The following is a 55,730-nucleotide window of genomic DNA, read 5'->3' as shown; positions in this document are numbered from 1 at the left end:
GAAGCTGGCTGGGGTGTCGAGCCGCGCGGCGCCCGGTGCGCCGAGGCCCCGACAGGTGCCATTCCGGGCGTACGCAGCCAGATCCGCAACGGCCGTCGATCCGGGCATGACTTCTGGCGGTCGGTCGACCCTCGGATAGCCGTCACCATCGACCCATTCCACTCACCTTCGGCTTACGGGACCGGCTATAGGGTCGCCTGAGCCCACTACGCACGGGACATCGCATGCGTCGCACCTTGGTCACTGCTATCGCGCTGGCGCTTGCCGGCACCGGCCCCGTCCTTGCGAAGCCGGCATCGGGCAGCGCGCCCAGCACGGCACCGGAGATGAGGGATGCGACCACGCAGCTGCCTCGCACCGTGCGTCCGACCCATTACGACCTCACCGTGGTGCCGCACGCCGATTCGATGCGCTTCGACGGGCATGTCGCCATCACGCTCGATGTGCTCGAACCGACCACCGCGATCACGCTGAACGCGGTGGACATGGTGTTTGCCAACACCACGCTGGCGGGAGCGTCGCGCAGCACGCTTACACCGGAGGTATCGATTGACGCCGAAGCGCAGACCGCGACATTCGGCTTCCGCGAGCCGCTGGCACCGGGCCGCTACACGTTGACTACCGACTACACCGGGAAGATCGGCACGCAGGCCAATGGCCTGTTCGCCATCGACTACGACACCAAGGCCGGGAAGAAGCGCGCCCTGTACACGCAGTTCGAGAATTCCGATGCGCGCAAGTTCATGCCGTCGTGGGACGAGCCCAACTACAAGGCCACGTTCACGCTGACCGCCACCGTGCCGTCGAACCAGCTGGCCGTCAGCAACATGCCGGCCGTGGCAACGAAGGACCTCGGCAACGGCACCCGGCAGGTGAAATTCGGCCAGTCGCCCAGGATGTCGACCTACCTGCTGTTCTTCAGCGTGGGCGATTTCGAACGTGCCGCCACCAAGCTGGGCAATACCGAAGTCGGCGTCGTCACCCAGTCCGGCCTGGTCGACCAGGCAAAGTTCGCGCTGGAGTCCTCCGTCGACGTGCTGCGCGAATACAACGATTACTTCGGCACGCCCTATCCGCTGCCGAAACTCGACAACGTCGCTTCGCCCGGCAGCAGCCAGTTCTTCGGCGCGATGGAGAACTGGGGCGCGATCTTCACCTTCGAACACACGCTGCTGCTGGACCCGACCATCTCCACCCAGTCCGACAAGCAACGCGTGTATTCGGTTGCCGCACACGAGATCGCGCACCAGTGGTTCGGCGATCTGGTGACGATGAGCTGGTGGGACGACCTGTGGCTCAACGAAGGCTTCGCCACATGGATGGCGGGTCGCACCACCGCGAAGCTGCATCCGGAATGGAACACGAAGCTCGGCACCGTGAACGGACGCGAGAGCGCGATGTCGCGCGACGCGGTGGCGTCCACGCATCCGGTGGTGCAGCACGTGGAAACCGTCGAACAGGCCAGCCAGGCATTCGATTCGATCACCTACCAGAAGGGCGGCGCGGTCATCCGCATGCTTGAGGGCTTCGTCGGCGAGAGTGCCTGGCGCGAGGGCGTGCGCAACTACATGAAGGCGCACGCATACGGCAACACGGTGTCGGACGACCTGTGGCGCGAAGTGGAGGCCGCGGCGGGCAAGCCCATTCTCGACATCGCCCACGACTTCACCTTGCAGCCCGGCGTGCCGCTGGTCCGCGTCGAATCCGTCGCGTGCGACGGCAACACGACCACGGTGAAGCTGACGCAGGGCGAGTTCACCAAGGATCGTCCCGACAAGCAGCCATTGCGATGGCGCGTGCCGGTGATCGCGCAGGCTGGTGGCGAAACGGTGCGCACGGTGATCGAAGGTGGTTCGGCGACACTCGACCTGCCCGGTTGTGGTCCGGTGATCGTGAATGCAGGGCAGAGCGGCTACTACCGCACGCTGTATTCACAGCCGCAGTTCGCGGCGATCCGCAATGGTTTCGCCAAGCTCGATCCGATCGACCAGCTTGGTCTCATGGGCGATGCGTGGGCGCTGGGAATGGCGGGCTTGCGCCCGGCGACGGACTACCTGGAGCTCGCCCGGGCGACACCGGTCGATGCCGACCCGAAGATCTGGGGCGACATCGCCGACCAGCTTTCCGGCCTGGATGACTACTATCGTGGTGATACGGCGCGGCAGGAGAAATTCCGCGCGTTCGCGATCCGGACGCTGTCGCCGGTGTTCAAGCGCGTGGGCTGGGAAGCGAAGGCGGGCGAGGCCGATCCGGTCGCCATCCTGCGCACGCAGCTGATCGGTGTACTGGCTTCGCTCGGCGATGCCCCGGTGATCGAAGAAGCACGTCGTCGGTATGCCGCGAGTGCCACCGACGCCGATGCCATGCCCACCGCGTTGCGCAAGACCATCCTGGGTGTCGTCGCCACGCACGCCGATGCTTTGATGTGGGACAAGCTGCATGCGGCCGCCTTGGCGGAAACGACGCCGCTGGTGAAGGATCAGTTCTATGGCCTGCTGTCTTCGGCCGAGGACCCCGCGCTGGCGACGCGCGCACTGGAGCTTGCGTTGTCGCCCGAGCCCGGCGAGACCAACAGCGCGAGGATGATCTCGATCGTCGCCAGCCACCATCCGGAACTCGGGTTCGACTTTGCCGCCACGCATCGCGAGCTGGTCGACACCAAGATCGACACGACGTCCATCAGTCGCTATTACCCGGGATTGGCGAGCGGTTCGCTGGATCCGGCGACGATCGAAAAGCTCCGGGATTTCGCGGGCAAGCACATCGCCGCCAGTTCCCGTCGCGCGACGGACACGGCAGTGGCCAACATCGAGTACCGCATCAAGGTGCGCAGCGAGCGCTTGCCGGCGATCGATGCCTGGCTGGACAAGCACGGCTGAGCCCTGAGACAGCCAGAAAAAGCCCCGCACTGGCGGGGCTTTTTTGCTGTTGCATATCCTGCCGCGACTCAGAAATGCGTTGAAGCGGAAACCAAAAAACGACGGGGCAAACGCCCCGTCGCTTCATGGCCTCACGGCGATGACATTACTGCTTGGTCGGGATATTGACCTTGTCGATGCCATGGATGACGCCGTTGCTCGAACCGATGTCGGCCGAGGTGACCACTGCGCCGTCGATGCTGACCTTGTTGTCGGTCAGCTTGATCGGAGCCGATTGGCCATTGAGCGTCTTGGCTGCGTCCCACTTGCCGATGTCGGCCACCAGCTTGTGGCCCTTGACGAGGTGGTAGTTCAGCAGCGAAACGAGTTCTTCCTTGTTCTCCGGCTTGAACAGGTTGTCCAGGCGGCCGGCCGGCAGCTTTTCGAACGCCGCGTCGGTCGGGGCGAAGATGGTGAACGGACCCGCGCCGCGCAGGGTGTCGCTCATGCCGGCGGTTTCGATGGCCTTGCCGAAGGTCTTGAACGAACCATTGGCGGCGGCGGTATCAATGAGGTTGGTGGTGCTGGGGGTGCTGGTCATGGTGCTCATGTAATGAATGCCTTTTTTTGATTGATTCGCGGATGTGCGAAATAGAGGGCGGCCGAAGCCGTGGCTCCTGCGAGTGGCAGGAACGCGAGGCTCAGTGCGGAGGAGTGAGGGGGATTGCAGCGCGGCTGAGTGGCCGTTACGACGAGTGCGTCGTAGTGCGAGCGCAGCTTGCGCCTATTGCCGTTACTTATTCGTGATCCGGCGTGCGATCGACATGAAGCGGTTATCCGGGGTTGTGCATGGCGACTGATCACATCGACTCGACAAGACCTTCGGTCCGAAAGTGCGGAGACCCGAGTGCGAATGATGTTAGGTTGGGTGTGCCGTAAGGGCACGCGGAAACGTTCCAGTCGGATCGCACCAACCGGACCGCATCCGCTCAAGTCGGAACTTCTGATGTATCCCGTCAAGAATCACCGGGTCGTTCGCCAGAGCGCGGCCTTGGCTGGAGGCAATCGTGATCGCGGCGCCATCGAGGCTGCGGAAAACGAGGGCTGGCCCCTTCCGTGCGCACATGCAGCGTTGGTGTTGAACCGCCACGTCAATGGCAACATGCCGATAAAGTTGTCGCGGCGCCATTCCTATCCGCGCTGATGCGCGACGCGAACCCGTTGGTCGACACTGGTCGGCGCGCAAAGAAAAAGCCCCGCATGAGCGGGGCTTCTTGCTGCTGCAGGTTGAACCCGTGGCTTATGCCTCGACTTCGTCCTTGTACGCATCCACCGGGATGCACGCGCACATGACGTTCTTGTCGCCGTAGACGTTGTCGACGCGCGCGACCGGCGGCCAGTACTTCTGCAGCTTCAGGCTCGGCAGCGGGAACGCGGCGAGCTCGCGCGGGTAAGCGTGGGTCCATTCGCTCGCGGACACGGCCGTCGCGGTGTGCGGGGCGTGCTTGAGCGGGTTGTCCTCGCGGTCCAGGCGGCCGTCTTCGATCGCACGGATCTCGTCGCGAATCTGGATCATCGCGTCGATGAAGCGATCGAGTTCGTGCTGCGACTCGGACTCGGTCGGTTCGACCATCAGCGTGCCGGCGACCGGGAAGCTCAACGTCGGCGCGTGGAAGCCGAAGTCGATCAGGCGCTTGGCGACATCTTCGGCCGAGATGCCCGTGCTGTCCTTGAGCGGACGCAGGTCGAGGATGCACTCGTGCGCCACCAGGCCATTACGACCGGTGTAGAGCGTCTCGTAATGCGGCGCGAGGCGCTTGGCGATGTAGTTGGCGTTGAGCAACGCAACCTGCGTCGCCTTGCGCAGTCCTTCCGCACCCATCATCACGATGTACATCCAGCTGATCGGCAGGATCGATGCGGAACCGAAGCTGGCCGCGCTGACCATGCCGACGTCGCCGTTGCCCACGCCCTGCGTGCGCAGGCCGTCTTTGCCCAGCGCACGCGGCAGGAAGGGCGCGAGGTGCGACTTCACCGCGCACGGGCCGACGCCCGGGCCGCCGCCGCCGTGCGGAATGCAGAAGGTCTTGTGCAGGTTGAGGTGCGAAACGTCCGAACCCCACTTGCCCGGCTTTGCGACGCCGACGAGGGCGTTCATGTTGGCGCCGTCGGTGTACACCTGGCCGCCGTGCTTGTGGATGATCTCGCAGATCTCGACGACTTCTTCCTCGAACACGCCGTGCGTGGACGGGTAGGTCATCATGATCGCGGCTAGGCGGTCGCTGTACTTCTCCGCGTTGCGACGGATGTCGTCGACGTCGACGTTGCCGTTGCTGTCGGTCTTGGTGACGACGACGGTCATGCCGCACATCTGCGCCGAGGCCGGGTTGGTGCCGTGCGCGGAGTCGGGTATCAGGCAGATATCGCGGTGGGCTTCGCCGCGCGAGCGGTGGTACGCACGGATCGCCAGCAGGCCGGCGTATTCGCCCTGCGCGCCGGAGTTGGGCTGCAGGCTGACGGCGTCGTAGCCGGTGCACTCGACCAGCATCGCTTCCAGGCCGTCGATGAGTTCCTTGTAGCCCAGCGCCTGGTCGGCCGGGGCCAGCGGATGCAGGTTGCCGAATTCCGGCCACGTCACCGGGATCATTTCCGCGGTGGCGTTGAGCTTCATCGTGCACGAGCCCAGCGGGATCATGGTGCGATCCATCGCCAGGTCCTTGTCGGCCAGGGCACGCATGTAGCGCAGCAGTTCGTGCTCGCTGTGGTGCGTGTTGAAGACCGGGTGGGTCAGGAAGGCGCTCGTGCGCTTGAGCGTGGCGGGCACGGCGTCGGCGGTGGCGGCATCGAGTGCATCGATGTTGGACGCATCAGCGCCGAACAGCGATGCAAGCGCGGCGACGTCGTCGCGCGTGGTGGTTTCATCGAGGCTGATCGTCACGCTGTTGCCGTCGAGCGCACGCAGATTGAGCTTCGCGGCCTTGGCTTTCGCGTGGATCGCGGCGGCATCGATGCCGGTGACGTGCAGGGTGTCGAAGAAACCACCGCCCACCGCCACGCCGGCCTTGCCCAGCGCCGCCGCCAGGATCGCAGCGAGGCGATGCGTGCGCTGGGCGATGCGGGTCAGGCCTTCCGGGCCGTGGTAGACGGCGTACATCGACGCCATCACCGCCAGCAGCACCTGCGCGGTGCAGATGTTGGACGTGGCCTTCTCGCGACGGATGTGCTGCTCGCGCGTCTGCAGGGTGAGGCGGTACGCGGCCTTGCCTTCGGCATCGATCGACACGCCGATGAGGCGGCCCGGCATCGAGCGCTTGTAGGCGTCGCGGCAGGCCATGAACGCGGCGTGCGGACCGCCGAAACCGAACGGCACGCCGAAGCGCTGCGAATTGCCGACGACGATGTCGGCGCCCCATTCGCCCGGTGCCTTGAGCAGGGTGAGCGCCAGCAGGTCGGTGGCGACGGCGACGAGGCCGCCGCGCGCATGCACTGCATCAGCCAGCGCGGCATGGTCGTTCGCAGTGCCGAAGGTGTTCGGGTACTGCAGCAGCACGCCGAAGGTGTCGAGGTTCAAAGCATCAGCGTCGTTGCCGACGACGACTTCGATGCCGAGCGGTTCGGCGCGGGTGCGGATGACTTCGATCGACTGCGGGTGCACGCCGTTCGACACGAAGAAGGTGTTCGACTTCGACTTGCACGAACGCTTGGCCAGCGTCATCGCCTCGGCGGCGGCGGTGGCTTCGTCCAGCAGCGAGGCGTTGGCGATCTCCATGCCGGTGAGGTCGGCGCACATCTGCTGGAAGTTGATCAGCGCTTCCATGCGGCCCTGCGAGATCTCGGCCTGGTACGGCGTGTAGGCCGTGTACCACGCCGGGTTCTCGAGGATGTTGCGCAGGATGACGTTCGGCGTGTGCGTGCCGTAATAGCCCTGGCCGATGTAGGACTTGAACACCTGGTTCTTGTTGGCGACCGCGCGGATCTTGGCGATGGCTTCGACTTCAGTGATCGGTGCCGGGAGTGCCAGCGGATTGCCCGACTTGATCGACGAGGGAACGATCGCGTTGGTCAGCGCATCCAGCGAGTCATGGCCGACGGCGCGCAGCATGTGCGCGATCTCGGCGTCGTTGGGGCCGATATGGCGCTCGAGGAAGGCGTCGTGGTGCTCAAGCTGTTGCAGGCTGGGCGCGCGAAGCGAAGCAGGGGTCTGGCTCATCGAAGGGCATCCGGAATTGGCTTGGTGAAAGCCGGGCGTGCGGGATCGCACGTTGGAGTGCCCCTCTGTCCTTTTGCCTGAGAGTTTGGAAGCGCGTGGGAGGGGGAGGGAATCCCGTTGCGCTTCTTGCCCCTTCGGCGCCGGTTCCTGCCATGCCTCCATGCCGTTAATGGCGGGGGCGGAGCAGGTCGGTCTCTCCAGAGTTTTTCGCGACACGGAGGTACGTGGGCCTGAGCGATTCCGGGCGGTTGCGCCTTCGGCAGCGGCCGTTCCCATCCAGGGACTGGCGCGCTTCTCCCACCGTGTGCGTGGAACGGGAATTATAGCCGCCCGAGGGCGGTTGCCGGTGCCGTCCCGTGCAGCCGGATCAGCAGGCCGAGACCGCCCACGTCGGCGTGCGCAGGGCAGCAGGCTGCCTGGCCCTGCTCGTCCTGCCGGGTCCGCGTGTTCAGATTCGATCGACCGCCCCGTACCATGGCCCTTCCGCCCCGGAACCCCGGGTGCGCAGATTCCAGCCGTGGAGCGGATCGATGATCGAGCAGCAGGTCGTGCCCGGGGCCCCAGCCGAGCCGGCGCCCCTGGAGGCGGTCGCGCCCATGGCACCCACCACCGTCGACGAATTGTCGCCGAAGACGCAGGCCGGCATCCCGTGGGTACTGCGGGTCTGGAAGCGCATGCGGCGCGAACCCAGCCTGTTGTTCACCGTCGCCTATGTCCTCGTCTCGTTCCTCGGCCTGTGGGCGAACTTCTGGTTCTATCGGGGTTTCGGCTTGCCGATCCTGGAATACATGCAGCCCAGCGACTACCTGGTCGCCGGCCTGCGCGATCCGACGTATGCGGCATTGCTGGCGGTTTCGATCGTGTTGACGGTGTTTATCTCCGGCCCCGACATCTACCGTCGCCACCACCCGCAGCGCGTGGCGGAGTTCCGGCGTCGCTGGTGGGGCCGCCTGGTGTTCCCCGAAAACCGCTGGCTGCGATGGAAGGGAATTGGCATTGCGCCGGAGACGGGCGTGGCGTTCGCGGTGTTCTGGGGAATGTTGTGGATCTCGGCCGGCTACGTGCAGAAGCTCGGCGACCGGGTCCGCGCGGACCGCGCGGGAACGAAGGTGAGTGTCACCCTGGCTGGTGCCGACTCACCGCTGCCGCAGGTCGCGCGCCTGCTCGGCACCAGCAGTGCGTTCGTGTTCCTGTGGTGGCCGCAGTCGCGCGTGTCCGAAGCGATCCCGATCGAGGGCATCGCCCGGTTGCAGTCCGTGCCCGTCGCTCCCGCGGCCTTGGTGCACCCGGTGGCACGTGATGCCGGCCCTTCGGTCGTTCATCCCGCACGGGTGGATGCCGCGGCAACCGTTTCCTCCACGGCGGAAACGGCGGCGGACTCCAGCAAGACTGGCACGCCCGGCGAAATCAGATAGACCCGCGATCGATCCCCGGTCGAAGGCGAAAAAAACTCAGGTCGGAACCAGCAGCGCAGCACCCGGATCGTCCGGCTCGGGCGTGTCTGCGGCGGCATGCACCTGGTTGCGACCATTGGCCTTGGCTTCGTACAGGGACTGGTCGGCACGCTTGATGACCGCTTCGATGCAGCTGGCGCCCTGCGAACAGGCTACGCCGATGCTGATGGTCGGCTCCACGACGCCGTCCCAGTCGCCGGTGAGCCGGATCGCGCCGACGCGCTCGCGCAGGCGCTCGGCCAGGATCGCGGCGCCGGCACGGGTGGTGTTGGGCAGGAGGATGGCAAATTCCTCGCCGCCGAAACGGCCAAGCACATCGGAATCGCGAAGCTCCCGGAGCAGGGCATCGGTGATCGATTTCAATACCTTGTCGCCGACATCGTGGCCGTGGGTATCGTTGACGTCCTTGAAGTGGTCGATGTCGATCATCAGAACCGACAGCGGAAGTTCGTAGCGGCTGGCGCGCGCGAACTCGCGCTGCGCGGTCAGCAGCAGGCTGCGGCGATTGCGCACGCCGGTGAGCTCGTCAGTCATCGCCTGCCGGCGCAGCTCTTCCTGCAGGCGGTAGAACTGGGTGAAGTCGGTGGAGATGCCGAGCAGCGAAGCGACATCGCCGCTGGCGTCGCGTTGCGGGATCTGCACCACCCAGAAGTGGCGCGTCTCGCCCTCGGGCGTGATGCTGACTTCGTTGCCGGATTGGGTTTCGCCGGTGGCGAAGACCTTGTCGTCGAGCACGCGCCAACCGGCAGCGAGCTCGGGTGCGACCAGTTCCTCGTCGGTGCGGCCGATGAGTTCCTCCGGCGAGCGATCGACCAGCGCTGCCATCTTCGCGTTGGCGTAGCTGTAGCGGCGCGCGCGGTCCTTGACGTAGATGCAGGCGTCGACGTTTTCCAGCAACGACTCCAGCAACGCGTTCTTCTCGCGCAGGTCCGCTTCCAGGCGCTTGAGGTGGGTGATGTCGGTGGAGACGCCGGCGACGCCGGTGATGCGGCCTCCTGCGTCGCGCACGGGCGCCTTCACGCTGAAGTAGCTGCGGGTCGGGGCATCGGGCATTGCGAGGTGTTCCTCCGTTTCCAGGCGGACGCCGGCGTCGATGACGGTGCGGTCGTTGCGCCAGATCGCTTCGGATCGCTCGACATCCCAGAAATGCGTGTCGTCGGCACCGACGACCTCGCCCTTGCCCGCGCCATACAGTCGATGCACCGCACGATTGGCGAAGGTGTAGCGGCCGGCGAGGTCCTTGGCGTAGACGAACGCCGACAGCTCATTCATCGCGGTGCGCAGGATGCGCAGTTCCGCGATGAGCTTCCTGAGCCGGTTTCGCTGGATGGACATCGTCGACAGATTGATCGTGGGGTGGTGGAGCATTGATGACGATCCTGCGTAATTTCGTGACGCACGTGGCAGAAGTGCCGGCAGGCAATGCCAACACGATGCAACGGTTGCCTGACAGTCAGCCCGAACGAATTTTTACTGAGGGAAATCCCTCATGCGGCGATGCATCCGGGCGCCATCGCGTTGCGGTGGCGACGGGTCCAATGGCATGGGCCGCGGCTTCGACTGCTTGCTATGCTTGCCCGCCATCGCGCTCCAAGGAAACGCATGACAACGCGACCGCCCTTCGAATTGCGCCAGATCGACCATGTCGTGCTGCGCGTGCGTGATGGCGTAGCGATGGAGGCCTTCTACTGCGACGTGCTCGGCTGCAGCGTCGAGCGACGCCAGGACGCGATCGGCCTGATCCAGTTGCGCGCTGGTCACTCACTCATCGACCTGGTGCCGGTGGATGGAAAGCTGGGTGCCATGGGTGGTGCGGCGCCGGGAGCCGAAGGTCACAACATGGACCACCTGTGCCTGCGCGTGGAGCCGTTCGATCGCGACGCGGTGGTCGGGCACCTGCAGGCGCACGGCGTGCGCGTTGGCGACTTCGGTTCGCGTTACGGTGCGGAGGGCGAGGGGCCCTCGCAGTACCTGTTCGATCCGGAAGGCAACCTGGTGGAATTGAAGGGGGCGCCGGGGCCGGGGACGTAAGGCGTTTTACGGCGGATTATCCGAGCACAGTGAGGATCGGCTCCGACGCTGCCCGAACATCGATTGCCGATACCGCGCCGGACCATCGCTCCAGTTCCATGCGCTTCTTCGCCGTCGAAGAGAAAGCAGCTCCCTTGCAGCGCCCGGAGTGACACTGCGCCACACTGCTTCCCGGATACCGGGAATTATTGGAGACCAATGAACGACACCGCATCGCCGCGTCTCTCCATCCGTCGTCTTGCATTGCTGCTCGGCGGACTGGCGATGTTCGGGCCGTTCTCGATCGACACGATCTTCCCCGCATTCCCGGCGATCGGTGCGCAGCTAGGCGCCGACAAAGTGGCGATCCAGCAGACGATCAGTGCCTACCTCGTGGCGTACGCGCTGATGAGCCTGGTGCATGGCCCGCTGTCGGACGCGATCGGGCGCAAGCGGGTGATCATCGGCGGACTGGTCGTCTTCACCTTCGCATCCATCGGGTGCGCGCTGTCGCATGACCTGCCTACGCTGTTGGCGTTCCGTGCGCTGCAGGGCTTGTCGTCCGGCGTGGGCCTGATCGTGGGGCGCGCGGTGATCCGCGACGTGCTGCAGGGCGAAGACGCACAGCGGCTGATGAGCCAGGTGTCGATGATCTTCGGCATCGCGCCGGCGATCGCGCCGATCATCGGTGGCTGGATCCTGGGATGGGCGGCGTGGCCGGTGATCTTCTGGTTCCTCGCGCTGTTCTCCGTGGTGCTGCTGGTGGTCACGTGGCTGGGCCTGCCGGAAACCCATGCGAAGGAAGCGCGCCTGCCGCTGCGCGCGTCATCGCTGTTGCGCGATTACTCGGCGATCTTCCTCAATCCGCGATTCCAGCGCCTGGCCGCGGCCAGTGCGTTCAACTTCGCGGCATTGTGGTTGTTCATTTCGTCGGCACCGGCCTTCGTGGTCGATCACCTGCGCATGGGTGAAAGCGACTTCGGCTGGTTCTTCGTGCCGATGATCGGCGGCATGGTGGCCGGCGCCTTCGTGTCCGGGCGCTGTGCCGGCAAGGTGAGTGGCGAGAAGCTGGTGGGAGTCGGTTTCGGCTGCAGCGCTGTAGCGATCGTGCTCAACTTTGCCTACACGCTGCTGGTCGCGGTGCCGCAGGTGCCTTGGGCGGTGATCCCGATATCGCTCAACGCGTTCGGCATCGCGCTGGTGTTTCCGATCGTGACGCTGGCGATCCTGGACATGTATCCGCGCCAGCGTGGCTCGGCGTCGTCGTTGCAGGCGTTCACCAGCCTGGTGTTGAACGCCCTGATCGCTGGCGTGCTGTCGCCGTTGATCAGCGCGCACGTGCTGTGGATGGTCGGCTTCGCGAGCCTGTTCCTGGTGCTGGCCTTCGGGTTCTGGTCGTGGGAGCGGCGGGCTTCGCGACCGCTGCAGCCCACGACCAGCGAAACCGAGACGGTGCCCGGCGAGACGCTGTAGGGCGGGCCTTGGCCCGCCGCGGGTTCCTTCGCTCGTCCTGCCTTCCCTGCAGGTTCACGGGACGTCTTGATGGCGGGCCAAGCCCCGCCCTACGACCGCTGCCGGCTTAGGAAATACACCGGCAGGCCGGCCACCACCAGCACGATGCCCCACAGCAGCGACTCGGCGCCGATTCCGACCAGCGCATACAGGCTGTAGAGAAGTGCAAGCGCCGCCACCACGCGACCGCCACCTGTGCCGCGACGCAACCACGCCGCGCTGCACGCGAAGTAGGGCAGCAGCGTCGCCGCGGTCGAGAGCAGGATGGCGAAGGTGAACAGCTGTACCAGCGACTTGCTGAAGTTGGCGAACACCAGCAGCGTGGCCAGGCCGCCGGCGATCAGGATGCCGGCCGCTGGCGTGCCGCGCGCATCGAGCCGGGAGAATATTGCCGGCATCACCTTGTCGTTCGCGGCGGCCATCGGCACCTGCGCGGAAATCAGCACCCAGCCGTTGAGCGCGCCCAGGCACGAAATCGCCGCGACTGCGGCAATCCCGATGCCTGCCGCCGGGCCCCACAGCACGCGCGCGGCGTCGGCCATCGGCGCGGCGGAATCCTTCACCTGTTCCGCCGGCAACAGACCCAGCACCGCGCTGCAGGCGAGGATGGTGGCGAGTCCCGCCAGTCCTGTTCCCAGTACCGTCGCGCGCGGGATGGTGCGCTGCGGGTTGTCGATCGAACCGGCCGGCACCGTGGCCGCTTCAAGGCCGAGCAGTGCCCACAACGTCAATGCAACCGTGGCGTTGATGGCGTGTGGCAGCGGCTGACCGGACGGATTGAGCGGCTGGTAGTGGCTGCCATCGACGAACCAGATGGCGACAAACCCGAACACCAGCAATGGCACGAATTTCAGCACCGTCAGCACTACCTGCGCACGGCCGACCTGCTTCACGCCGACCAGGTTGATCGCGATGCAGGTCCACAACGCTGCGAGCGCGACCGCGGCCGAGCGCAACGGCGTCGCGGTCAGCGCAGGGAAGATCGAACCGATGCTGCCGGCGAAGGCCACCGAGATGGCGGCATTCGTCGTCCAGGTGGAGATCCAGTAGCTCCACGCGATGACGAAGCCCGGCAGGTCGCCGAAGCCATTGCGCACGAAGGTGTACGGCCCACCAGTCTGCGGCCAGAGCATCGCCAGTCGCGCGAAGGTGAGCGCCAGCATTACCGCGCCGAACAGGGTGATCCCCCAGCCGATCAGGCTGGTGGCACCGTAAGGAGCGAGCGAAGCGGGGAGCAGGAAGACGCCGCTGCCGATGATGCTGCCGATGACCAGCGCGGTGGCGGACCACAGGCCGAGGGGACGATTGGAAGTCATGCAGCTCTCTGCGAGTGGTTGTTACCGGCGAGGGATCGGATGCGGTTGGGTGTACTTGTTCGTTCCTGCCTCGACTCCGAGCATATGCACCCCGCCCAGCTCTCCCTTGCGCTGCGCGTAAAGGGGGAGGGGTAGAGCGCACAGCCGTTCGGCGTCATTCCGCGTTGCGGTACACGCCCCGGAGAAGTTCGTGGAAGTGGTGCACCGCGTTCTCACGTAGCGGGTTCAACCGGCCCGGCTCGTACGAACCCGACGACAGGCCGCGCTGCACGTCCTCGCAGATGGTGAGGTCCTCGAACTGCACTTCGTCGCTGAAGGACAAATCGGCGAGGCGACGTTGCGAGGCCTCTTCGGATTCGTCCAGCGAGTAGTAGAAATCGAATTCCACGCGGCAGCGGTCCACGCCCTTGGGGATGATGCGGTTGGTCTGCAGGCGGCCGGGCAGGATGTTCAACATGGTGTTGGGCCACATCCAGTAGTACAGCGCGTCGCCGGCGCCATACAGGCCGTCGCCACTTTCCAGCGGGCTGAACTGGTACGAGTACCACTTCGACGTATCGGTGATGTAGCTGCGGTAGTCGAGCAGTTTGTTCAGGCCCGGATGGATGTGCGGGACGTGGTAGCCCTCGAGGTAGTTGTCGACGTACACCTTCCAGTTGCAGGCGACGTCGTAACCGACGCGATGGTGGTGGCCGTAGCGTTCCAGGTGGCGGTTGGCACCCAGGCGCTCGTCGATGCCGGCGACGAAGGCATCGAAGTCTGGCGCGCCGGCTTCGTCCACCGCGGCGAACACCATGCCCTGCCACACGCGTACCGACAGCTGCGGCAGCTTGATGTCGTTGACGTCGAAGTCCGGTGCGGTGCCCATCTCCGGCGCCGACCGCAGCGTGCCGTCGAGGGTGTAGGTCCAGCCGTGGTAGCGGCAGCGCAACGACTTCGCCGCCAGCCCGTCGCATTGCGCCAGCGGTCCGGCGCGGTGGCGACAGACGTTGTGGAAAACACGGATCTGCCCGTCGGCGCCGCGCACCGCGATCACAGGCAGCCCGGCGAAATCGCCGATGACGTGGTCGCCCGGATTCTGTAGCTGGCACACGTGCGCCAACAGCTGCCAGCCACGGTCGAAGATCAGGCGACGGTCCATGGCGACCATCGCGGGATCGAAGTAATAACGGGCCGGCAATGCGGTGGCGTGATCCAGCGGTTGCGGGGCGAGGTCGGTGGAGGCGGCGGTCTTGTTCATGAACCGAGTATCGCGCTTTTCCCGATTCCCGCAATGCGCCGGTCCTCCCGTTGGTGGGCCTGCGGGATGCGCTGTTTCCGAGGTCGTGCCACTGGCTCCCGCATCGTTCGCCAGACTGGCTCCACGGCTGTCACCTTCCCTGCATTAGGGTGCGACCGTGACCTCGCAACGACGCCTGGAGCCCCCGCATGATCGACCTGTACTACGCCGCCACGCCTAACGGCCTGAAGCTCAAACTGTTCATGGAGGAATCCGGCATCGCGCACCGGATCATTCCCGTGAACATCTCCAAGGGCGAGCAGTTCACGCCCCAGTTCCTGGCGATCTCGCCCAACAACAAGATCCCGGCGCTGGTCGACCACGTGCCGGCCGATGGCGGCGAGCCGCTTTCGTTGTTCGAGTCAGGCGCAATGCTGTTGTACCTGGGCTACAAGATCGGCCGCTTCGTTCCCGCCGATGTCCGCGGTCGGGCGCAACTGCTGCAGTGGTTGTTCTGGCAGGTCGGCGGCCTGGGCCCGATGGCGGGGCAGAACGGACACTTCGCCGTGCACGCGCCGGAGCCGGTGCCGTACGCGATGGAGCGCTACGCAAAGGAAACCAACCGACTGTTCGCCGTGCTGGACAGGCACCTGGCCGGACGCGAGTTCATCGTCGGCGATTATTCCATCGCCGACATGGCCTGCTATCCGTGGATCGTGCCGCATGAAGGACTCGGCCAGGACCTGGATGACTTTCCCCATCTCCGGCGCTGGTTCGAGACCGTCGCGGCGCGGCCCGCCACCGTCCGTGCGTACGAAGGCGTGGCGCCGGCGTATTCGCAACGGCGCGATTTCACCGAGGAAGAGCGCCGCATCCTGTTCGGGCAGACAGCGGAATCGGTGCGTTGATTGAAGCGCCGCCGGATTGCCGCACGCAATGGACCAGCGTTGCCGAAATGACAAAAAGCCCGCTTTCGCGGGCTTTTTGCTATGGCCGGAGTTCGTCGTACCGGTCAGTGGACGATCTTCCAGTTGAGGTCCGAAACGGTGGCCAGGCCCACGTGCGTGCTGGACAGGGCCGAGTACCAAACGTCGTTGGCGCCCGTGCTGATGTTGCGCCACGCCACATCGGAGGTTCCGTCCGCGTTGTAGTCGCCGGTGGCGGCTACCCGCCAGTTGCCGTCCGCGACGGTGGTGACGGCCTGCTGGGTCGACCGGTCCGCTGATTTCCAGATCGCGTTGCCGCCCGTGGCCGAATTGCGCCAGAAGATGTCTGCCTTGCCGTCGCCATTGAAGTCGCCGATACCGACCGCCTTCCAGTTGAGGTCGGTCACCGCCGGCAACGCGACCTTGGTGCCCGTGGCGTTGTACCAGACCGAGTTGGCGCCGGTGCTGGCGTTGCGCCACAGCACGTCCACGTTGCCGTCGCCGTTGAAATCGCCGGCACCCATGACCTGCCAGTTCTGGTCGGCCACGGCCGTCAGGGATTGCGAGGTGGTGCGCAGTCCGGACCACCAGACGCTGTTGGCGCCAGTGCTGGTGTTGCGCCAGAACACGTCGTCGCGACCGTCGTTGTTGAAGTCGCCCGCGGCGACCGCCTTCCACGCGAGGTTGGCTTCGGTGCCCGGCGCCTGGCGCGTGCTGGCGTTGGCCGAGAGCCAGATGTCGTTGGCACCCGTGCTGCCATTGCGCCAGAACACGTCGCGACGGTCGTCGCCATTGAAGTCGCCCACCAGCACCGCCTTCCAGTTCAGGTCGGCAACGGTCTGGGTAACCTGGCGCGTCGTGGCGTTGGCCGATTTCCACAGGTCGTTCTTGCCGTTGGCTTCGTTGCGCCAGAACAGGTCGGAGCGGCCGTCGCCATCGAAATCGTCGATGCCGCGGATGCCGTCATCGTCCTTGACGACCATCGTGGCCACGGCATCGCCGGCAATCGCGAAGGTCGCGCCGGAGACGTTGCTTGCGGTCACCGTGAACGACTCGAGGGGTTCGATCGTCGCGTTGTTGATGAGCTGCACGGTGCCGGCAATGGACTTGGCGCCGGCGGGAAGCGTCATCTGCACCGGGGCAAGGGCGGTGTAGTCGCTGCCTGCCTGCGCGGTGCCGTTGCTCGAGGCGACGGTGAAGGTCACCGGCGAGCCGCTGGTGGCGGACGACGTGACCACGAAGGTCGCCTGCGGGCTTGCTTCCGATGTCGTCGTGCCGGTGACCTTGATCGTGACCGGCTGGTCGCCGCCGTCGTAGGTTGCCTTCAGGGTGACGCCGCTGAACGCCTGCGCACCGTAGAGCAGGATGTTCCAGGTGCCGGCAGTCGGGCTGGCGACGTTGATCGCCTCGGCGTTGGTCGCCCCCTTGGAGGCCGCGGCGTAATTGGTCGTGCTGGGTTCGGCATTGAGGCGAACGTACAGGTCCGCGTTGCCGGTGCCGCCGCTGGTGGTGAAGCGCAGGTTCTGCGCGTACTGCGGGACCTTGATCGAATAGCGCAACGCCGCGCCAGCGGCGCCGCCAAGGTTGGTCGCCGACTGGGTCGCGGTGAGGGTGACCGGCACCACGACTGCCTTGGTGACGCTGCCCGTGCCGCCGTAGTTGTCAGTCACATTAAGGGTGACGTTGTAGGTGCCTCCGCTGGCATAGGTCCTGGATGGATTGGCAGCGGTCGACGTCGTACCGTCGCCGAAATTCCACGCGCGCGAGGCGATCGTACCGTCGGAGTCGGTCGAGGCGTCGGTGAACACCAGGGTCGTGCCGTTGCTGGTGTAGCTGAAGTTGGCGACGGGTGAGACGTTGGTAATGGGCTGCAGGTACTGCTTGATGCTCGGGAACGCCACATCGAAGCGCGAGTATTCATCGCGATTTTCGACGTTCGAGATCGAACCGCTGTTCTCGCAGCCTGCGGACCCGCGATAGAGGCCGCCGCGCAGGTAGTAGCTGCCGTTGGCCAGGGTGAACAGGCCGGAGCCGCTGCTTCCTCCCTCGGTGGTGCCAGTCAACCAGCCGACGGTGTGCTGCGTGGCGTTGGTGGAGACGTGCTGGCCCTGCGAAACCTTCTTCAGGTCGCCGTGCGGGTGATGGATGGCCAGCACGTTGATGGAGGTCGGCAATGCGGCGGCATCCCAACCGCCGAACGTCGCACCGCCCGGAGGCGGATTGTTCAGGCGTAGCAGCGTCGCATCGGTGTTGGCGTCGTGATAGAGCAGTGCGGCGCCACCGTTGACCTGGTTCACCGCTGCGGAAATGCCACTCCCGCAGGACGTGGCTTCCAGGTTCCAGAACGTGATCAGGGTGTTGGCGACGGTCTGCGTGCTGATGCAGTGGTTGGCGCCGTAGAAGTACGGGATCTGCGTACCGCTGTCGTTGTCGTTGAGCAGGGTGCCGGTGCAGATGTAGGTCGATGCGCCGTCAACGAACTGCATGTGGGCGACGGCGTTCTTCGCCGTCACGAATGCGGCGCCCAGCTCGGCCACCCGGCACGCGGTATCAACGTTGCACGCGCCGGAGTCGCCGATCGACTTGAGGATCTTGAAGTTGTTGCGGCTGCTCGCCACCAGGTGCGAGACCTGCGGCACCTGCAGGCGGACGTCCTTCAGCGAGACGCCGGCGGGCGCGTAGAGCTCGATGGTCTGGGTCTCGCCATCGGTGGAAGGCGTCCAGTAGACCTTGCGCGTGTCGGACAGGCGCAGGGCTTCGTCGCCGCGGACCAGCATCACCTTGGCGGGCTCGTCGGAGCCGGCCATGCGCAGTTCGATGCGCTGGTTCCAGCCGTCCAGTTGCAGGCCGACGCGCAGGCCCAGCGCATCGGGTGAGCGCACCTGGATGCGTGCGATCGAGCCGCCGTTGCCGCTGGCAACCCACTTCAGCGGCGGCAAGACCGCAGCCAGGCCTTCGCTGCGCGTGGTGCGCGGCACGCCGATCTGGGTGGCCTTGACCATCGCTTCGTGCAGGTTGCGCGCCTGCAGGTCGGACAGGCGCTTGAGCGGTAACTCACGGAACTGCAAGTGGGTTACTTGCGCCTGCGGAAATGCGGCCGAGCGCCACCGGATAGCAGGGGCCGCGGCTTTGGGGCGCCAGCTGGCTTCGGAGGCGACGCGCGGAGCGGAGGTCGCCGGTCCGGGCGCGGCGTGGCTGGGTCCGATGGCGGAGACAAGGCCGGCGGTCGCCAAGGCGGCCGACGTCAGAAGGACGATTCGATTCACGTTCGATTTTCCCGAGGGTGTCAGACGCGGCGAGCGCGTTTTTCAAAGATACCGCACTTGCCCGCGGAGGCTGTGTGCCGGCCGGAACCAGCCGCAACGGCGTTCCCGGGCGACGCACCCGCCAGGCCTAGCGGACGATCTTCCAGTTCAGGTCCACGACGCGTGCCAGTGAGCCCCGCGTGCTGGAGGAGCCCGAATACCAGATGACGTTGTCTCCAGCAGTGGCGTGGCGCCACAGGATGTCGGCCTTGCCGTCGCTGTTGTAGTCGCCGACGGCAGCCACCTGCCACTTCAGGTCGGTGACCGCGGCCACGGCCTGCTGGGTACTGCTGACCGCGGACAGCCAGATGGCGTTGGCACCGGTGGTGGAGTTGCGCCACAGGATGTCGGCCTTGCCGTCGCCGTTGAAGTCGCCGACACCGACGATCGTCCATTGCAGGTTGGTGACGGCGGCGACGGCCTGGCGCGAGCTGGACAGGCCGCGGCGCCAGATATCGTTGCCGCCGGTGGTGTCGTTGCGCCAGAGGATGTCGTCGGCGCCGTCGCCGTTGAAGTCGCCCGCGCCAGCGACTTTCCAGTGCTGATCGACCACGGTGGCGGTCGATCCGCAGGGGTTGTAGAACGCACACGGCCACATGCGGTTGGCGCCTGTCGTCTGGTGGCGCCAGAACGGCTCGTCGCCGCTGTCACCATTGAAATCGCCAACCGCGACGACCTTCCACTGCGGGTCCGATTCGGTTGCGAACGCAATGCTGTTCGCGCTGCTGCCCGCGCGCCAGGTGTTGATCTTGCCGGTCGCCGAATCGCGGAACAGGATGTCGGCCTTGCGGTCGCCGTCGAAATCGCCGATGCCCGAAGGCGACCAGGACGTCGCGATCGAACCGGGCGCCTGGCGCGTGGTGGAGTTCGCTCCCTTCCAGATGTCGTTCGCCCCGGTACTGCCATTGCGCCAGAACACGTCCGAGCGGCCATCCTTGTCGAAGTCGTATTTCTGCTTCTTCGGCGCGACCAGCTTGAGCGCGTCGGTGCAGTCCAGGAACGGCTTGCCTGGGTTGACCAGGATGTACGGAGACAGCTTCATCGCGTCCATGCGCTGGGCGACGGTGGAATAGGGCGCCTCCTGCTTCAGCGCGATGGCGCAGGCCGAGACCATGGGCGCCGCCTGTGATGTCCCACCCCAGGTGGAAATGCCGCCGTTCTTTCCGGCCGAGGTCACATAGGCGCCGGCGGCGTAGATGTCGGTGGTGGTGCTGTGGTTGGAGAAACAGGTGGGTTGCCGCGGCGACGTGCTGGTTTCGCTGCAGCCCAGGAAGGTGACCGGGCCGCCGGTGGAATCCCAGGTCGCGCCCACGCTCATCGCATCGCGCACGCACGCCGGGGCGCTCATCTGCGTCGCGTTGCCCTGGTTGCCGCTGGAGACGACGACCATCGCACCCTTGGCAACCAGGTTGTTGACCGCGGTGGCCAGGGCCTGCGTGTAGGCATTGGTGGTGTCGCAGTCCCCGGCGAACAGTGCAGCGGTGCCGAGGCTGAGGTTCACCACGTCGACATCAGGATGGTTGCTGGCCACCCAGTCCATCGCGGCGACGACGTCGGAGCTGCAACAGAAGCTGCCGCCCGCATCCAGCACGCGCACCGCGACAAGCTGGGCCGAAGGCACGCCGCCGCGCGGTGCGACGTTGCCCTTGCCGACGATGATCCCGGCGACATTGGTGCCGTGGCCCCAGGCATCTTCCGCAGCGCCTGCGCCGCTCTGGGTGGCCTGCCCGTTGGGGCAGCAGCCACCTGTGCCGCTGGCGTTGGAACAGAAGCACTGCTGACCAACCAGTTGCGATGCCAGGTCCGGATGATCGGTGTCCACGCCGGAGTCGATCACGGCGACCTTCATTCCCGTGCCGGCATAGCCCAGGCCTTGCAGGGCGCTGACGTGGTTCAGGTCGGAGGACTCGTCCGGTGCGATGGCGCTGCCGCGGCCGGGTGCATCGATGTCGATGCGGCTGACCGCGGGATCGTCGCGCAGTCGCTCCAGCGCTTTCGCGTTCACCTCCAGCGCGAAGCCGGGCACCAGCGCGAACCGCCGCTTGAGCGTGTAGCTCGCGGCCGGCAGGCGGGCAATGGAGGCGTCCACCCGGCTGGCGACGTCGCGACGACGCAGCAGGTTGTCCATCAGCTTGGGCGAAGGCGCCTGGTCGTCCAGCATCACCAGGACGCGCACCTTGCCCGCCTGCTGTGCGACTTCCATAGCCTTGGGAGAGAGTTTTTCGGCGTGGGCCAGGCCCGCGGCCGCGACCAGCACCAATGCCAACGCCAGGCGGTGCAGTGAGTTCATCGTGGATCCCCCCGAGGCGGTGTGAATGCCGCCGATCGATGCCTGCAAGGATACCGACGGGGCGGGGCGGGGCACCAGCCAGCGAACGCAGGCGCCGCCACATTCCGCCCGGCGGCGAACTGGCAGGTCATATCGAGCTGCAAAAAAAGAGGCCAGCGTGTGCTGGCCTCCTTTGTTACCGCGGATTGTGATGCGGGACTCAGCCTGCCTTGGCTGCCGGCTTCGCGTCCGCCTTGGCCGCCGTCGCGCCTTCGGCATTCCAGCCGCAGGTCTTGCCTTCGTTCTGCTGCTTCAGCCACGCCTGCAGCGGGGAGAAGTATTCCAGCACCGCCGAGGCATCCATCTTGTCGCTGCCGGTCATTTCCTTGAGCGTCTTCTGCCACTCCTGGCTCGCGCCGCGACCCAGCATCTGCCAGTACAACTGGCCGGCAGCCTTGTTGCCGTAGAAGCTGCACTCGTGCAGCGGGCCCTTGTAGCCCGACGCATCGCACAGCGCCTTGTAGAACTGGAACTGCAGGATGTGCGAGAGGAAGTAGCGCGTGTACGGCGTGTTGCCCGGCACGTGGTACTTGGCGCCGGCATCGAAGAACTCCTCGCCGCGCGCGGTGACCGGGGCCACGCCCTGGTACTTCGCCTTCAGGTCCCACCACGCCTTGTTGTATTCCGTCGGCTTGATCGAACCGTCGAACACACCCCAGCGCCAGCGATCGATCATCAGGCCGAACGGCAGGAACGACACCTTCGCCAGCGCCATGCGCATCTGCGCATTGATCACCGATTCCTGGCTCACCTTCTGCTCGCCGACCAGGCCGATCGAGTGCAGGTACTGCGGCGTCACCGCCAGCACGATGGTGTCGCCGATGGCCTCGTGGAAGCCGTCATGCGCCGCGTTCTGGAAGATCGGCGGCTGCTTGTTGTAGGCCAGGTCGTAATACAGGTGGCCCAGCTCGTGATACAGCGTGGTGAAGTCTTCCTCGTTGGCCTTGATGCACATCTTCGTGCGCACGTCGCCCGCCATGTTCAGGTCCCACGCGCTGGCGTGGCAGACCACGTCGCGGTCGCGCGGCTTGATGAACTGGCTCTTCTCCCAGTAGCTCGGCGGCAGCTTGGGCATGCCCAGCGAGACGTAGAAGTCCTCGGCGCGCGCGGCCATCTTCTTGGCGACGTCCAGGTCCGCGGCGCGTTCGATGTCGACGCGCTGGTCCGGCGTGGGATCGCCCTTGAACGCGCTCATGTCCGCCGATTCCTTGGCGTCGCGCATCTTCTCCAGCGTGCTGGTGATGTCCAGGCTGCCGGCCTGTTCATCGCTGTACGGACGCAGGATCGGCCAGAGGTTGCCCCAGTCCTGCTGCCACATGTTGCCCATCAGGTGCGCGGGCAGCATGCCGCCGGCCACTTCGCCCTTGTCGCCGTACTTGGACTCCAGCTTGGTGCGGGTGTAGCAGTGCAGCTGCTCGTAGAGCGGCTTGACCTGCAGCCACAGGCGGTCGGTTTCCGCGGCGATTTCCGCCGGGGTCATGTCGTAGCCGGAGCGCCACAGCTCGCCGGTGTCGGCGAAGCCCAGGTCCTTGGCGCCGGTGTTGGACAGCTCGACGAAGCGCTCGTATTCCTTGCGCATCGGCTGGGAGATGGTGTGCCAACCTTGCCACGCGTCGAGCATTTCCTCGTACGTGCGGTCGCCCTTCTCGTTGCGCAGCACGTCTTCCAGGTCGCCGAGCTGGCGACACTTGCGTGCTTCGCCTTCACCCGTGCAGTACTCGCCGGAGCCGTACATGCCTTCGAGCTTCGTGGCGAGCTGGGTGAGTTCTTCCAGCTTCTTGGGGTCGTTCGGCGGCGGCAACGTCACCGACAGCTTGAGCAGCTTGATCGCCCGCGCCGTCTCCGGCGACATCTTCTGGCCTTCGAACTTGCGCGACTGCTCGATCCACGAATTCAGCAGCGTCAGGTTGCGTTCGTTGGCCTTGGCCGTGAGCAGCTGCGTGTCGTCATTGATATAGGTGGACGAGACCCACTGCGCCGCGTTCATTTCCGGCCAGATCTTGCGGTACTCGTCGTTGATGCGCTTGACGAACTCGTCGGCGGTCTCGCCGGCCGGCGCCTGCGACACGCTCGGCGCGGGTGCAGTCGCCTGTTCCTTCTTGCAGGCCGACAGGGTCAGCAGGCTTGCCGCCACGGCGAGGGCAAGCAGGGCATGACGTTGGTTCACGGGAAATCCTCTACGGGCGCCAAGGACGGGCGCGGGGAAGCGGCAGGCTAGTGCGGGCGGGGGAGGGGGTGCAAGTGAGGGAAGTGCCCGGGAGGCAACCAGCGTCACGTTCCCCTAAGCCAGGCCGCGCGCGGCCAGCCAGTCCCACGCGGCTTGCGCATCGTGCTCGAAGTACGCCTTGGCCGAGCCCAGCCGGAACGTGTACCCCCACTCGTCCATGTCGGCGAGGATGCGGTCGCGGCCGACGCCGGGGAGTTCGTCGCCCAGCAGGGCCTGCAAAACGCACACGGCATCCTCCTCCTCGATGGAGTCGGTGGCGTCGGTATGGACGTCGGCGCGTCGTTCGGGTGGTAGCACGATCAGGTGCGCGGCTTCGTGCAGCAGTGAGTGCACGGGGGTGTCGCGGCGCGCGTAGACGGTGGTGCCGATGATGCCGGCTTCGGATTCGCCCCAGTAGCTGCCGGGGATGGCTTCGCCGTCGGGCACGAGTTGCAGTTGCAGGTCGTGGCGGGCGAGCAGGGCAGCGACGTCGGTAGTGGCGATGTCGGCGAGGGTGAGCATGTTTCGCTTCTGCTCCCTGCCTTGCGCGAAGCGCAGGGGAGGGTCGGGGTGGGGTGCTTCTGTTGTTGCCTTGGGCTTGGGGGCGAAAAACTACAGCAAAGGCACCCCTCCCCAGCCCTCCCCTGCGCTTTGCGTAAGGGAGGGAGTGGTCACAGGGTCAGGCCTGCGCCGGGTTTTCCGGCAGCGCGACGGAGATGTCGAGCACCTTGCTGTCGCCATCACCGATCATCTCGACCTTCACCGCTTCGGCGTCGACGTTGACGTACTTGCGGATCACTTCCAGCAGTTCGCGCTGCAGCATCGGCAGGTAGTCGGGGCTGCTGCCGCGGCCGGAACGCTCGTGCGCGACGATGATCCGCAGGCGCTCCTTGGCGACGGACGCGGTGGGCTTCTTGGCAACCAGGAAGTCGAAGATGCCCATGGCTCAACCCCCCAGGAACTTGCGGAAGAATCCCTTCTTCTCCACCTGGGTGAAGCGCATCGGCCTTTCCTCGCCGAGCAGTCGGGCGACAGCGTCCTCGTAGGCGCTGGCGGCGTCGGATTCGGTTTCCAGGATCACCGGCTCACCCTTGTTGGAGGCATGGAGCACGTCACCGGATTCCGGGATCACGCCGATCGTCTTCAGGCCGAGGATTTCCTCGACGTCGCCGACGCTCAGCATCTCGCCGCCTTCCACGCGCGCCGGCGCGTAGCGGGTGAGCAGCAGGTGTTCCTTGACGCGCTCGCCGTTCTCGGCGCGGCGGGTCTTGGAGGCGAGCAGGCCGAGGATGCGGTCGGAGTCGCGCACGGAGCTGACTTCCGGATTCACCACGACGACTGCCTGGTCGGCGAAGTACATGGCGAGGAACGCGCCCTTCTCGATGCCGGCCGGCGAGTCGCAGACGATGTAGTCGAAGCCGTCGTCGGACAGGTCCTTGAGCACCTTCTCGACGCCTTCCTTGGTCAGCGCGTCCTTGTCGCGGGTCTGCGAGGCAGCCAGCACGAACAGGGTGTCGAAGCGCTTGTCCTTGATCAGGGCCTGCTTGAGGTTGGCTTCACCACTGATGACGTTGACGAAGTCGTACACGACGCGACGTTCGCAGCCCATGATCAGGTCGAGGTTGCGCAGGCCGACGTCGAAGTCGATGACGGCGACCTTGTGGCCGCGGCGCGCGAGGCCGCAGGCGATGCTGGCGCTGGTGGTGGTCTTGCCGACGCCGCCCTTGCCCGAGGTGACTACGATGATTTCGGTCAAAACTCTTCTCCTGTTCTTTTCCGACGGCGGATTCGCCGTTCTTCTTGTAGTGCCGGGCGGGCCCGGTGCGCGTCTTTGACCAAGTACGAAAACCAAGTGCGAGCTGCAACAGTATCCGACGGCGGGTTCCTTCGCCCTGCGGTGCCGGCCGGGCCGGCACGCGCCTTCCGCACTGATCGACGCGGCATGCCGGGTGGCCCGGCGCCACGTCAGTCGAGCGCTTCGATCCTGAGTTCTTCCGTGCCCGTATCGTTTTTTGCCAGCCAGACCTGCACGGCCTTGCCGCGAAGTTCCTTGGGGATGTCTTCCAGTACCCGGTAGTGGCCGGCGATGGCGACGAGCTCGGCGTGGAATTCGCGGCAGAAGATGCGCGCGTTTTCCCAGCCTTGCGCGCCCGCCAGCGCGCGCCCGCGCAACGGGCCGTAGACGTGGATGGAGCCGTCGGCCATGACCTCCGCGCCCGCGCCGACGTTGGCCAGCACGCTCAGGTCGCGGTTGGCCGCATAGACCTGCTGGCCCGATCGCACCGGCGTGGCATGGATCAGGCCGGGGGCGGTGGGGGCCGCAACGGGAGCGGCGGCCGGCGTCGCTGCAGGCGCTTCGGCGGCGACCTTGGCGGCCTTACCGGGTGCGCGGGGTTCGGGTGTGGCGGCCGCAGGCTCGGCGTCGCCGTCGCGCTCGTAGGACGCGCGGAACTTCGCCAGCAACGGCAGTCCGAGTTGTTCGGAAAGGCGTTCGATCTCGCTTGTGCCGTAGGCCAGCGCGACCGGCAGGACGCCGGCGTCGCGCAGGCCGTCGATCAGCTGCTTCGCCGTGGCGACATCAGGCGTCTGGGTGAGGCCGCCAAAATCGATCACGACCGCGGCACGGGCGAACAGCTTGGGGGCGCGCTGCACGCGGCCACGCATCTCGTCGACGAGGCGGGCGATGTCGAGGTTGCGGATGCGCAGGTTGGCGATGCCGACCTGGCCGATCTTGAGGTCACCGGCCAGTTCGTAGTCCGTCGCCACGCTCACGGGCACGTGCCCGTGGCGCGGGGCGGGAACTGGTCCACGGTGCGCGGCTGTGGAATCCACGAGAGTTTTGGCAGCGCGTCGCCGTAGGTCTCGTGGACCCACGCGTGGCTGCACATCGGCTTCATCAGCATCGCGGCGCGCACGCCGTTCTCGGACATGACGTGCTGGCCGACCTCGCGGAAACCGAAGCTGCCGTGGAACAGCAGTACCGGATCATTGGCTTCGCCGGCCTGGCCCAGCAGGACCTCGCAGGCCAGTTCCGGGTAGCGCAGTTCGGCATAGCTCTGCACGTCGGCGTAGAACGCGCGGCCGACACCACCGCCGCGGCGTCGGCTGGCGACGACGATCCGGTCGATGTAGAAGAAATTCGGGTAGCGCTCGCGGAACCAGCGGAAGTTGCTGCTGTCGTGTTCCGAATGCGCACCCATGCCGATCAGGAAGCCTGCGATCGTCCCGTCGCGTTCGGCGACACGGAAATATTCGGCATGGTCGAAAAAGTAACGCAGTCGTGTCGCATCCAGCGGCAGGATCGCGGGTCCGGCGGCGTTGTTCAGTGCGAGGACGGAATCCAGCTCGTGCTCTCGCACGTCGCGGACAACGATCGACATTCGTCGTGACTCCATGGTTCTAGCCGGGCCCACCGGTGCAAGCGATTATCGCATGCTGGCGGGGGGCTCGCGACCCGGTTCTCGCGTGGACCCGCATTGAACCCGGCTCTGAACCCCGGCTCTGAACCATCGGCCACTGCATTACTTTCGGACGGCTCGGCGCTGTTACGTTGTGGTTAGCATGCATTCATGCTCTCCCGCCTCAACCACTCGCTGCTGCTGCGCTACGCCGGCCTCTTCACCTGGGCGGCGGTGGGGTTGTGGCTGTTCAACGTCTGGCTGGACCCGGCCTCCGTCCCGCCCGAACCCGGCCAGCCGCTGGGCCTGCGGATCATGCGCTGGCTGGCGGTCTACGTGGTTTTCGGGGTCGTCTACTGGTGGATCACGCGCGGCCTGGGACAGCGGCGCCCCAGTTTCGCCGACCATGCGCTGTTGATGGTGCTGACCGCCTGCGCCATCGGCGTGACCTATTTCTCGGGGACGGGGCTGGGCAGCATCCTGCTGATGGTGCTGGCCGGGCTGCTGCCCTGGCTGCTGCCATTGCCGGTCGCCGTCGCGTGGCTGGTGGGCAGCAACCTGGCGACCATCCCGCTCTTCGTCGGGCTGGACTTCACGCTGGTGCTGGCGGTAGTGCAGGCACTGGGCTACATGGGGTTCTCCAGCTTCGTCTTCGTCACCGCCGTGGTCGCGCGCCAGCAGGCCGAGGCCCGCGAGGACCAGCGCCGGTTGAACGCGGAACTGCGCGCCACCCGCGCGCTGCTGGGCGAAAGCGTGCGCGTGAACGAACGCACGCGCATTTCGCGCGAACTGCATGACCTGCTGGGCCACCACCTCACCGCGCTCAGCCTGAACCTGGAGGTCGCCGGTCACCTCGCTCCCGAGGGCCGCGCCCGCGACCACGTGCAGCAGGCTCACACGCTGGCCAAGCTGCTGTTGACCGACGTGCGCGAAGCCGTCAGCCAGCTGCGCGAGGGCGGTGCCATCGACCTGGCGGCCGCGTTGCAGCCGCTGGGCGACAACGTGCCGGCGCTGGAGATCCACATGGACATCCAGAGCCCGCTGACCCTGGACGATCCCGAGCGTGCGCACGTGCTGCTGCGCTGCACGCAGGAGATCATCACGAACGCAGTACGCCACGCCAATGCGCACAATCTGTGGATCAGCGCGCATCGCGAAGGCGGCAATATCCTGGTCGAAGCACGCGACGACGGTCGCGGCGCCGACGTACTGGTTGCCGGCAACGGCCTGCGTGGCATGCGCGAGCGCCTGCAGCAGTACGGCGGTGACCTGTCCATCGAAACACGCCCGCATTCGGGATTTCGCCTGCAGCTGACGCTGCCGGCTTCGGCCACGCTGGCCGCAAGCGAAGGAGCCATCGCATGAGTGAAAAGAACATCCGCGTACTGCTGGTCGACGACCAGACCCTGGTGCGCCAGGGCGTCCGGTCGCTGCTGGCATTGGCGCAGGGGATAGAAGTCGTGGCCGAGGCCAGCGACGGCAAGCAGGCGGTGGACGTCATCCCGCAGGTGAAGCCGGACGTCGTGCTGATGGACATGCGCATGCCGGTGATGTCGGGCCTGGAGGCCCTGCAGGCGCTGGCGCGGCTGAACCAGCTGCCACCGACGATCATCCTGACCACCTTCGACGACGACCAGCTGGTGCTCGCTGGCCTGAAGGCCGGCGCCAAGGGGTACCTGCTCAAGGACGTGTCGCTGGAGCAGCTGGTGGGCGCCATCCAGACGGTGGCGGACGGTGGTTCGCTGGTGCAGCCGGCGATGACCCAGCGCCTGTTGTCGGGGCTGGAGCACATGCGCAACGACTTCGTCAGCCTGGATCGCCCGGACCCGCTCACCGAGCGGGAAACCGAGATCCTGCGCCTGATGGCGGGCGGCTTCTCCAACAAGGAAATCGCCAACTCCCTGGGCGTGGCCGAGGGGACGATCAAGAACCACGTATCGAACATCCTCTCCAAGCTGGGCGTGCGTGATCGCACCCGTGCGGTGCTGAAGGCCTTCGAGCTGCAGCTGGTCTGAACTACAGGATGTCCGGCCCGGCGCAGTGCGCCGGGCGTTCGTGGCCGCGCGCGCCAGCGGCGCGCAGGCAGCGGCCACTCACCCTCTCCAAGCTGGGCGTGCGCGATCGCACCCGCGTGGTGCTGAAGGCCTTCGAGCTGCAGCTGGTGTGAACCACGCGATGTCCGGCCCGGCGCAGTGCGCCGGGCGTTCGTGGCCGCGTGGGAGGCGTTTTCCTGCCGTAGGGCGGGTCTCGACCCGCCAGTTTTCCGCCGGGCAGGTCGGAAGCCAGGCCATGTGACGTGCAGCTGCGCGGCGGGAGTGGTCGCTTGCCGTGCTGGCGGGTCGAGACCCGCCCTACGCGTGGCTGGTTTTTCCGGTCGAACACTCCCGTCGCAACCTTGATCGGGTTTGCGTTTTCGTGGCGGCGCAGGCGGTTGGTGCGGCCCGGACCCGGGTTTCCGCCCGGTCCGGTGATGCCCTGCCGCCCCCTGCTGGGTTACGATTGCCGACTTGCGCCCCCGGCCCACGCCGAGACCGCCGGCCCTGGAGAACCTGAATGACCCGTCTGCTCGAGATCCTGATTTCCCTGGCGATCGTCGCCGTGCTGTTCGTACTGGTGGGCGTCCTGCTGCCGTCGAGCCGCCACCTGTCGAACTCGGTTGAAACCAACCGCAAGATGCACATCGTCTTCGACACCTTGAATGGCGTGCGTCGCTTCAAGGACTGGAACCTCGCCGTCGCCGGCGATCCCAACATCAAGCTCAACATCTCCGGTCCCGAATCCGGCGTCGGCGCGCAGATTTCCTGGGACTCCAAGGAGAAGGCGCTCGGCCAGGGCAACTGGAAGATCACCGCCAGCGAACCGGCCCAGCGCATCGCCTACGCGATCCAGGACGTCGATCGCGGCGAAAACAAGCGTTCGGAGTTCACCTTCAAGCCGACCGGCAAGAACGGTCGCAACATCCAGATCACCCAGACCTATGACGTCGATTACGGCTGGAACCTGATCGGTCGTTACTCGGGCCTGTACGTCGCCAGCAACATCGGCGAGCGCATGAAGGCTGGCCTCGGCCGCTTGACCAACATGCTCGCCACCATTCCCAACAAGGAATACAACCTGCTGGGCAAGGACGATCCGTCGATGGCGCCGCGCCTGGCCGACCGTCCGGCCGAGAACCTGCTGGTGCTCAATGCCGCGGTCGATGCACGCGACGTGGTGGTCCAGGGCCAGATCAAGACCAACATCGAGTGGATCAAGAAGAACATCGCCGCCAATGGCCTGGAGGCCGTCGGTCCGATCCGCATCATCACCAACGAGCAGGGCACGGACATCTACTCGTTCGACGTGGCCCAGCAAGTCCGCAAGGCCGGCACCACCGGCAAGCTGGAAGGCCTGGCCCTGACCAACAACGTCGAGCTGCTCTACAACGAGCCGAGCAAGATCGCGATGGTGCCGTTCAAGGGTCACATGTCCAACCTGAGCAACGTGCGTGACGCGCTGCGCGCCTGGTCGATGGTCCGTGGCTATGAAACCGTCGAGCGTGCGTACGAGAACTGGACGGGTGGCGTCGATGCCGGCTTCACCGGCCAGGACGGCACTTATGAAGTGGTCTGGGCGGTGAAGTAATCCGGATCAGGTCCGGGGTCGATCCGAGCCCCGCATCGCTTCCAACAGAACGCCGCGCACCCGCGCGGCGTTTTTGTTGTGCGTGCTTTGCATTTGGCCAATCTTGTAGTGCCGCTCGGCGCCGCCATGTAGCCCAATCCAAAAGCCTGCGAGCGTGCTCGGCACCGCCATGCTCCAACCCAAAGCGTGCCGAGCAAGCCCGGCACTACAAAGCGCGACGCAGCGCGGCTATCGTTGCGGCATGCCTCGCAACCCTGAAATTTCCGCTCCGTCGCGCTGCCTCGCTGCGATGGGCGCTTTGCTGGCCGGATCGTCCGTTGCGCTGTCCGCGTATGCGGCGCATGCCGCGCACGATGCGGCGCAGGCCTCGCTGTATGTCGCCGCTGCGCTCGGCCTGGCCCACGGCATCGCCCTGTGCGCGCTGGCGCCACAGGCGTCGCGGCGATTGGCGATAGTCGCCCTGGGCGGGTTGCTGTTGGGCACGCTGCTGTTTTCCGGGGGCATCGTGTTCCGGCATTTCGCCGGCTTCTCGCTTGGCCTCACGCCGTCTGGCGGCGGGCTCATGATCCTGTCCTGGCTCGTGTACGCAGCCGACGCCCTGAGGCGATAGCCATGCCCCGACACAGTCGTGGTTTCGATACCGATGCCGCCTTCGCGCACCTGAGCAAGTGCGATCGCAAGCTCGGCACGTGGATGAAGAAACTCGGCGCGATCGAGCCCGATCCGCGCTGGCGGAAGCGCTTCGATCCGGTCGATGCGCTGGCGCGCGCCATCCTGTACCAGCAGCTGAGCGGCAAGGCCGCATCGACGATAGTCGGCCGCGTGGAAACCGCCATCGACAGCGACCGCTTCCACTGCGACACGCTGGCGCGCATCGATGACGCCAGCCTGCGCGGCTGCGGCGTGTCGGGTAACAAGGCGTTGGCCCTGCGCGACCTGGCGATGCGCGAATCGCGCGGTGAAATCCCCGACCTGCGCCGCATGTCGACGATGGACAACGACGCGATCATCGATGCGCTCACGCCCATCCGCGGCATCGGTCGCTGGACAGTCGAGATGATGCTGATGTTCCGCCTCGGCCGCCCCGATGTACTGCCCGTGGACGACCTGGGTGTTCGCAAGGGCGCGCAGGTCGTCGACAAGCTCGACGAGATGCTCAAGCCGAAGGAGCTGGCCGAGCGCGGCGAGCGTTGGGGGCCGTACCGGACCTACGCCAGCCTGTACCTGTGGCGCATCGCCGACTCGGCGACGAAGGCGAAGGAGCCGGTCAAGCGCTCGCAGGAGTAGCCGGTGGCAATCGCCGCGCGCTGCTCACCGGTTGGAGCCCAGCAGCGTCATCAGGCTCATGAAGGCGCACACCAATCCCTGCGCTAGCAGGAACACGATGACGCCCACCGTGCGCGGGCCCGCCGCGACGCCGCGTCCCAGCCACCAGAACGCCGCCGTCACCGATACGGCTACGACGAGGTAGCCGAGCAGCAGCGCGATCACGATGTTGCCCGCGGACTTCACCGACAGGCCATTGGCCGTGCTCGCACCGATTGCGAAGGCGATGAAGTCGGTGATGCCCACCATCACCAGCAGGGCCAGTGCCCACAACAGCCATTTGATCGCCGGGTTCATCGCGTCTCCATTCGTGTCGGTGATCGCCACCGATCTGCACGCGCGTCTCCACACCGACTACGTCAGATGGCAGCGCGAGCTGAGATCGCGCGACATGCCGTTGCGACACTCATCGTCAGCGTAGGGTGGGCCCAGGCCCGCCTTCAATGCTGCGCAATCCAGTAAGCGGCGTAGGGCGGGTCTCGACCCGCCTTCGAAGGTGCCCATGCGCCAGTGGCGGGTCGAGACCCGCCTTACGTTACGGACCTTGCCACCGCCAATGCCACGGTTCGTAGACGATCCCGTGCGGGTTGTCGCGCGGATAGCTCATCGCGAAGCCATATCCGTCCGCGTTGTCGCGCAGCCAGGCGAACGCGCGGGTGCGTTCGAAGGATTCCTCCGCCGGCGGTTCGTCCAGTGTGCCGATGTCGAGCGCGCGGCCCGAATGGTGCTCGCTGAAGCCGGGCGCGGCGTTGACGGTGAGGATCTGCTCCACCGACTGCCCGCGCGCGAGCTTGCGTTCGAAGATGCCCAGTTGGTAATCGTGGCTGCGGTAGCCGGAAATCGACTCCAGCACGACGCCTTCGCGCACGGCCGCCGATTGCATCGAATGCCAGGCGCGCGCGGCCGGTGCGACCAGCCACAGCGGCCGACGATAGCGATCCGGGCCGGCGTGGGTGAGGATGACCGGCTCGGCCACCAGCGCCAGTCCGGTGCGTTCGCGATAGTCGTCCTCATCGAGCCCCAGTGCGTGCAGGCGCTCGTGGAGACGATCCAATGGCAGTTCGCCGATCGCATCGATGCCAGCGCGAGCGTGTTCGGTGACCTGGTCGAGCGCGGCGAGCGCAGGTTCGATGCCGGCTTCATGGCGCAGGCGCGGCACCATCGCCAACAGGCCTTCGGGCAGGTCCGCGGCCAGGTACTGCCCGTCGCGCTTGCGGCGCAGCACGTGGCGCGCACGCGACAACGCCCGCGCGTCCGCGTTGCTGCGTGCACGCAGCAGGTTGCCCGGCCAGATCTCGATGTCGGGCGTGTTCAGCAGCAACCGGGAAGCAGGGCGCATGGCGGGAGTTCCAGGATCGACGCGGCTAGGATCGCGCCGCTGCGTCGTCGCCACAAGCGGCGCCAACGATGGTCGTCCGCATGCAGGCATCGAGGTGCGTGGCGATCCGCGCGTGTTCCGCAGGTTGTCCCGGCGACTTGGCTAGCGATGTTCGCGCCACGTCATCAGCGCGAGTCCACCGGCGATACCCGCAGCGATGAAGCTGATCCACGGCGCGATCGTGACGCCGTTGACGATGACTTCCCAGCCCAGCACTGCGCGGGTGAGCTGCAATGCGGCGATGGCGGCCAACAGCAGGCAGGCGAGGGTAGTGAACGGTTTCATGGTCGTTCTCCTTCGCGCGGAGTGCGCGCATCAGTGACGAGGGTCGGCCGCGCCGCGCAGCGCATCCAGCAGTGCCTGCGGCTGCGCGAGGCTGAGCAGCAGGCGACGGCCGGAGCGTTCGCCCAGCACCAGCACCTTCGATGTATCGGTGACGAGCAGGAACGCACGGCTGCGATCGCGCAGGCGGAAGTGGCCCAGGCACAGGCCCGGCAGGCGCGTGCCGAAGATCTTGATGAAGGGGCGCAGCGTGTCGTGTTCGCGCAGGTCGACGATGCGCGCCGTCGCCAGGTCAAGGTCCGCAATGGCGACGGTGCGCGAATTGATTCCCGCGAGTACTTTCAGGTTGCCGCCCGCCAGCGTCACGCGGCGACGGCGCAGGATCGGCAGGATCACCGCCACCAGCGCGATCGCGCCGACCAGGACAGGCACCAGGGACAGCGTCTGCTGGTGCTGCGCGATCATCACGGCGGCGCCACAGGCCACGCCGAGTGCCGCCAACCCGAACAGGGCCCAGGCAAAACGCATGTCGGCGTCACGGATGGCGAATTCACGGTCGCTCATGGCGAATCTTCTTCCGGTGGAGTGGTGTCGCCCGGGGACGGGAGCCGTCCGGCCTTGCGCAGCGCATCGCGGAGTAGGTACTCGATCTGCGCATTGAGGCTGCGCAGTTCGTCGTCCGCCCAGCGCTGGGCGGCCGCCAGCACCTGGGCGTTGATGCGCAGCGGATAGGCCTTCTTCTCCGCCATCGCCGCTTACCTGTCGCGGTTGCGGTTACGGCGACGACGCGCCGCAACGGCGATCAGGATGATCACGATGATGGCGCCGGGAACGAAGGTGGTGGTGTCCATTGCCGGCGCCTCAGTACAGCGTGCCGGCGTTGACGATCGGCTGCGTGGCGCGCTCGCCGCACAGCACCACCAGCAGGTTGCTGACCATCTGCGCCTTGCGCTCCTCGTCCAGGTGCACCACGCCGTTCTTCTGCAGCTCGGCCAGTGCCATCTCGACCATGCCCACGGCGCCGGCGACGATCCGCGTGCGCGCCGCGATGATCGCGTTGGCCTGCTGGCGCTGCAGCATCGCCTGGGCGATTTCAGGTGCGTAGGCGAGGTGGCTGATGCGCGCGTCGATCACCTGCACGCCGGCGTCGGCCAGGCGTTCGGCCAGTTCGTCCTTGAGGTGCTGACTGATCTCGGCGGCATGGCTGCGCAGGGCGATCTGGCCTTCCTCGTGCTGGTCGTAGGGATAGCTCGTCGCCATCGTGCGCAGCGCCGATTCGGTCTGGATGTGGACGAAGCTTTCGTAATCGTCGACGTTGTAGACGGCCTCGGCGCTGTCCACGACCTGCCAGACGATGACCGCGGCGATCTCGATCGGCGAGCCGTCCAGTTCGTTGACCTTGAGCTTGCCGCTCTCGAAGTTGCGCACGCGCTGGCTGACCTTCTTCTTCGAGTAGAAGGGGTTGTTCCAGCGCAGGCCGTTCTCCTTGACCGTGCCGACGTACTTGCCGAACAGGCTCAGCACGGCGGCCTGGTTGGGTTCGACCATGTACAGGCCGAGCAGGCTGAAGCCAGCCACGATCGCGATGCCGATGGCCAGCACGAGCGCAGCCGGCGACTGGTCGGCGATGCCACTGACGAACAGGTAGATGGCGACCAGTTCCGCCGCCAGCAGGCTGAGCAGGGTGGGGATGCCGGGGAGGGAGCTGATGGGGTTCTCTTTCATGAGGGTTCTCCTGAACGTGCCAAGATTATTGATATCAATTTGATATCAAGTCAATGGATGCGCCGACGAGCGGTGTCTGGCTGGACCCGCAACCCCGTTCGAACAGCGGCCGGGACGCCTCAAGTGAAGGGCCGGGGATGCAGTGGGAGGGGTTCAGGACGCACCGGAAGGCGTCCACGATGCATCGAGAGGGTCCAGCGAGGGGCGAGAAGGGGCCGGCGAAGGTCGAGAAGGGTCCGGCGAAGGTCGAGAAAGGTCCGGCGAAGGTCGAGAAGGGTCCGGCGAAGGTCGGGAAGGGTCCGGCGAGGGTCGAGAAGGGTCCGGCGAAGGTCGGGAAGGGTCCGGCGAAGGTCGGGAAAGGTCCGGCGAGGATCGGGAAGGGTCCGGCGAGGATCGGGAAGGGTCCGGCGAGGATCGGGAAGGGTCCGGCGAGGATCGGGAAGGGTCCGGCGAGGATCGGGAAGGGTCCGGCGAGGATCGGGAAGGGTCCGGCGAGGATCGGGAAGGGTCCGGCGAGGATCGGGAAGGGTCCGGGCCCGCCCGCGCCCGCCGCGCTACGGCGTGATCCGGTACAGCGGTGCCGGCACGAATTCGCTGGTCGCGTAGAGGCTTTTGCCATCCGCCGCCCATCCCAGCGCTTCGGCCTGCGGGAGCAGTGGCAGGGTCTGCACCTTCGGTGCACGGAGGAGCGCCTGCGCCCAGCCTTCGCCGGGCTTGCGGCCGTACAGCAGCAGGTCGCGATAGGTCATCACCGCCAGGGTGCGGCCGTCGGGAGACAGGTCGGCGGCGGTGATCCGGCGCAGCTCCCGGGCCTGTGGGTCGCGCCGGAGCTCCGCCGCGCCCGGCTGGGGAATCCCGGACAGTGTGGTGACCAGGCGCGCGGTCTGCACTTGCGTGTTGTCCGGCCGCAGCGGCAGCGAGAACAGTTCCGGCGGCTGGCGCTTCTTCGAGACCAGCAGCACCTGGCCGAACGCGGCATCGACGGCGACGGCCTCGCAGTCGCGCGGCCCGTCGGGCCAGCGGAAGGTGATCGACCAGACGGGCTTGAGTCGCGCGTTTTCCAGCGTCGCCGGTTCCTCCAGCACGTGCAGCTGCAGGGTGTGGCGCAGGCCGCCGTTGTCGCCGGTGTCGGCCAGCAGCAGGTAGTCGTGGCCATCCAGTCGGAACGCGGCCAAGTCTTCCCAGTCGGTCTTCGGCACGCCTTCCACGCGCAGCGTCGCCAGGCGGCTGCCGCTGGCATCCACCGCGAACAGGCGCGCGGGATTGCCACCGTCGTCGTGCATCCACAGCACGCCCTTGTGCCGGCGCGATGCCGCCAGTCCGCTGATCTCCGCCAGCTGCGCATCCACCATCACGCCCGACAGCACGGCGCCGCTCGTGGCGGGCGCGTCCACGTCCTGCCGTGAGCACGCACCGGCGAACGCACCGGCGAACGCGCAGAGCAGGGCGGCGGACAGCAGCGATAGGGAGGCGCGCGACATGCCTGAAGCATGGCATGCAGTCCTGTCTGCGGGCCATGCCACTCGAGGACGTGCGACGCCGCGTCATCGCAAAGTCGCGAATGGACAGATGCTCCCTCAGCTGGCCTAGCGTGCGTGGACCGGCGCGGCCTGCTCGGCCTGCGTTGGCAGGCCCTAAACTAGCGGCCCCTTCGATCCTCCCGCACAACCACCATGACGATGCTCGGTACGCCACTTTCCCCGCATGCCTTCCGCGTGCTCCTGCTCGGTTCGGGCGAACTGGGCAAGGAAGTCGCCATCGAGTTGCAGCGCTTCGGCGTGGAAGTCATCGCCGCCGACCGCTACGCCAATGCGCCGGCGATGCAGGTCGCGCATCGCAGCCACGTACTGGACATGCTCGACGGCAACGCGATCCGCGCCCTGGTCGCCCAGGAAAAGCCGCACCTGATCGTCCCGGAGATCGAAGCGATCCACACCCAGACGCTGGTCGAACTGGAGGAGGAATTCGCCGCCGCCGGCAACACGGCGCATGTGATTCCGACCGCGCGCGCCGCGCGCCTGACCATGGATCGCGAAGGCATCCGCCGCCTCGCCGCGGAAACGCTGGGCCTGCCAACCTCGCCGTACCGTTTCGTCGACACGCTGGAAGACTATCGCGAGGCGGTGAAGGCCATCGGCCTGCCGTGCGTGGTGAAGCCGGTGATGTCGTCGTCGGGCAAGGGCCAGTCGCTGGTGCGCACCGATGCCGACATCGACACCGCGTGGGACTACGCGCAGACCGGCGGCCGTGCCGGCGCCGGGCGCGTGATCGTCGAAGGCTTCATCCACTTCGATTACGAAATCACCCTGCTGACGGTGCGCCATCGCGATGGCACCAGCTTCTGCGATCCCATCGGCCACCTGCAGCGCGACGGCGACTACCGCGAAAGCTGGCAGCCGCAGCCCATGTCCACGAAGGCGCTGGAACGCGCGCAGCAGATCGCGAAGGCGATCACCGATGACCTCGGCGGTTGGGGCGTGTTCGGCGTCGAGCTGTTCGTGCAGGGCGACGAAGTCTGGTTCAGCGAGGTCTCGCCGCGCCCGCACGACACCGGGCTGGTGACGCTGGTCTCGCAGGACCTGAGCGAATTCGCGCTGCACGCACGCGCGATCCTCGGCCTGCCCATTCCGGTGATCCGCCAGCAGGGCGCTTCGGCGTCGTGCGCGGTGCTGGCGCATGGCCACGGCGTTCCGGTGTTCGACGGCGTCGATGCGGCGCTGGTACAGGTCGACACGCAGCTGCGCCTGTTCGGCAAGCCGCGCGTGGAAGGACATCGTCGCGTCGCGGTGACGCTGGCACTGGCGGGCGACATCGAGCAGGCGCGCCAGCGCGCGCGCGATGCCGCCGGACAACTCACGATCGAACTGCGCTGAGGAAACCCGATGAACGATTCGCGTGGCTATGTGGTGTTCTTCTTCCCGCAGGCGCTGGAAGCACTCGGCGAGCCGATCAAGCCCTACCTGCTCGGCACCGCCGGCAACGAGTACGTGTTGTGTCGCGAAGTCGACACGGCGGGCGCACTGATCGAGATGACGCTGGACGGACAGGCGCACGACGGCAAGGTGGTCCAGGTCGAGCTGATGGTGCCCAGCCAGATGGTGCGGATGATCGTGTCCGCGCATGGCGACGAGGATTTCGGTTTCCACCCTCGCGTTGCCGTGAAGGACGCGCCTGTTGCCGCCACCGCGCCGCCGGCTGCGGTCGCGCCAGCAGTGGCGCCGGCAGATGCCGCTGGGACGACTCCCGCGGCAGCACCGGCTCCCACGCCCGCCCAGCCGTAATCCGGGCAAAAAAAAGGGCCCGCGGGATACGCCTTGATGGCGGCGCACCCGCGGTCCCTCGGAGAGACGGGTCAGCTGTTGTCGCGGATGTCGCTGCTCGTGCCGTTGCTGGTGACCGAGGCAATGCCCTGGTCGCGCGAGCCTTCCGATGCATACATCTGGCTGGTGCCGATCACCTGGTGGTTGCCGGCCTTCAGCGTGAAATAGAACTTGCCGTTCGCCGCCGCGGCGCGGTTGTAGCGATCCGCATTGGCGGCGTTGGCTTGCACTGACGCAATTCCCGCCTGCGCGGCGGCCTTGGTGGTGTACATCTCACTGCTGAGCACGGTCTCGGCATTGCCTGCCTTGAGCGTGAAATGGAACTGGCCGTTTGCTGCCTTCTTCAGTTCGAACCAGCCAGCCATGGGTGCTCCTGTCATCGGTTGAGGTTGGGCACAGCGGGGAAACGGGCGTCAGGTCTGCGGCCACGACACAGCACCATCGCGAACGTTCAGGCCGCGTGACGGAAGCAGGTAATCCAGCAGGAACTTTTCCGCTTTGGGACCGACGTCACCGGCAGGCGTGACGACGTCGCCGCTTTCACGGCAGGGCGGAGTCTCGTGTACGCACAACGACACCAGTGCTGCGCGGCGCGAAGCCCGCGATCCGCGGATGCAGCAGGAGCAGATCGATCGCGCCGGAGCCCGCGCCATGACGGCTTCGGCGTTGAGGTCGCCGGCGAAGATGCCAGCGGCACTGAGCGCGGCCGCTACAGCGTGCAACCCAGCGGTGCGAGTTCTTCCCGCGCCACGTCCGCGGTAATGGTGCAGGCCTGGGGCAGGGTGGTGCGGTGCTCGGGGTTGGCGGCGTCCGCCTTCCAGGTGGAGAACAGCTCGCGGGTTTCGTCGATCAGCAAGGCGCGCTTCACATCAGGCAGCGTGCCGCCCTTGATGCAGGCGTGCACCTTGCTGAGGTAGTCGTCGCACTGGACGATGCCGATGAGGTTGGCGCCGTCTTCGTTGCTGTTCTTGCTTTCTGCGGGCGAGCAGGCGGTGGTGGCGATGCAGAGCGTCGCGACGGCGAGGAAGCACGCGGGAAACAGGGCAGGGCGCATGGGTGGGGACTCGCGAGGACGGGGCAGGCGCCGCGCGTCCCTGCGCGGTCCACCGGACACGCAGCAGTAAGAGGCAGATTTGTTACGTGGTGATGAACGTCGCATCGGTGGTGCGACGAACGTCCGCTTCCGCCAGGCGGCATCAGGCGCGCGCGTGCCGCTTCAGCCCGCGATCAGTCGTCGGAGAAATCCAGTTCGTGCCACTCGCGTCCGTTGAATCCTTCCAGCGGCCGGAAGCGCCGCTTGTAGTCCATCTTGCGATGACCACCAATCCAGTAACCCAGGTAGAGATGCGAGCGACCGCTGCTGCGCGCCCATTCGACCTGCTTGAGGATCGCCAGCGTGCCCAGTCCGCGATCGGCGTACTCGGGGTCGTAGAACGTGTAGACCGCCGACAGTGCGTTGTCGACGACGTCGGTTACCGCGACGGCAAGCAGGCGGTGGTCCTCGCGCAGTTCGATGAAGCGCCCCTGGCTCCAGCTGCCGACGAGGAACTGGTCGAACTCGATGGCGCCGTGTCCGTCCATGCCGCCGCCGCTGTGGCGATCAGCGAGATAGCGCCGGTACAACTCGAGCTGCTCGTCGGTGCGTTGCGCGGGACACACGCGCATCTCCACGCGCGGGTTGCGTGCCAGGCAACGCCGTTGGCTGCGGTCGGGCTGGAAGCGCGCGACCGGAATGCGCACGGCCACGCAGGCGCGACAGTTGTTGCAGTGCGGGCGATAGACGATGTCGCCGGAACGGCGGAACCCCCATTCCAGCGCCAGCGGATACCACTGTCCCATGCGCGGATCGCGCGGATCGAACACCAGGTCGCGGGCGACACGCTCGGGCCAGTAGCCGCAGGCGTGTTCGGTCGTCTGGAACAGGCGGAAATCGTCGGCGAGCGTGGGATCGTTGCCCATGGCCCCAGCATAGCGCCCGCCCGCGATCAATTTACGAGTGACCCGCCCCCGATGAGCCATGAACGCCCTTGGCAATGAGGCCGCGCGGGCGGCCCCGCCCCCGATGAGTCATGAACGCCCTTGGCAATGAGGCCGCGCGGGCGGCCGGGGAAGGCAAGCGTCGACGGCTTCACCGCAACACAACAGCTACCCGCCGCACCAGAGGCCCCGTTCACGCACATCACGGATGCCCCGGCCCCCGGCGACACGTCAGCCTCAGCCCGACATCCCGAACGACGCCACGTGGCGCAGCACCTTCGTCACCTGCCAGGCACCGTCCACGCGCCGCACTTCCAGCGTCTTGTAGTGGGCGAACTCGCCGTGGTGGAAGGATTCGAACTCCACCGTGCCGCTGTCCTTGCCGGTCGCCTTGAACCCGTACACCGAAGCGATCAGCGCCGGCTTGCCGGTCTTCGCCTGGTAGCTGCCCTTGTCCGGGTTGAAGTCGCGCACGCATTCCGACGCCGGCACCACGGTGGTCGCCGGGCGCTGGATCGCCGCGATCACCGACGCATCCGCATCGACGCCGTCCACCGACAGGCACAGCACCATTGCCTTGGTGGTGAGTTCATTCGCGAACACCACCATCGCCAGCGAATCGGGCGTTCCGCCGACGCGCTGGGCGGTAGCCGGTTTTGCGTCCGCTGCCGGTCGTGTCGAGTGACAACCGCGCAGCATCGTCAGCACGGAGATCACGGCCATCGCCAGCAGCAGGCCGACCTTGATGCGGAACATCCGCTTCTGCGCCGGCGTCTTCGTGTAACGGGCTTCCTCATTGCGGAAGCTCAGCGGCACGAAACTGTCGGTCGGCCGCGTGGATTCCAGCAAGCCCTGGTCGCGCAGGATCTCTCGCGCCTGCAGCTGGTCGTTGGGCGACACCACCCACACGGCCGGCTTGGGTACGTCCTGGTCGCTGTAGCTGTACCGCGAGCGCATCGAGCCCTTGTAGGAGCGGCCATCGGTGATGCGGACCTCGATGCCGGCATCGCGCAGCATCTGCGCGACGGCTTCCACGTTCTCGAGGCGCGGACTGCTGAAAACCTGGCGCATCGGTCAGCCGCCCTTCGCTGTGTTCGTCACGACGCGGATCAGGCCTTCCTGCGCCGTGCTGGCGACGAGATGGCCGTGGCGGTCGTAGATCATGCCGCGCGCCAGGCCGCGGCCGTGCTGCGCGCTGGGGCTGTCGATGGAATACAGCAGCCAGTCGTCGGTGCGGAAGGGACGGTGGAACCACATCGCGTGATCGAGCGAGGCCATCTGCACGTTCGGCTGGTAGTAGCTGATCCCGTGCGGAAACGTCGCGGTGCCCAGCAGATGGAAGTCGGAGGCGTACGCCAACAGCGCGCGATGCAGTTCCGGCGCGTCGCCGACCGGCTCGGTCAGGCGGAACCACACCTGCTGGAAGGGCGGACGCTTGGGCGGGTTGAGTTCATCGCGCGGGTAGACGTGGCGGATCTCGAACGGCCCCTGCCGCGATACCCAGCGCTGCACCTTGGTCGGCAGCGAGGCCAGCACCTCCGGCGCCAGCGCGGCCGCGGGTTCCAGGTCCTCGGGCTTGGGCACTTCGGGCATGGACAGCTGGTGCTCGGCGCCGCTCTCTTCCTTCTGGAACGAGGACGCGAACACGAAGATCGGTTGCCCGTGCTGGATCGCGGTGACGCGGCGCACCGAGAAGGTGCCGCCATCGCGGGTGCGGTCGACGTCGTAGATGATCGGCGATTCGATGTTGCCGGCCTTCAGGAAGTACGCATGGATCGAATGCGCGGCGCGCGGCTCCTCCAGCGTCGCCTGCGCAGCCGACAGAGCCTGCCCGAGCACCTGTCCGCCGAACACGTACTTGGTGCCGATGTCGCGGCTCTGGCCGCGGAACAGGTTGTCCTCCAGGCGTTCGAGCGAGAGCAGTTCGATGAGCTCGGAGACGGGGGAGGTCATGGGGCGGCCTGGCCTGTTCTGGAGTGGAGCGAGGGTGCGGATTATACGAGGCCGAATCCCTGACCCTGCTGCGTGATGCGGCCAGTCTGGCGAAGCGCCTGACCACATGCTCGATCGCTGTGCTAGCGGATGACGTTGTTGAATGGGGTTGACGCAGTAGGGCGGGTCTTGACCCGCCTCGTGGAATCGCGGCAAGACCCGCTGCTTGAATCGCGGCAGCGGCAAGGCGGGTCGAGACCCGCCCTACGGCAGCAGCCGTTGCAGCCGCACGGCGTCCAGCACGCGCGGCCAGGGGAACTGCGGGCCGGGATCGCGCTTGCGCGGGACCAGCACCGTCGGGTCGTCGATGGCGGTTTCCTGCTCGGTGTCCAGGTCCTCGTGCCCGGCGATGAGCTGGAGCGCGGGCAGCTGCGCCTTCAGCTGCGCCAACAGCGCCAGCAGCGCCGCGATCTGCGCGTCGGTATACGGCTCCGACATCGCCTGGTGCTGCGAATCGCGCCAGTGCGGGTAGCGGCCGGTGTTCACCAGTTCGATCCCGACCGAGCGCGCGTTGTAGCCACGCACGTGGTGGGCGATCCGCTGGGGCGACACGTACTGGAAGACGGTGCCATCGCGGTCGATGTAGTAGTGGCCGCTGTTGCCCGTGCCCGATCCGTACAGCACGCGCTCGCCGTATTCGCGCGCCAGTGCCATGTCCGGGAGCTCGGTGCAGTGGATCACTACCAGGTCGATCTGGGACAGCGGACGCGCATCCAGCTGGGCCTCGTAGGGCAGCGGATCGACCGTGACGGGCAGCGGCGGAAGGTCGGGCAACATGGCCCGGATGCTAGCATTCACCGATGTCTTCACCCGCCCACGACGCTCCATCCCGCCCTGCCGGAAGCCGCCTCCGCGGCCATTGCATCCTCTGCCACGGCTTCGAAAGCGGCCCTGATGCAACCAAGGTCACGGCCCTGGCGGAGGTCGCCGAGCAGTTGGGCTGGACGCACGAACGCCCCGACTTCACCGACCTGGATGCCCGCCGCGACGTCAGCGCGCTGGGCGATGTTCCCGCGCGCGTGCAGCGACTGCTTGCAATCGCTCGTGCGGCCGCCACGCGTGGTCCGCTGGTGCTTGCCGGCTCCAGCCTCGGTGCGTGGATCGCCGGGCATGTCTCACTGGACGTGCCGGTCGTGGGCCTGTTCCTGATGGCGCCGCCCATCGCACTGGACGCCGCGCATCCCATCGATGCCGCACGCGTGCCGACCAGCATCGTCCACGGCTGGGATGACGAACTCATTCCCGCCGCGCAGGTGGTGGAGTGGGCGCAGGCGCGCCGCGCCCGCCTGTTGCTGGTCGACGATTCCCATCGCCTGTCGGCGCACGTCGCAGGCAGTGCGTCCGCCTTCGCCCAACTGCTGGAATCGCTGTGAAATTTTTCGCCAGTTGCGGCAAGGGCCTGGAATACCTGCTCGCCGAGGAGCTGCTCGCGCTTGGCTGCGCGCGCGCCACGGCCACCATGGCCGGCGTCAACGTGGAAGGTTCGCTCGCCGATGCGCAGCGCGCGGTGTTGTGGTCGCGCCTGGCCAGTCGCGTGCTGTGGCCGTTGTCCGAGTTCGACTGCCCCGACGATCGTGCGCTGTACGAAGGCGTAAGCGCCCTGCCATGGACCGAACACCTCGCCCCAGGTGACACGCTGGCCGTCGACGCGCATGTTTCCGGCGATGCCATCACGCATGCGCGTTACGCCGCGCAACGGGTCAAGGACGCCGTAGTCGACGTCATGCGTGCGCAGACCGGCGCGCGCCCCGACGTGGACGTCGAGGATCCGGACCTGCGCCTCAACCTGGTGGTGCGCAAGGGACGCGCGGTCGTTTCCATCGACCTGGGCGGCGGACCGATGCATCGTCGCGGCTGGCGACGCACGCAGGGCGATGCGCCGCTGAAGGAAAACCTGGCCGCAGCCGTATTGATGCGCGGTGGTTGGCCCAAGCTGTATGAGGAAGGCGCGCTGCTGGACCCGATGTGCGGTAGCGGCACGCTGGTGATCGAAGCGGCGTTGATGGCGGCCGATGTTGCGCCGGGCCTGTTGCGGCACGGCGGCTTCCTGCCGACGCAGTGGCGCGGCTTCGATGTCGCGCACTGGAACAGCCTGTGCGAAGAAGCGCGTCGCCGCGAAGGTGTCGGCCGCGTGGCATTGCGCCCCGTGTTCCGAGGCAGCGACATCGATCCGCACGCGATCCGCGCGGCGCGGGAAAATGCGCTGTCGGCGGGCGTCGACGATGCGATCGAGTGGAAAGTCGCGGACGTGCGGGCGCTCACCGATGTCTGGCCGGAGCACGCCGAACGCGGCCTGGTTGCCTGCAATCCGCCCTACGACGCGCGCCTGGCCGCGGATCCGGCGCTGTATCGCGGGCTGGGCGATGTGCTCAAGCGCGCGGTGCCCGGTTGGCGCGCCAGCCTGTTGTGCGGCGATGCCGAGCTTGCCTACGCCACTGGACTGCGCGCGGCGAAGAAGTACCAGCTGTTCAATGGCGCGATCGAATGCAGCCTGATCGTCATTGATCCGGTTGCGCCGCCGCAGCGTGAACGCAGCGAACAGCAACAGACGCTGTCCGAAGGCGCGCAGATGGTCGCCAACCGGCTGCGCAAGAACCTGCGCAAGTTGAAGTCCTGGCGTGAGCGCGAAGGCGTGCAGTGCTACCGCGCCTATGACGCCGACCTCCCCGAATACGCCGTCGCCATCGATGTCTACATAACCGACGAGGCGACGCCGCGCACCTTCCTGCACGCGCAGGAATACGCCGCGCCGGCCGAGATTCCGCTGGACGTGCAGCGTCGCCGGCTCAACGAGGCCCTTGCGGCCGCACGAGACGTTTTTGCCGTGCCGCGCGAGCAGATCGCACTGAAGACGCGTGCCCGCGGCAAGGGTGGCAGCAAGTACGGCCAGTTCGATACGCGCGGTGAATTCGTTGTCGTGCGCGAGGGCAGGGCGCGCCTGCGCGTGAACCTGTTCGATTACCTCGACACCGGCCTGTTCCTCGACCATCGCCCGATGCGACTGCGCGTTGCCGACGAGGCGCACGACGCGCGCTTCCTCAACCTGTTCGCCTACACAGGCGCGGCCACCGTGCACGCAGCACTAGGCAACGCACGCTCCACCACCACCGTCGATCTCTCCGCCACGTACCTGCAATGGTGCGCGGACAACCTGAAGGAAAACGGCATCGGCGGCGCACGGCACCGGCTCGTGCAGGCCGACGCGATGGAGTGGCTGGAGCACGACGAAGGCGAGTACGACCTGATCTTCTGCGACCCACCGACGTTCTCCAATTCCAAGCGCGCCGACGATTTCGACGTTCAGGCCGCACACGTGGACCTCCTGCGCACGGCCGTGGCACGGTTGTCGCGCGAGGGCGTGCTGTACTTTTCCAACAACTTCCGCCGCTTCCGCCTGGACGAGGCCGCGGTATCGCAGTTCGCACGTTGCGTGGAAATCAGCGCGGACACCATCCCGCCCGATTTCGAGCGTGATGCCCGCATCCATCGCTGCTGGCGGCTGACCCGTTCGTGAGCAGGACCGAGAACAATTCCGCATGAAGCGACCCAAGCCTGGCGCGTTTACTTTTTTCCTGCAGTGGCTCAAGAACCCACTGCGTACGGCAGCCGTCGCGCCCTCCAGTGCCGAGCTGGCGGCCGCAATGATCTCCGAACTGCCTGACGGCACGCAGCGGGTGATCGAACTCGGTGGCGGCACCGGCGCGATTACGCGCGAACTGCTCGCTGCCGGCATCCGCGCCGATCGCCTGCTGGTGCTGGAACTCAACGAGGAGCTCCACGCCCACCTGCACACGCGTTTTCCTGGCGTGCACGTCGTGCTCGGTGATGCGCGCTCGCTGGCGCTGCTCGCGCACGAAACCGGTTACATGGACGAAGGTCCTGCGGATGCGATCGTGTCCGGGCTGGGCTTGCTGACCATGCCTCCGTCCCTGCAGCGCGACATCATCGGAGCGGCGTTCGAATGCCTGCGCGAAGGCGGCGTGCTGGTGCAGTTCACCTACGGGCCGTCAGCGCCGGTCTCCGACAGCGTGGTGCGTGAGCTGGGATTGAAGGTGCATCGCGGCGAGTTCGTCCTGCGCAACGTGCCGCCAGCGACCGTCTATGTTTACTCGCGCAAGGTGCTTCCCGCAGCCTGAGCTGGTTCCCGCTGCTCGCGATTCCAGTGGCGATCCGGTGGACATCCTTGGTCGGCCACGCGCGATGGCCGACAACACAAACAAGAACGCCGGCGCATTTCGGCGCCGGCGTCATATTGCTCGAGCGGTGATGTCAGTTGCTGCTGAGCCGCTCGCCCTCGAAGCGCAGGGACTGCGTCTGCTGCAGCGACTGCGTCAATTCTTCATCGGTCTTGGCCTGAACCCAGATATGGGCGACGCGGCCATCGGGCGTCTGCATCAGCGTCTCGCGTGCCTTGAGCTTGGTGCCGGCGATTTCGGCGCGGTACCAGACCACGTCCTTTCCATCCATGGTGCTGCGCTCGGCGCGATTGGCGTTCTTCGGCTTGAACGGGTTCTCCTTGGAGATGTTCAGCCCGAAGGCTTCCGTCCCGTCTGCGCGGAGGGCGCGGCAGAAGTCCGCTCCCGCGGCGACGCGGTGCTCCCAGGTCAGGCCAGTGTCTGCGGAGAGGTACGGGCAGGAGGTGCCTGCGCTCTGGGCCGAAGCGAGGCCCGCGATCGGCAGAAGCAGTGGCAACATCCAAAGTGGCTTGTTCATGGGGTTCCCCTGTTCGGATGTGAAGAGCCGGTGAAAGGATCCGACTCGGTACCGAACATAACGCCCAAACAGGTACTTGACAAATCGTCAACGACGTACATCACACTTTTTTGAAAAGTCTCGTTTGAAACGGTTTCCAAAGAAACAAACTCCTTAAAAATCAATCAGTTGCGAGCGCTCCGTTCATTTTTCCGGAAGGGGTATGAATTCGGTCTCCCCGGGCACTGCGCCAAATCGCCCGTTCTGCCAGTCGCTTTTCGCCTGTTCGATCCGTTCCCGGGACGAGGAAACGAAGTTCCACCACAGGTGGCGCGGGCCATCCAGCGGCTCGCCGCCCAGCAGCATCGCCTTGATCGGGGTCAGTGCCCGCAGGCGCGGCCGGGTGCCCGGATCCAGTACCACCAGGTGCTGTTCGGGGATGTCCGCGCCGTCCAGTTGCGCACGTCCTTCGAGGATGTAGAGCGCGCGTTCGGCGTGGTTGTCGTCTATCGCTACTTCGCCGCCGGCCTGCAGGTCCATCGCCACGTACAGCGTGTCGCTGAACACCGCTACCGGCGATTCCTCGCCGAACGAACGTCCAGCGACGATGCGCAGCCATGTGCCGTCGCGATGTTGCTGTGGTATCGACGCCGCGGCGTGATGGTGGAACGCCGGTGCCGTCTCTTCATGGCTGCGCGGCAGTGCGACCCACGTCTGCAAACCATGCAACGGGTGCCGATTTTCGCGAAATGCAGGCGGCGTCCGCTCCGAATGGGCGATGCCACTACCCGCCGTCATCCAGTTGACGTCGCCTGGCTGGATATCCTGCGTGCTGCCGAGCGAATCGCGATGCGTCATCGCACCGGACCACAGGTAGGTCACTGTCGCCAACCCGATGTGCGGATGTGGGCGGACATCCACGCCACGTCCGGCTTCGAACATGGCCGGACCCATGTGATCCACGAAGACGAATGGCCCGATCGAGCGCGCCTGCAGCGACGGAACGGCACGACGCACCTGGAAGCCGCCCAGGTCGTGGATGCGGGGTGCGATCACGATGGTCATGGCACGATGCTCATGGTGATGTCTCCCGATGTGCTCAATGCGGATCGATGCGAACGGTGGCGCGGGGGGACCCGCCCGGCACCAGCGAGACCAGTTGCAGTTGCCACCCACCGACCTGCGCCGAGAGCGTGCGTTCGGTGTTGAGCGTGATGCGGATACCGGCACCACCGTGCGGCGTGAAGGCGAACAGCACGTCGGCGTCGCCGGCGCGGATGCACTGCACGTCAGGCGGGCAGCGCGAATCGTTGGCGATCCCGGTGTAACGCAGCGTAGCGGCGTCGGGCAGTGTCACCTGCGCGCCCACCGTCATGGTGAACTCACTGCCAGGCGTGATGCCGCCGCCGCTGGCGCAACCGGAGGCAAGAGCAAGCGCGGCGAATGCGAGCAGGCGGGACATGGCGACTCCTTTGGATCCGGAAGGCGCAGCCTAGCGCAACGCGCATTCCGGAGATGTCATGCCAGCGATGTCGTGCGCCTGGGGGGGCTCGACGCCGTACACGTTAGCTCAGCGAAGTCCTACTCGTCGCGCCGTGAAGCGATCCGGTCCGCCAGGCGCGTGGGTTCGGGAAGGCGATAGGTCGTGACCCAACGCATCACCAGTTCCGGCGCGGAGGCCATGGCTACGCGATGACCGGGCGACACGACCAGCGGCAGGCAACCGGGCTTGCTCCGCAACAGCCAGCCGATCTGTTCGCGGCCGTCGCGCAGCGTCGTGAACGCACCGCGCATCTCGTGCAGCGCTGTCGAGGTGGTTCCCACGAGCACCTTCTTCGCGACGCCAATCGTCGGCAAGTCCGTGGCGACGCCAAAGTGCGCGGCGATGCCCAGCCTGCGCGGATGCGCGATGCCCTGGCCATCGATCAGGGCGATGTCCGGTCGGATAGACAGCAACGCCAGCGCGTCCAGCAATGCAGGCAACTCACGAAAGCTGAGCAGGCCGGGGATGTACGGCATCCGCGTCGGCATGCGCACGACGTGCGATTCCAGCGTCTCCAGAGTGGCTGCATCGATCAGTACGGCCGCCGCACGGGTGGTGGCGCCATCGTCCTCGAAGCCCACGTCGAAGCCGGCGACGGTGCGCAACGGTTTGCTGAATTCATCCTTCAGTCGCACGTGTCCGGCCAACTGTTCCTGCAGCTCGCGCAGGGGCGCTACCTCGCCGTCCCAGGGAGGGATGAAGGACGTATCCATCAAGGCGCATCCATCAATAGTGGTCCTGCGCCAGCGTGGTGGTGCCGTCCGATCCGATGCGCACGGTGAGGATGCGGTCGAACTCGCCGTCCGCGATCGGCGCGACGCTGCATCGGCACAGCGCGGCCGCGATGTCGGGCACGGTATTGCTGTGGCCAACGACCAGGACATTCGTCCCGGCATGATCGCGCTGCAGTGTTGCCGCGAATTCCGCGGCAGTTCGGTTGGCGTCGTAGGTGGTGACGGCGAGGCCCTGCGATGCTGCTGCGGGGCGCGCAGTCAGTTGCGTGCGCTGATAGGCAGTGGCGTACACGGCGGCCAGAGGCCTGTCCTGAAGCAACGTGGCCAGCGCGTGGGCACGGGCCTCACCTTGCGGACTGAGCGGCGGATCCTTGCTGGCGTCGCTGGCTTTCTCTGCGTGACGCACCAGTACGAAGGTAGTCGCCGTTGCCCGCGGCGGGTTGGAGGTGCAGGCCGCCAGCGCCATCGCGAGCACCACTGACGCAATCATGATTGCCCGGCTGACTGGTCGACGCATCGCTTTTCCTCTGGTCATTCGTGGTGATTCACACGATCCGGCGCCACGCTGCTGAATCGTTCGATTGAGTGGCACGACATCGGGGGACACGATCAGGCAGCACGATCCAGCATCGTCAGCAATCCGCGCGCAGCGGACAGCCGGGACGCCGCATCGGGCAGTTCCAGCTTCACCCGCAGCTTGTCCGGTCCGTCCATCTGGTAGAGCTTGGGCTGCCCCTGGATCAATCGGATCACGGCCATCGGGTCCACCGACGGACGCTCGATGAACTGCAGGCGTCCGCCCTTGTCGCCCAGGTCGAGCTTGCGGATTCCCAGCGCCGTGGAGCGCTGCTTGAGTTCGGCGATGGCGAACAGGTGCTTCGCCGCATCCGGAAGCAGGCCGAAGCGGTCCACCATCTCCACCTGCAATTCGCGCAGCTCTTCCGCGTCGCGCGCACCGCTGATGCGCTTGTACAGCGTGAGGCGCGTGTGCACGTCGGGCAGGTAGTCCTCGGGGATGAGCGCGGGCACGTGCAGTTCGACTTCCGCGCCGCGTGCGTGCGTGCCGTCGACATCGGGCAGTTCGCCGCGTTTGATCGAACGCACCGCGCGTTCCAGTAGTTCGGTGTAGAGACTGAAGCCGACTTCCGCCATCTGTCCGCTCTGGTCTTCGCCCAGCAGTTCGCCGGCACCGCGGATTTCCAGGTCGTGGGTGGCGAGCGTGAAGCCGGCGCCGAGCTCGTCCATCGCCGCGATCGCATCCAGGCGCTTCTTCGCGTCGGCAGTGATCGAGCGCTGGTCGGGCACGACGAGGTACGCGTAGGCACGATGGTGCGAACGCCCGACACGGCCGCGCAGCTGGTGCAGCTGCGCCAGGCCGAAGCGGTCGGCGCGATGGATGATGATCGTATTGGCGTTGGGAATATCGATGCCCGATTCGATGATCGTCGAGGCCAGTAGCACGTTGAAGCGCTGCTTGTGGAAGTCGAGCATCACCCGCTCCAGCTCGCGCTCGGGCATCTGGCCGTGGGCGATGCCGATGCGGGCTTCGGGAACGAGTTCCTCCAGCTGCCTGCGCATGCGCTCCATCTGTTCCACGTCGTTGTTGAGGAAGTAGACCTGGCCGCCGCGGGCGAGTTCGCGCTGGAACGCTTCGCGCAGCTGTGCGTCGTCCCATGGCACCACGAAGGTCTGCACGGCCAGTCGATGCGCGGGCGGCGTGGCGATGATCGAGAGATCGCGCAGGCCCGCCATCGCCATGTTGAGCGTGCGTGGAATGGGTGTCGCAGTGAGCGTCACCAGGTGCACGTTGGCCCGCAGGGCCTTCAGTGCTTCCTTCTGGCGCACGCCGAAGCGCTGTTCCTCGTCGACGATCACCAGGCCCAGGTCCTTGAAGCGCACGTCGCCCTGCAGCAGGCGATGGGTGCCGACGATCACGTCGATCTTGCCTTCGGAGACCTTGGCGAGCTCCGCCTCGATTTCTTTCTTGCTCTTGAAGCGCGACAGCACCTCGACTTTGATCGGCCAGTCGGCGAAGCGGTCGCGGAAATTGCGGTAGTGCTGCTCGGCCAGCAGGGTCGTCGGCACCAGCACCGCAACCTGCTTGCCTGCGGCGGCGGCGACGAAGGCCGCACGCACGGCGACCTCGGTCTTGCCGAAGCCGACATCGCCGCAGACCACGCGGTCCATCGGCTGCGAGCTGGCGAGGTCACGGATCACCGCCTCGATCGCAGCGTGCTGGTCCGGCGTTTCCTCGAACGGGAATGCGGCGGCGAACGGCTCGTACATCACGCGGTCGAGGTCGAGCGCGAGGCCTGCGCGCGCTTGCCGCTTGGCCTGGATTTCCAGCAATTCTGCAGCGACGTCGCGGACTTTCTCCGCCGCCTTGCGCTTGGCCTTGGTCCACGCTTCGCCACCGAGCGAGTGCAGTGGCGCGGTTTCAGCGGACGCGCCGGAGTAGCGGCTGATCAGGTGCAGCTGCGCGACCGGCACGTACAGCCGGTCGCCCTTGGCGTATTCGATCTCGAGGTACTCGCCGGGCATGCCGCCGGCCTCGAGCGTGATCAGGCCGCGGTAACGGCCGACGCCGTGGTCTTCGTGGACGATCGGCGCGCCTTCGGTGAGTTCGCCCAGGTCGCGGATGATCGCTTCGGGTTCGCGGCCTGCGCGTTTGCGACGGCGCGGTTGCGCGGCGCGTTCCGGGAAGAGTTGGCGTTCGGTGAGGATCGCCAGTGCCGGCGCACTCAGCGCGAAGCCGTCTTCCAGCGGCGCCACGGCGATCGCGAAGCGCTCGTTGCCCGTTGCGAACTCGTGCCAGTCCGTCAGTGTGACTGGTCGCAATTCCGCTGCCTGCAGCAGTTCCAGCAGCGCCTCGCGGCGACCGGGAGAATCCGCAGCCACCAGCACGCGGCCCGGGTACGTTCGCAGGAACGACTTCAACGCTTCGGCCGGCTGCGCATCCTTCGCTGCCACGGGCAGCGAAGGTGCGGGCAGTTCGCCCAGCGCCGTGGCGCGTTCGCGTTGCGGATTCGCGTCACCGCAGACTTCGATGCGGTTGCCCTTGTTGAGCTGCTCGCGCAGCGTGTCGGGAGACAGGTACAGCTCGGTCGGCGGCAACAGCGGACGTTCAAGATCATGACGACGCTGCTCGTAGCGATCGGCGGTCTGCTTCCAGAACAGATCGGCTGCTTCCTGCGCGCCATCGCCGAGCACCGGCAACACGTTCGCATCCAGATAGTCGAACAGCGTCGACGTCTCGTTGAAGAACAGCGGCAGGTAGTATTCGATGCCCGCCGGCGCCAGGCCGCTCTTGAGGTCGTGATAGAGCGCGCTGCGACGGGTGTCGACATCAAAGCGGTCGCGCAACGCGTCCAATGCATGTTTGAGCGCGGCGTCGTCCAGCGGCACCTCGCGGCCGGGCAGCAGGTGCACGGCGTCGATCTTGTCGAGCGAACGCTGCGACTCGGGATCGAACGCGCGGATGGTGTCGATTTCGTCGTCGAGCAGCTCCACGCGGAACGGTGAGTCGGCGCCCATCGGATACACGTCCAGCAGGCCGCCGCGCACGGCGAAATCGCCGGGGTCCAGCACCTGCGGCACGTGGCGGTAGCCGGCGCTTTCGAGTCGGCGCTTCTCGGCATCAAGGTCCAGGCGCTGGCCGACCCGCACGTCGAAGCTGCCGCCCACCACATGCTTCAGCGGCGCCAGTCGCTGCAGCAGCGTCTGTACCGGCACCACGACGATTCCGCGTTTCATTGTCGGCAACCGGTGCAGCGCGGACAGTCGTTGCGAGACGATGTCCGGGTGCGGGCTGAACTGGTCGTACGGCAGGGTTTCCCAGTCGGGGAAGTTCACCACCGGTACCGCGGGATTGCCGGCGAGCAGCGTGCGCAGATCGGATTCGAGCTGGTTGGCGCCGTGGTTGTCGCGGGCAATGGCCAGGAGCGGACCCGAATGCGCCGACGCCGCCGCAGCGATGTGGAAGGCGAGCGCCGACGGCGAGGCAGGCAGGCGCCACCACGTGCGGTGCTGGCCGGCGCGGGGCAGGGGCGGTGTGGGGAAGGTCGGGTTGGCGGATTCGTTCATTCGGGCACGCAAAACAACGACAGCGCCGAGCGTCGTCGGACGCCCAGCGCAAGGGACAGCAAGTCTAGCGTGCGTTACCGGCCCAGCCTGTGCCGAAGGGGTTGGAACCCGTCAAAAGTGCGGCTATTCGGCCGTGGTCGGGTCGATCACGCTGGTCACCAGCGAGATCCGGTTGGCCGGGAACCCGCCCTGGCGCGCGTGTTCGCGCACCTGTTCTTCGGTTTGCGCGATGTAGACGCAATAGATCTTGTCGGCGGTGACGTAGCTGTGGTTCCACTGGATCTGCGGTCCCATGCTGCCCAGGACCGAGCAGGACTTCTGCGAGACGCCGCGCAGTTCGGCTGGACTCAGGTTGCCTGCACCCGGCAGGTCGCGTTCGATGACAAAGCGGGGCATTGCCAATCCTCCGTCAGTGGCTCCGGGTTTGCCCGCACGGTCGGCAGGGCATGAACACAGGTGCCTGGAAGAGTTAACGCTCCCGCAGCGAAGGCGCGGACGACCGCTGGTCGGAGGCAGGTCGCGCGCTGCGTGGCTTGAGGTCAAGCGCGACCCGGACCAAACCCGGCGACTCCTGGCGGAATTCGCGCTGGAAACCCAGCGACTGCGCCAGCGACAGCATGGGCGTGTTGTTTTCCAGCACATCGCCGTACAGGCGCCCCACGCGCTTGCCGCGGGCCCATTTCACCAGCCGCGTCATCAGGTAGCGGCCCAGGCCCATGTTCTTGATATAGCGGCTGACCAGGATGGCGAATTCCGCATCGCGACCGCCCTCGTCGATCGCCACGCGCGCCACCGCGCCGACCAGTGCCTCGCCCGGCGGGAGGGGTTCGGCAACGACCAGGGCGAACTCGGTGCGGGGATTGACGTGGGTCAGCCGTTCGGCCGATTCGGGGGTGAGCTCCCTCACGGCATGGAGGAACCGCTGGCGGATCTCGTCGGGCTCCAGCAGCGCGAAGCCCGCTCGCAGCGGGACGGCATCCTCGGGGCGGATGGGGCGGATCAGCACCTGGCGGCCGTTGGACAGCGTCTGGCGCTCGTGCCAGGGCGGTAAGCGTTCGCGCGCAGTCATGTAGCGATCTTGGCACACTGCCTGTTTAGGACTTCATCACACGCGTGACAAACATGAACGAAGCCGCCCTTCGCAAGTTGACCGCCGCCTGGCCGGGCGTCGATGCCGGGATCAAGTGGGAAGACGACCTGGTCTTCACCGTCGCCGGCAAGATGTTCTGCGTCACCTGCATCCGCGGCGCGCACAAGGGATCGATCAGCTTCAAGGTCGAGGACGAACGCTTCCTCGAGATGACCGAACGGCCGGGTTTCATCCCGGCGCCGTACATGGCGCGCGCGCACTGGGTGCAGATCGCCAACGCGAAGCCGCTGCCCGCATCGGAGCTGCGCGAACTGATCCGTCGCAGCTACGAACTGGTGCGGGCGAAGCTGACCAAGAAACTGCAGCTTGAACTGGCCGACTAGCCGGGCGCGGGTTCGTGCCGTTGGCGGCATGGGCTGCAACACCCGCGATGCTAGAATTCCCGGGCTTTTTGAACCTCAATACAAAGGAAGAATGCATGTCTGGTGGTGGTGATTCGACCCGCGCGATCCTGTTCGCACTTGGCGCCAATTTCGCAATCGCGGCGTCCAAGGGCGTGGCCGCCTTCATCACCGGATCCAGCGCCATGCTGGCCGAGACCGTCCACTCGCTGGCCGACTGCGGCAACCAGCTGCTGCTGATGCTGGGCATGAAGCAGGCGCGCCGCGCGCCCAACGTCGACCATCCGCTGGGCTACGGCAAGGCGATCTATTTCTGGTCGTTCCTGGTGGCGCTGATGCTGTTCATCGTCGGCGGCGCCTATTCGCTTTACGAAGGCTGGCACAAGCTCTCCCATCCCGAGCCGCTGAAGCAGTGGTGGTGGGCGGTCGGCGTGCTGGTGTTCGGCATCGTCGCCGAAGGCATGTCGATGCGCGCCTGCCTGCAGGAAGTGGCCAAGGCCCGCGGCCCGCGTACGTTGTGGCAGTGGTTCCGCGAGAGTCGTCAGGCCGAACTGGTGGTGATCTTCGGTGAGGACCTGGCGGCGCTGGCCGGCCTCGCGCTTGCCCTGGCAGCCGTGTTGCTGTCGGTGGTGACTGGCAACCCGATCTGGGATGCGATCGGCACGCTCGCCATCGGTGCGTTGCTGGTGGTGGTGGCGGTGTTCGTCGCGATCGAGGTCAAGGCGCTGCTGATCGGCCAGAGCATGGATCCGGACCGCGAGCAGCAGCTGCGCAACTTCATCGAGCAGCGCCCGGAAGTCGGCCACGTGCTGAGCCTGAT

Annotated in this window: 53 protein-coding genes and 1 riboswitch (1 of these 54 running past the window's edge); of the genes, 19 read left to right on the top strand and 34 right to left on the bottom strand. The window is 66.4% G+C overall.

Going from position 1 to position 55,730, the window contains the following annotated elements; all coding sequences use genetic code 11:
* Positions 1-224 precede the first annotated feature (224 nt).
* The gene (locus ACYVD7_RS12780) at positions 225-2,879 is read left to right on the top strand and encodes a M1 family metallopeptidase (RefSeq protein ID WP_460763852.1); all 2,655 of its coding nucleotides are present in this window, start codon (positions 225-227) and stop codon (positions 2,877-2,879) included.
* 145 nt (positions 2,880-3,024) lie between these two features.
* Here the strand turns inward: ACYVD7_RS12780 and ACYVD7_RS12775 are convergent, their stop codons facing one another.
* Positions 3,025-3,459 (bottom strand): fasciclin domain-containing protein, encoded by a 435-nt coding sequence (locus tag ACYVD7_RS12775; RefSeq protein WP_460763848.1) that lies wholly within the window; start codon positions 3,457-3,459, stop codon positions 3,025-3,027.
* Positions 3,460-3,864: 405 nt separating this feature from the next.
* Here ACYVD7_RS12775 and ACYVD7_RS12770 point away from each other — a divergent pair, with 405 nt between their 5' ends.
* On the top strand, positions 3,865-4,062 hold the full coding sequence (locus ACYVD7_RS12770; protein ID WP_460763845.1) for a hypothetical protein: 198 nt from the start codon (positions 3,865-3,867) through the stop codon (positions 4,060-4,062).
* Between the two features lie 96 nt (positions 4,063-4,158).
* Here ACYVD7_RS12770 and gcvP read toward each other — a convergent pair whose 3' ends face one another.
* Positions 4,159-7,068 (bottom strand): aminomethyl-transferring glycine dehydrogenase, encoded by a 2,910-nt coding sequence (gene gcvP / locus ACYVD7_RS12765; protein ID WP_460763842.1) that lies wholly within the window; start codon positions 7,066-7,068, stop codon positions 4,159-4,161.
* Positions 7,069-7,123: 55 nt separating this feature from the next.
* Positions 7,124-7,279: riboswitch (glycine riboswitch) on the bottom strand.
* A 385-nt stretch (positions 7,280-7,664) separates the two neighbouring features.
* On the opposite strand from gcvP, the gene ACYVD7_RS12760 reads away from it, so the two are divergent.
* On the top strand, positions 7,665-8,483 hold the full coding sequence (locus ACYVD7_RS12760) for a hypothetical protein (protein WP_460763839.1): 819 nt from the start codon (positions 7,665-7,667) through the stop codon (positions 8,481-8,483).
* 36 nt (positions 8,484-8,519) lie between these two features.
* On the opposite strand, the gene ACYVD7_RS12755 is transcribed toward ACYVD7_RS12760, so the two are convergent.
* Positions 8,520-9,890: a sensor domain-containing diguanylate cyclase gene (locus ACYVD7_RS12755; RefSeq protein WP_460763837.1), complete on the bottom strand. Its 1,371-nt coding sequence runs from the start codon at positions 9,888-9,890 to the stop codon at positions 8,520-8,522.
* Positions 9,891-10,124: 234 nt separating this feature from the next.
* Here ACYVD7_RS12755 and ACYVD7_RS12750 point away from each other — a divergent pair, with 234 nt between their 5' ends.
* Both ACYVD7_RS12750 and ACYVD7_RS12745 read left to right on the top strand, forming a co-directional pair.
* Complete coding sequence (locus ACYVD7_RS12750) at positions 10,125-10,553, top strand: VOC family protein (RefSeq protein ID WP_460763833.1); 429 nt, start codon at positions 10,125-10,127, stop codon at positions 10,551-10,553.
* 198 nt (positions 10,554-10,751) lie between these two features.
* Positions 10,752-12,005, top strand: a complete 1,254-nt coding sequence (locus tag ACYVD7_RS12745) for a multidrug effflux MFS transporter (RefSeq protein ID WP_460763831.1) — start codon at positions 10,752-10,754, stop codon at positions 12,003-12,005.
* 89 nt (positions 12,006-12,094) lie between these two features.
* On the opposite strand, the gene ACYVD7_RS12740 is transcribed toward ACYVD7_RS12745, so the two are convergent.
* On the bottom strand, positions 12,095-13,360 hold the full coding sequence (locus tag ACYVD7_RS12740; RefSeq protein ID WP_460763828.1) for an amino acid permease: 1,266 nt from the start codon (positions 13,358-13,360) through the stop codon (positions 12,095-12,097).
* A gap of 154 nt (positions 13,361-13,514) precedes the next feature.
* A complete protein-coding gene (locus ACYVD7_RS12735) occupies positions 13,515-14,600 on the bottom strand; it encodes an aromatic ring-hydroxylating oxygenase subunit alpha (RefSeq protein WP_460763825.1) in 1,086 nt (361 codons plus the stop codon).
* Positions 14,601-14,788: 188 nt separating this feature from the next.
* Between ACYVD7_RS12735 and ACYVD7_RS12730 the strand changes: the two genes are divergently transcribed.
* Complete coding sequence (locus tag ACYVD7_RS12730) at positions 14,789-15,487, top strand: glutathione binding-like protein (RefSeq protein WP_460763823.1); 699 nt, start codon at positions 14,789-14,791, stop codon at positions 15,485-15,487.
* 104 nt (positions 15,488-15,591) lie between these two features.
* Here the strand turns inward: ACYVD7_RS12730 and ACYVD7_RS12725 are convergent, their stop codons facing one another.
* The 8 genes from ACYVD7_RS12725 to ACYVD7_RS12690 all read right to left on the bottom strand — a co-directional run bounded on the left by ACYVD7_RS12725 (position 15,592) and on the right by ACYVD7_RS12690 (position 26,725).
* Positions 15,592-18,573 (bottom strand): FG-GAP-like repeat-containing protein, encoded by a 2,982-nt coding sequence (locus tag ACYVD7_RS12725; protein WP_460763820.1) that lies wholly within the window; start codon positions 18,571-18,573, stop codon positions 15,592-15,594.
* Positions 18,574-18,898: 325 nt separating this feature from the next.
* A complete protein-coding gene (locus ACYVD7_RS12720) occupies positions 18,899-21,100 on the bottom strand; it encodes a S8 family serine peptidase (RefSeq protein WP_460763817.1) in 2,202 nt (733 codons plus the stop codon).
* 199 nt (positions 21,101-21,299) lie between these two features.
* Entirely contained in the window at positions 21,300-23,306 is a 2,007-nt protein-coding gene (locus ACYVD7_RS12715) for a M2 family metallopeptidase (protein ID WP_460763815.1), read from the bottom strand.
* 114 nt (positions 23,307-23,420) lie between these two features.
* Positions 23,421-23,867, bottom strand: a complete 447-nt coding sequence (locus ACYVD7_RS12710) for a hypothetical protein (RefSeq protein WP_460763812.1) — start codon at positions 23,865-23,867, stop codon at positions 23,421-23,423.
* A 157-nt stretch (positions 23,868-24,024) separates the two neighbouring features.
* Positions 24,025-24,288 (bottom strand): cell division topological specificity factor MinE, encoded by a 264-nt coding sequence (gene minE / locus ACYVD7_RS12705; protein ID WP_460763810.1) that lies wholly within the window; start codon positions 24,286-24,288, stop codon positions 24,025-24,027.
* A 3-nt stretch (positions 24,289-24,291) separates the two neighbouring features.
* Positions 24,292-25,101, bottom strand: coding sequence for a septum site-determining protein MinD (gene minD, locus ACYVD7_RS12700; protein ID WP_460763807.1), 810 nt, complete (start codon positions 25,099-25,101; stop codon positions 24,292-24,294).
* 209 nt (positions 25,102-25,310) lie between these two features.
* A complete protein-coding gene (gene minC, locus ACYVD7_RS12695; RefSeq protein ID WP_460763804.1) occupies positions 25,311-26,117 on the bottom strand; it encodes a septum site-determining protein MinC in 807 nt (268 codons plus the stop codon).
* Complete coding sequence (locus ACYVD7_RS12690) at positions 26,114-26,725, bottom strand: GNAT family N-acetyltransferase (RefSeq protein ID WP_460763802.1); 612 nt, start codon at positions 26,723-26,725, stop codon at positions 26,114-26,116. The genes minC and ACYVD7_RS12690 overlap by 4 nt, the downstream gene beginning before the upstream one ends.
* A 189-nt stretch (positions 26,726-26,914) precedes the next feature.
* Here ACYVD7_RS12690 and ACYVD7_RS12685 point away from each other — a divergent pair, with 189 nt between their 5' ends.
* From ACYVD7_RS12685 to ACYVD7_RS12660, 6 genes are all read left to right on the top strand, one after another.
* Positions 26,915-28,108, top strand: a complete 1,194-nt coding sequence (locus tag ACYVD7_RS12685) for a sensor histidine kinase (RefSeq protein WP_460763800.1) — start codon at positions 26,915-26,917, stop codon at positions 28,106-28,108.
* Complete coding sequence (locus ACYVD7_RS12680; RefSeq protein ID WP_460763797.1) at positions 28,105-28,758, top strand: response regulator; 654 nt, start codon at positions 28,105-28,107, stop codon at positions 28,756-28,758. Before ACYVD7_RS12685 ends, ACYVD7_RS12680 begins: the two co-directional genes overlap by 4 nt.
* 8 nt (positions 28,759-28,766) lie before the next feature.
* Complete coding sequence (locus tag ACYVD7_RS12675) at positions 28,767-28,910, top strand: transcriptional regulator (protein WP_460763795.1); 144 nt, start codon at positions 28,767-28,769, stop codon at positions 28,908-28,910.
* A 386-nt stretch (positions 28,911-29,296) separates the two neighbouring features.
* The gene (locus ACYVD7_RS12670; RefSeq protein WP_460763792.1) at positions 29,297-30,367 is read left to right on the top strand and encodes an SRPBCC family protein; all 1,071 of its coding nucleotides are present in this window, start codon (positions 29,297-29,299) and stop codon (positions 30,365-30,367) included.
* A gap of 241 nt (positions 30,368-30,608) precedes the next feature.
* A complete protein-coding gene (locus ACYVD7_RS12665; protein ID WP_460763790.1) occupies positions 30,609-30,977 on the top strand; it encodes a DUF423 domain-containing protein in 369 nt (122 codons plus the stop codon).
* 2 nt (positions 30,978-30,979) lie between these two features.
* Positions 30,980-31,654 (top strand): DNA-3-methyladenine glycosylase family protein, encoded by a 675-nt coding sequence (locus ACYVD7_RS12660; protein WP_460763787.1) that lies wholly within the window; start codon positions 30,980-30,982, stop codon positions 31,652-31,654.
* Between the two features lie 24 nt (positions 31,655-31,678).
* Here ACYVD7_RS12660 and ACYVD7_RS12655 read toward each other — a convergent pair whose 3' ends face one another.
* From ACYVD7_RS12655 to ACYVD7_RS12625, 7 genes are all read right to left on the bottom strand, one after another.
* Positions 31,679-31,990 (bottom strand): hypothetical protein, encoded by a 312-nt coding sequence (locus ACYVD7_RS12655; protein ID WP_460763785.1) that lies wholly within the window; start codon positions 31,988-31,990, stop codon positions 31,679-31,681.
* Positions 31,991-32,228: 238 nt separating this feature from the next.
* Complete coding sequence (locus ACYVD7_RS12650) at positions 32,229-33,032, bottom strand: M15 family metallopeptidase (protein ID WP_460763782.1); 804 nt, start codon at positions 33,030-33,032, stop codon at positions 32,229-32,231.
* A gap of 141 nt (positions 33,033-33,173) precedes the next feature.
* Positions 33,174-33,356, bottom strand: a complete 183-nt coding sequence (locus tag ACYVD7_RS12645) for a hypothetical protein (protein ID WP_460763780.1) — start codon at positions 33,354-33,356, stop codon at positions 33,174-33,176.
* 30 nt (positions 33,357-33,386) lie between these two features.
* A complete protein-coding gene (locus ACYVD7_RS12640) occupies positions 33,387-33,917 on the bottom strand; it encodes a PH domain-containing protein (RefSeq protein ID WP_460763777.1) in 531 nt (176 codons plus the stop codon).
* On the bottom strand, positions 33,914-34,102 hold the full coding sequence (locus tag ACYVD7_RS12635) for a type II toxin-antitoxin system antitoxin (protein ID WP_460763774.1): 189 nt from the start codon (positions 34,100-34,102) through the stop codon (positions 33,914-33,916). The genes ACYVD7_RS12640 and ACYVD7_RS12635 overlap by 4 nt, the downstream gene beginning before the upstream one ends.
* Before the next feature lie 112 nt (positions 34,103-34,214).
* Positions 34,215-35,078 (bottom strand): SPFH domain-containing protein, encoded by an 864-nt coding sequence (locus ACYVD7_RS12630; protein ID WP_460763771.1) that lies wholly within the window; start codon positions 35,076-35,078, stop codon positions 34,215-34,217.
* Between the two features lie 554 nt (positions 35,079-35,632).
* A complete protein-coding gene (locus ACYVD7_RS12625) occupies positions 35,633-36,559 on the bottom strand; it encodes a hypothetical protein (protein WP_460763769.1) in 927 nt (308 codons plus the stop codon).
* A 192-nt stretch (positions 36,560-36,751) separates the two neighbouring features.
* Between ACYVD7_RS12625 and purT the strand changes: the two genes are divergently transcribed.
* Together purT and ACYVD7_RS12615 are read left to right on the top strand one after the other, a co-directional pair.
* Positions 36,752-37,951 carry a formate-dependent phosphoribosylglycinamide formyltransferase gene (gene purT / locus ACYVD7_RS12620; RefSeq protein WP_460763766.1) on the top strand — a complete coding sequence of 400 codons (1,200 nt, stop codon included), beginning with the start codon at positions 36,752-36,754 and terminating at the stop codon, positions 37,949-37,951.
* Between the two features lie 9 nt (positions 37,952-37,960).
* Positions 37,961-38,359 carry a hypothetical protein gene (locus ACYVD7_RS12615; protein ID WP_460763764.1) on the top strand — a complete coding sequence of 133 codons (399 nt, stop codon included), beginning with the start codon at positions 37,961-37,963 and terminating at the stop codon, positions 38,357-38,359.
* Between the two features lie 71 nt (positions 38,360-38,430).
* Here the strand turns inward: ACYVD7_RS12615 and ACYVD7_RS12610 are convergent, their stop codons facing one another.
* From ACYVD7_RS12610 to ACYVD7_RS12585, 6 genes are all read right to left on the bottom strand, one after another.
* Positions 38,431-38,763 (bottom strand): YegP family protein, encoded by a 333-nt coding sequence (locus tag ACYVD7_RS12610; protein ID WP_460763762.1) that lies wholly within the window; start codon positions 38,761-38,763, stop codon positions 38,431-38,433.
* Between the two features lie 344 nt (positions 38,764-39,107).
* Positions 39,108-39,452 (bottom strand): hypothetical protein, encoded by a 345-nt coding sequence (locus ACYVD7_RS12605; RefSeq protein WP_460763759.1) that lies wholly within the window; start codon positions 39,450-39,452, stop codon positions 39,108-39,110.
* 173 nt (positions 39,453-39,625) lie between these two features.
* A complete protein-coding gene (locus ACYVD7_RS12600; RefSeq protein WP_460763757.1) occupies positions 39,626-40,357 on the bottom strand; it encodes an arginyltransferase in 732 nt (243 codons plus the stop codon).
* 255 nt (positions 40,358-40,612) lie between these two features.
* Positions 40,613-41,446, bottom strand: coding sequence for a hypothetical protein (locus ACYVD7_RS12595; RefSeq protein WP_460763754.1), 834 nt, complete (start codon positions 41,444-41,446; stop codon positions 40,613-40,615).
* 3 nt (positions 41,447-41,449) lie between these two features.
* On the bottom strand, positions 41,450-42,328 hold the full coding sequence (gene tesB, locus ACYVD7_RS12590; protein WP_460763752.1) for an acyl-CoA thioesterase II: 879 nt from the start codon (positions 42,326-42,328) through the stop codon (positions 41,450-41,452).
* 243 nt (positions 42,329-42,571) lie between these two features.
* The gene (locus ACYVD7_RS12585) at positions 42,572-43,144 is read right to left on the bottom strand and encodes an N-acetylmuramoyl-L-alanine amidase (protein ID WP_460763749.1); all 573 of its coding nucleotides are present in this window, start codon (positions 43,142-43,144) and stop codon (positions 42,572-42,574) included.
* Positions 43,145-43,167: 23 nt separating this feature from the next.
* Here ACYVD7_RS12585 and ACYVD7_RS12580 point away from each other — a divergent pair, with 23 nt between their 5' ends.
* Genes ACYVD7_RS12580 through ACYVD7_RS12570 form a run of 3 tightly spaced genes read left to right on the top strand, consistent with a single transcriptional unit; the run spans position 43,168 to position 46,503 of the window.
* Entirely contained in the window at positions 43,168-43,740 is a 573-nt protein-coding gene (locus ACYVD7_RS12580; RefSeq protein ID WP_460763747.1) for a hypothetical protein, read from the top strand.
* The gene (rlmKL, locus tag ACYVD7_RS12575; protein WP_460763744.1) at positions 43,737-45,881 is read left to right on the top strand and encodes a bifunctional 23S rRNA (guanine(2069)-N(7))-methyltransferase RlmK/23S rRNA (guanine(2445)-N(2))-methyltransferase RlmL; all 2,145 of its coding nucleotides are present in this window, start codon (positions 43,737-43,739) and stop codon (positions 45,879-45,881) included. The genes ACYVD7_RS12580 and rlmKL overlap by 4 nt, the downstream gene beginning before the upstream one ends.
* Before the next feature lie 22 nt (positions 45,882-45,903).
* Positions 45,904-46,503, top strand: coding sequence for a class I SAM-dependent methyltransferase (locus tag ACYVD7_RS12570; protein WP_460763742.1), 600 nt, complete (start codon positions 45,904-45,906; stop codon positions 46,501-46,503).
* Positions 46,504-46,636: 133 nt separating this feature from the next.
* Here the strand turns inward: ACYVD7_RS12570 and ACYVD7_RS12565 are convergent, their stop codons facing one another.
* From ACYVD7_RS12565 to ACYVD7_RS12530, 8 genes are all read right to left on the bottom strand, one after another.
* The gene (locus ACYVD7_RS12565) at positions 46,637-47,080 is read right to left on the bottom strand and encodes a hypothetical protein (RefSeq protein WP_460763739.1); all 444 of its coding nucleotides are present in this window, start codon (positions 47,078-47,080) and stop codon (positions 46,637-46,639) included.
* A gap of 183 nt (positions 47,081-47,263) precedes the next feature.
* The gene (locus ACYVD7_RS12560) at positions 47,264-48,124 is read right to left on the bottom strand and encodes a pirin family protein (RefSeq protein WP_460763737.1); all 861 of its coding nucleotides are present in this window, start codon (positions 48,122-48,124) and stop codon (positions 47,264-47,266) included.
* 34 nt (positions 48,125-48,158) lie between these two features.
* A complete protein-coding gene (locus ACYVD7_RS12555) occupies positions 48,159-48,521 on the bottom strand; it encodes a hypothetical protein (RefSeq protein WP_460763734.1) in 363 nt (120 codons plus the stop codon).
* Positions 48,522-48,640: 119 nt separating this feature from the next.
* Positions 48,641-49,315 carry a deoxyribonuclease V gene (gene nfi, locus ACYVD7_RS12550; protein WP_460763731.1) on the bottom strand — a complete coding sequence of 225 codons (675 nt, stop codon included), beginning with the start codon at positions 49,313-49,315 and terminating at the stop codon, positions 48,641-48,643.
* Between the two features lie 13 nt (positions 49,316-49,328).
* Positions 49,329-49,853: a phosphoglycerate mutase family protein gene (locus ACYVD7_RS12545; protein WP_460763729.1), complete on the bottom strand. Its 525-nt coding sequence runs from the start codon at positions 49,851-49,853 to the stop codon at positions 49,329-49,331.
* Positions 49,854-49,945: 92 nt separating this feature from the next.
* Positions 49,946-53,419, bottom strand: a complete 3,474-nt coding sequence (gene mfd / locus ACYVD7_RS12540; protein ID WP_460763727.1) for a transcription-repair coupling factor — start codon at positions 53,417-53,419, stop codon at positions 49,946-49,948.
* Between the two features lie 123 nt (positions 53,420-53,542).
* Positions 53,543-53,815 (bottom strand): DUF4242 domain-containing protein, encoded by a 273-nt coding sequence (locus tag ACYVD7_RS12535; protein ID WP_460763724.1) that lies wholly within the window; start codon positions 53,813-53,815, stop codon positions 53,543-53,545.
* A gap of 73 nt (positions 53,816-53,888) precedes the next feature.
* Positions 53,889-54,488: a GNAT family N-acetyltransferase gene (locus ACYVD7_RS12530; RefSeq protein ID WP_460763722.1), complete on the bottom strand. Its 600-nt coding sequence runs from the start codon at positions 54,486-54,488 to the stop codon at positions 53,889-53,891.
* Between the two features lie 53 nt (positions 54,489-54,541).
* On the opposite strand from ACYVD7_RS12530, the gene ACYVD7_RS12525 reads away from it, so the two are divergent.
* Together ACYVD7_RS12525 and ACYVD7_RS12520 are read left to right on the top strand one after the other, a co-directional pair.
* Positions 54,542-54,892, top strand: a complete 351-nt coding sequence (locus tag ACYVD7_RS12525) for an MmcQ/YjbR family DNA-binding protein (protein WP_460763719.1) — start codon at positions 54,542-54,544, stop codon at positions 54,890-54,892.
* A gap of 95 nt (positions 54,893-54,987) precedes the next feature.
* A protein-coding gene (locus ACYVD7_RS12520; RefSeq protein ID WP_460763717.1) for a cation diffusion facilitator family transporter crosses the window boundary here: on the top strand, positions 54,988-55,730 show its 5' portion. Its footprint extends 175 nt past the window's final position; 743 of the gene's 918 nt are visible here — the first part of the coding sequence; it begins with the start codon at positions 54,988-54,990; its stop codon lies off the right edge, out of view.

The sequence above is a fragment of the Lysobacter fragariae genome (assembly GCF_054779775.1).
The sequence above is the reverse complement of the archived record's forward strand: the minus strand, read 5'-3'. Positions and strand labels throughout refer to the sequence as shown.

Excerpts from the sequence above, each read along its gene's own strand:
- ACYVD7_RS12780 (WP_460763852.1), top strand. The coding sequence starts at position 225 with ATGCGTCGCACCTTGGTCACTGCTATCGCGCTGGCGCTTGCCGGCACC.
- ACYVD7_RS12775 (WP_460763848.1), bottom strand. The coding sequence starts at position 3,459 with ATGACCAGCACCCCCAGCACCACCAACCTCATTGATACCGCCGCCGCC.
- ACYVD7_RS12770 (WP_460763845.1), top strand. The coding sequence starts at position 3,865 with ATGTATCCCGTCAAGAATCACCGGGTCGTTCGCCAGAGCGCGGCCTTG.
- gcvP (WP_460763842.1), bottom strand. The coding sequence starts at position 7,068 with ATGAGCCAGACCCCTGCTTCGCTTCGCGCGCCCAGCCTGCAACAGCTT.
- ACYVD7_RS12760 (WP_460763839.1), top strand. The coding sequence starts at position 7,665 with ATGGCACCCACCACCGTCGACGAATTGTCGCCGAAGACGCAGGCCGGC.
- ACYVD7_RS12755 (WP_460763837.1), bottom strand. The coding sequence starts at position 9,890 with ATGCTCCACCACCCCACGATCAATCTGTCGACGATGTCCATCCAGCGA.
- ACYVD7_RS12750 (WP_460763833.1), top strand. The coding sequence starts at position 10,125 with ATGACAACGCGACCGCCCTTCGAATTGCGCCAGATCGACCATGTCGTG.
- ACYVD7_RS12745 (WP_460763831.1), top strand. The coding sequence starts at position 10,752 with ATGAACGACACCGCATCGCCGCGTCTCTCCATCCGTCGTCTTGCATTG.
- ACYVD7_RS12740 (WP_460763828.1), bottom strand. The coding sequence starts at position 13,360 with ATGACTTCCAATCGTCCCCTCGGCCTGTGGTCCGCCACCGCGCTGGTC.
- ACYVD7_RS12735 (WP_460763825.1), bottom strand. The coding sequence starts at position 14,600 with ATGAACAAGACCGCCGCCTCCACCGACCTCGCCCCGCAACCGCTGGAT.
- ACYVD7_RS12730 (WP_460763823.1), top strand. The coding sequence starts at position 14,789 with ATGATCGACCTGTACTACGCCGCCACGCCTAACGGCCTGAAGCTCAAA.
- ACYVD7_RS12720 (WP_460763817.1), bottom strand. The coding sequence starts at position 21,100 with ATGAACTCACTGCACCGCCTGGCGTTGGCATTGGTGCTGGTCGCGGCC.
- ACYVD7_RS12710 (WP_460763812.1), bottom strand. The coding sequence starts at position 23,867 with ATGCTCACCCTCGCCGACATCGCCACTACCGACGTCGCTGCCCTGCTC.
- minE (WP_460763810.1), bottom strand. The coding sequence starts at position 24,288 with ATGGGCATCTTCGACTTCCTGGTTGCCAAGAAGCCCACCGCGTCCGTC.
- ACYVD7_RS12690 (WP_460763802.1), bottom strand. The coding sequence starts at position 26,725 with ATGTCGATCGTTGTCCGCGACGTGCGAGAGCACGAGCTGGATTCCGTC.
- ACYVD7_RS12685 (WP_460763800.1), top strand. The coding sequence starts at position 26,915 with ATGCTCTCCCGCCTCAACCACTCGCTGCTGCTGCGCTACGCCGGCCTC.
- ACYVD7_RS12680 (WP_460763797.1), top strand. The coding sequence starts at position 28,105 with ATGAGTGAAAAGAACATCCGCGTACTGCTGGTCGACGACCAGACCCTG.
- ACYVD7_RS12675 (WP_460763795.1), top strand. The coding sequence starts at position 28,767 with ATGTCCGGCCCGGCGCAGTGCGCCGGGCGTTCGTGGCCGCGCGCGCCA.
- ACYVD7_RS12670 (WP_460763792.1), top strand. The coding sequence starts at position 29,297 with ATGACCCGTCTGCTCGAGATCCTGATTTCCCTGGCGATCGTCGCCGTG.
- ACYVD7_RS12665 (WP_460763790.1), top strand. The coding sequence starts at position 30,609 with ATGCCTCGCAACCCTGAAATTTCCGCTCCGTCGCGCTGCCTCGCTGCG.
- ACYVD7_RS12660 (WP_460763787.1), top strand. The coding sequence starts at position 30,980 with ATGCCCCGACACAGTCGTGGTTTCGATACCGATGCCGCCTTCGCGCAC.
- ACYVD7_RS12655 (WP_460763785.1), bottom strand. The coding sequence starts at position 31,990 with ATGAACCCGGCGATCAAATGGCTGTTGTGGGCACTGGCCCTGCTGGTG.
- ACYVD7_RS12650 (WP_460763782.1), bottom strand. The coding sequence starts at position 33,032 with ATGCGCCCTGCTTCCCGGTTGCTGCTGAACACGCCCGACATCGAGATC.
- ACYVD7_RS12645 (WP_460763780.1), bottom strand. The coding sequence starts at position 33,356 with ATGAAACCGTTCACTACCCTCGCCTGCCTGCTGTTGGCCGCCATCGCC.
- ACYVD7_RS12640 (WP_460763777.1), bottom strand. The coding sequence starts at position 33,917 with ATGAGCGACCGTGAATTCGCCATCCGTGACGCCGACATGCGTTTTGCC.
- ACYVD7_RS12635 (WP_460763774.1), bottom strand. The coding sequence starts at position 34,102 with ATGGCGGAGAAGAAGGCCTATCCGCTGCGCATCAACGCCCAGGTGCTG.
- ACYVD7_RS12630 (WP_460763771.1), bottom strand. The coding sequence starts at position 35,078 with ATGAAAGAGAACCCCATCAGCTCCCTCCCCGGCATCCCCACCCTGCTC.
- ACYVD7_RS12625 (WP_460763769.1), bottom strand. The coding sequence starts at position 36,559 with ATGTCGCGCGCCTCCCTATCGCTGCTGTCCGCCGCCCTGCTCTGCGCG.
- purT (WP_460763766.1), top strand. The coding sequence starts at position 36,752 with ATGACGATGCTCGGTACGCCACTTTCCCCGCATGCCTTCCGCGTGCTC.
- ACYVD7_RS12615 (WP_460763764.1), top strand. The coding sequence starts at position 37,961 with ATGAACGATTCGCGTGGCTATGTGGTGTTCTTCTTCCCGCAGGCGCTG.
- ACYVD7_RS12610 (WP_460763762.1), bottom strand. The coding sequence starts at position 38,763 with ATGGCTGGCTGGTTCGAACTGAAGAAGGCAGCAAACGGCCAGTTCCAT.
- ACYVD7_RS12605 (WP_460763759.1), bottom strand. The coding sequence starts at position 39,452 with ATGCGCCCTGCCCTGTTTCCCGCGTGCTTCCTCGCCGTCGCGACGCTC.
- ACYVD7_RS12600 (WP_460763757.1), bottom strand. The coding sequence starts at position 40,357 with ATGGGCAACGATCCCACGCTCGCCGACGATTTCCGCCTGTTCCAGACG.
- ACYVD7_RS12595 (WP_460763754.1), bottom strand. The coding sequence starts at position 41,446 with ATGCGCCAGGTTTTCAGCAGTCCGCGCCTCGAGAACGTGGAAGCCGTC.
- tesB (WP_460763752.1), bottom strand. The coding sequence starts at position 42,328 with ATGACCTCCCCCGTCTCCGAGCTCATCGAACTGCTCTCGCTCGAACGC.
- ACYVD7_RS12585 (WP_460763749.1), bottom strand. The coding sequence starts at position 43,144 with ATGTTGCCCGACCTTCCGCCGCTGCCCGTCACGGTCGATCCGCTGCCC.
- ACYVD7_RS12580 (WP_460763747.1), top strand. The coding sequence starts at position 43,168 with ATGTCTTCACCCGCCCACGACGCTCCATCCCGCCCTGCCGGAAGCCGC.
- ACYVD7_RS12570 (WP_460763742.1), top strand. The coding sequence starts at position 45,904 with ATGAAGCGACCCAAGCCTGGCGCGTTTACTTTTTTCCTGCAGTGGCTC.
- ACYVD7_RS12565 (WP_460763739.1), bottom strand. The coding sequence starts at position 47,080 with ATGAACAAGCCACTTTGGATGTTGCCACTGCTTCTGCCGATCGCGGGC.
- ACYVD7_RS12560 (WP_460763737.1), bottom strand. The coding sequence starts at position 48,124 with ATGACCATCGTGATCGCACCCCGCATCCACGACCTGGGCGGCTTCCAG.
- ACYVD7_RS12555 (WP_460763734.1), bottom strand. The coding sequence starts at position 48,521 with ATGTCCCGCCTGCTCGCATTCGCCGCGCTTGCTCTTGCCTCCGGTTGC.
- nfi (WP_460763731.1), bottom strand. The coding sequence starts at position 49,315 with ATGGATACGTCCTTCATCCCTCCCTGGGACGGCGAGGTAGCGCCCCTG.
- ACYVD7_RS12545 (WP_460763729.1), bottom strand. The coding sequence starts at position 49,853 with ATGCGTCGACCAGTCAGCCGGGCAATCATGATTGCGTCAGTGGTGCTC.
- mfd (WP_460763727.1), bottom strand. The coding sequence starts at position 53,419 with ATGAACGAATCCGCCAACCCGACCTTCCCCACACCGCCCCTGCCCCGC.
- ACYVD7_RS12535 (WP_460763724.1), bottom strand. The coding sequence starts at position 53,815 with ATGCCCCGCTTTGTCATCGAACGCGACCTGCCGGGTGCAGGCAACCTG.
- ACYVD7_RS12530 (WP_460763722.1), bottom strand. The coding sequence starts at position 54,488 with ATGACTGCGCGCGAACGCTTACCGCCCTGGCACGAGCGCCAGACGCTG.
- ACYVD7_RS12525 (WP_460763719.1), top strand. The coding sequence starts at position 54,542 with ATGAACGAAGCCGCCCTTCGCAAGTTGACCGCCGCCTGGCCGGGCGTC.